The 55940-nt window shown below is 69.9% G+C and carries 51 protein-coding genes, 2 tRNA genes and 1 pseudogene (1 of these 54 running past the window's edge); 18 read left to right on the top strand and 36 right to left on the bottom strand.

What is annotated here, in order from left to right:
* From KTR66_RS15305 to KTR66_RS24855, 5 genes and pseudogenes are all read left to right on the top strand, one after another.
* Nucleotides 1–326 carry the final stretch of a tripartite tricarboxylate transporter substrate binding protein gene (locus tag KTR66_RS15305; protein WP_213613916.1) on the top strand. 646 nt of this gene lie to the left of the window's left edge, so the window shows 326 of its 972 coding nt (coding positions 647–972); the start codon falls outside the window, past its left edge; it ends in the stop codon at nucleotides 324–326.
* A 1-nt stretch (nucleotide 327) separates the two neighbouring features.
* Nucleotides 328–1296: a tripartite tricarboxylate transporter substrate binding protein gene (locus KTR66_RS15300; RefSeq protein ID WP_213613914.1), complete on the top strand. Its 969-nt coding sequence runs from the start codon at nucleotides 328–330 to the stop codon at nucleotides 1294–1296.
* 66 nt (nucleotides 1297–1362) lie between these two features.
* Nucleotides 1363–2127 carry a substrate-binding domain-containing protein gene (locus KTR66_RS15295; RefSeq protein WP_213613912.1) on the top strand — a complete coding sequence of 255 codons (765 nt, stop codon included), beginning with the start codon at nucleotides 1363–1365 and terminating at the stop codon, nucleotides 2125–2127.
* Nucleotides 2128–2201: 74 nt separating this feature from the next.
* Nucleotides 2202–3176 carry a tripartite tricarboxylate transporter substrate binding protein gene (locus tag KTR66_RS15290; RefSeq protein ID WP_213613910.1) on the top strand — a complete coding sequence of 325 codons (975 nt, stop codon included), beginning with the start codon at nucleotides 2202–2204 and terminating at the stop codon, nucleotides 3174–3176.
* A pseudogene (locus KTR66_RS24855) lies at nucleotides 3173–4054 on the top strand (SDR family oxidoreductase). The gene KTR66_RS15290 and the pseudogene KTR66_RS24855 overlap by 4 nt, the downstream one beginning before the upstream one ends.
* A gap of 51 nt (nucleotides 4055–4105) precedes the next feature.
* On the opposite strand, the gene KTR66_RS15275 reads toward KTR66_RS24855, so the two are convergent.
* On the bottom strand, nucleotides 4106–5620 hold the full coding sequence (locus KTR66_RS15275) for an AMP-binding protein (protein WP_213613904.1): 1515 nt from the start codon (nucleotides 5618–5620) through the stop codon (nucleotides 4106–4108).
* 106 nt (nucleotides 5621–5726) lie between these two features.
* Between KTR66_RS15275 and KTR66_RS15270 the strand changes: the two genes are divergently transcribed.
* The 3 genes from KTR66_RS15270 to KTR66_RS15260 all read left to right on the top strand — a co-directional run bounded on the left by KTR66_RS15270 (nucleotide 5727) and on the right by KTR66_RS15260 (nucleotide 9665).
* On the top strand, nucleotides 5727–6485 hold the full coding sequence (locus tag KTR66_RS15270) for an SDR family NAD(P)-dependent oxidoreductase (RefSeq protein WP_213613902.1): 759 nt from the start codon (nucleotides 5727–5729) through the stop codon (nucleotides 6483–6485).
* 96 nt (nucleotides 6486–6581) lie between these two features.
* Nucleotides 6582–8303 carry an L-arabinonate dehydratase gene (gene araD, locus KTR66_RS15265; RefSeq protein WP_213613898.1) on the top strand — a complete coding sequence of 574 codons (1722 nt, stop codon included), beginning with the start codon at nucleotides 6582–6584 and terminating at the stop codon, nucleotides 8301–8303.
* A complete protein-coding gene (locus KTR66_RS15260; protein ID WP_213613896.1) occupies nucleotides 8304–9665 on the top strand; it encodes an amidase in 1362 nt (453 codons plus the stop codon). It begins immediately after the preceding gene.
* Nucleotides 9666–9729: 64 nt separating this feature from the next.
* On the opposite strand, the gene KTR66_RS15255 is transcribed toward KTR66_RS15260, so the two are convergent.
* From KTR66_RS15255 to KTR66_RS15245, 3 genes are all read right to left on the bottom strand, one after another.
* Nucleotides 9730–10401, bottom strand: a complete 672-nt coding sequence (locus KTR66_RS15255) for a TIGR04282 family arsenosugar biosynthesis glycosyltransferase (protein ID WP_213613894.1) — start codon at nucleotides 10399–10401, stop codon at nucleotides 9730–9732.
* Between the two features lie 20 nt (nucleotides 10402–10421).
* Nucleotides 10422–11837 (bottom strand): amidase, encoded by a 1416-nt coding sequence (locus KTR66_RS15250; RefSeq protein WP_213613893.1) that lies wholly within the window; start codon nucleotides 11835–11837, stop codon nucleotides 10422–10424.
* A 180-nt stretch (nucleotides 11838–12017) separates the two neighbouring features.
* Nucleotides 12018–12227, bottom strand: coding sequence for a hypothetical protein (locus KTR66_RS15245; protein ID WP_213613891.1), 210 nt, complete (start codon nucleotides 12225–12227; stop codon nucleotides 12018–12020).
* Nucleotides 12228–12319: 92 nt separating this feature from the next.
* Here KTR66_RS15245 and KTR66_RS15240 point away from each other — a divergent pair, with 92 nt between their 5' ends.
* Entirely contained in the window at nucleotides 12320–13456 is a 1137-nt protein-coding gene (locus KTR66_RS15240) for a mandelate racemase/muconate lactonizing enzyme family protein (RefSeq protein ID WP_213613889.1), read from the top strand.
* 72 nt (nucleotides 13457–13528) lie between these two features.
* Here KTR66_RS15240 and KTR66_RS15235 read toward each other — a convergent pair whose 3' ends face one another.
* The 6 genes from KTR66_RS15235 to KTR66_RS15210 all read right to left on the bottom strand — a co-directional run bounded on the left by KTR66_RS15235 (nucleotide 13529) and on the right by KTR66_RS15210 (nucleotide 20011).
* Complete coding sequence (locus KTR66_RS15235; RefSeq protein WP_213613887.1) at nucleotides 13529–14851, bottom strand: AAA-like domain-containing protein; 1323 nt, start codon at nucleotides 14849–14851, stop codon at nucleotides 13529–13531.
* 222 nt (nucleotides 14852–15073) lie between these two features.
* Complete coding sequence (locus KTR66_RS15230) at nucleotides 15074–16444, bottom strand: NAD(P)/FAD-dependent oxidoreductase (protein ID WP_213613886.1); 1371 nt, start codon at nucleotides 16442–16444, stop codon at nucleotides 15074–15076.
* Entirely contained in the window at nucleotides 16441–16728 is a 288-nt protein-coding gene (locus tag KTR66_RS15225; RefSeq protein ID WP_213613884.1) for a (2Fe-2S)-binding protein, read from the bottom strand. The genes KTR66_RS15230 and KTR66_RS15225 overlap by 4 nt, the downstream gene beginning before the upstream one ends.
* Nucleotides 16729–16731: 3 nt before the next feature.
* Nucleotides 16732–17340, bottom strand: coding sequence for a DUF882 domain-containing protein (locus KTR66_RS15220; protein WP_213613882.1), 609 nt, complete (start codon nucleotides 17338–17340; stop codon nucleotides 16732–16734).
* 3 nt (nucleotides 17341–17343) lie between these two features.
* Complete coding sequence (locus tag KTR66_RS15215; protein WP_213613880.1) at nucleotides 17344–18846, bottom strand: murein L,D-transpeptidase; 1503 nt, start codon at nucleotides 18844–18846, stop codon at nucleotides 17344–17346.
* A gap of 58 nt (nucleotides 18847–18904) precedes the next feature.
* Nucleotides 18905–20011, bottom strand: coding sequence for an FAD-binding oxidoreductase (locus KTR66_RS15210; protein ID WP_213613878.1), 1107 nt, complete (start codon nucleotides 20009–20011; stop codon nucleotides 18905–18907).
* 97 nt (nucleotides 20012–20108) lie between these two features.
* Here KTR66_RS15210 and KTR66_RS15205 point away from each other — a divergent pair, with 97 nt between their 5' ends.
* A complete protein-coding gene (locus tag KTR66_RS15205; protein WP_213613876.1) occupies nucleotides 20109–21440 on the top strand; it encodes an aspartate aminotransferase family protein in 1332 nt (443 codons plus the stop codon).
* Here KTR66_RS15205 and KTR66_RS15200 read toward each other — a convergent pair whose 3' ends face one another.
* The 12 genes from KTR66_RS15200 to KTR66_RS15145 all read right to left on the bottom strand — a co-directional run bounded on the left by KTR66_RS15200 (nucleotide 21441) and on the right by KTR66_RS15145 (nucleotide 36979).
* Nucleotides 21441–21620 (bottom strand): hypothetical protein, encoded by a 180-nt coding sequence (locus KTR66_RS15200; RefSeq protein ID WP_213613874.1) that lies wholly within the window; start codon nucleotides 21618–21620, stop codon nucleotides 21441–21443. It abuts the gene before it with no gap.
* Between the two features lie 169 nt (nucleotides 21621–21789).
* Nucleotides 21790–23766 carry a biotin carboxylase N-terminal domain-containing protein gene (locus KTR66_RS15195; RefSeq protein WP_305799136.1) on the bottom strand — a complete coding sequence of 659 codons (1977 nt, stop codon included), beginning with the start codon at nucleotides 23764–23766 and terminating at the stop codon, nucleotides 21790–21792.
* A 5-nt stretch (nucleotides 23767–23771) separates the two neighbouring features.
* Nucleotides 23772–25376 (bottom strand): carboxyl transferase domain-containing protein, encoded by a 1605-nt coding sequence (locus tag KTR66_RS15190; RefSeq protein ID WP_213613870.1) that lies wholly within the window; start codon nucleotides 25374–25376, stop codon nucleotides 23772–23774.
* Nucleotides 25377–25517: 141 nt separating this feature from the next.
* On the bottom strand, nucleotides 25518–26693 hold the full coding sequence (locus tag KTR66_RS15185; RefSeq protein WP_213613868.1) for an isovaleryl-CoA dehydrogenase: 1176 nt from the start codon (nucleotides 26691–26693) through the stop codon (nucleotides 25518–25520).
* A gap of 456 nt (nucleotides 26694–27149) precedes the next feature.
* Nucleotides 27150–27902 carry a glycerophosphodiester phosphodiesterase family protein gene (locus KTR66_RS15180; RefSeq protein ID WP_213613866.1) on the bottom strand — a complete coding sequence of 251 codons (753 nt, stop codon included), beginning with the start codon at nucleotides 27900–27902 and terminating at the stop codon, nucleotides 27150–27152.
* A gap of 66 nt (nucleotides 27903–27968) precedes the next feature.
* Nucleotides 27969–28316: a flagellar biosynthesis regulator FlaF gene (locus tag KTR66_RS15175; RefSeq protein WP_213613864.1), complete on the bottom strand. Its 348-nt coding sequence runs from the start codon at nucleotides 28314–28316 to the stop codon at nucleotides 27969–27971.
* A 68-nt stretch (nucleotides 28317–28384) separates the two neighbouring features.
* Nucleotides 28385–29392, bottom strand: coding sequence for a flagellin (locus KTR66_RS15170; RefSeq protein WP_213613862.1), 1008 nt, complete (start codon nucleotides 29390–29392; stop codon nucleotides 28385–28387).
* A gap of 121 nt (nucleotides 29393–29513) precedes the next feature.
* Nucleotides 29514–31232, bottom strand: a complete 1719-nt coding sequence (ilvD, locus tag KTR66_RS15165; protein ID WP_213613861.1) for a dihydroxy-acid dehydratase — start codon at nucleotides 31230–31232, stop codon at nucleotides 29514–29516.
* A gap of 26 nt (nucleotides 31233–31258) precedes the next feature.
* On the bottom strand, nucleotides 31259–33988 hold the full coding sequence (locus KTR66_RS15160; protein WP_213613859.1) for a valine--tRNA ligase: 2730 nt from the start codon (nucleotides 33986–33988) through the stop codon (nucleotides 31259–31261).
* A gap of 115 nt (nucleotides 33989–34103) precedes the next feature.
* Nucleotides 34104–34742: a DUF2497 domain-containing protein gene (locus tag KTR66_RS25105; RefSeq protein ID WP_213613856.1), complete on the bottom strand. Its 639-nt coding sequence runs from the start codon at nucleotides 34740–34742 to the stop codon at nucleotides 34104–34106.
* 3 nt (nucleotides 34743–34745) lie between these two features.
* A complete protein-coding gene (locus KTR66_RS15150) occupies nucleotides 34746–36173 on the bottom strand; it encodes a TolC family outer membrane protein (protein WP_249732166.1) in 1428 nt (475 codons plus the stop codon).
* A 134-nt stretch (nucleotides 36174–36307) separates the two neighbouring features.
* On the bottom strand, nucleotides 36308–36979 hold the full coding sequence (locus KTR66_RS15145) for a protein-L-isoaspartate O-methyltransferase (protein WP_249732165.1): 672 nt from the start codon (nucleotides 36977–36979) through the stop codon (nucleotides 36308–36310).
* A 122-nt stretch (nucleotides 36980–37101) separates the two neighbouring features.
* Between KTR66_RS15145 and KTR66_RS15140 the strand changes: the two genes are divergently transcribed.
* The 3 genes from KTR66_RS15140 to KTR66_RS15130 all read left to right on the top strand — a co-directional run bounded on the left by KTR66_RS15140 (nucleotide 37102) and on the right by KTR66_RS15130 (nucleotide 37941).
* Nucleotides 37102–37175 (top strand) — tRNA-Cys (locus tag KTR66_RS15140).
* An 80-nt stretch (nucleotides 37176–37255) separates the two neighbouring features.
* The gene (locus KTR66_RS15135; RefSeq protein ID WP_249732164.1) at nucleotides 37256–37816 is read left to right on the top strand and encodes a chlorite dismutase family protein; all 561 of its coding nucleotides are present in this window, start codon (nucleotides 37256–37258) and stop codon (nucleotides 37814–37816) included.
* A 50-nt stretch (nucleotides 37817–37866) separates the two neighbouring features.
* Nucleotides 37867–37941 (top strand) — tRNA-Asn (locus KTR66_RS15130).
* Between the two features lie 73 nt (nucleotides 37942–38014).
* Here the strand turns inward: KTR66_RS15130 and KTR66_RS15125 are convergent.
* From KTR66_RS15125 to KTR66_RS15105, 5 genes are all read right to left on the bottom strand, one after another.
* A complete protein-coding gene (locus KTR66_RS15125; protein WP_213613843.1) occupies nucleotides 38015–38224 on the bottom strand; it encodes a hypothetical protein in 210 nt (69 codons plus the stop codon).
* Nucleotides 38221–38424 carry a hypothetical protein gene (locus KTR66_RS15120; RefSeq protein ID WP_213613842.1) on the bottom strand — a complete coding sequence of 68 codons (204 nt, stop codon included), beginning with the start codon at nucleotides 38422–38424 and terminating at the stop codon, nucleotides 38221–38223. The genes KTR66_RS15125 and KTR66_RS15120 overlap by 4 nt, the downstream gene beginning before the upstream one ends.
* Before the next feature lie 106 nt (nucleotides 38425–38530).
* A complete protein-coding gene (locus KTR66_RS15115; RefSeq protein WP_213613841.1) occupies nucleotides 38531–39187 on the bottom strand; it encodes a hypothetical protein in 657 nt (218 codons plus the stop codon).
* A 70-nt stretch (nucleotides 39188–39257) separates the two neighbouring features.
* On the bottom strand, nucleotides 39258–40706 hold the full coding sequence (locus tag KTR66_RS15110; RefSeq protein ID WP_213613840.1) for a hypothetical protein: 1449 nt from the start codon (nucleotides 40704–40706) through the stop codon (nucleotides 39258–39260).
* Between the two features lie 108 nt (nucleotides 40707–40814).
* The gene (locus KTR66_RS15105; RefSeq protein WP_213613839.1) at nucleotides 40815–41021 is read right to left on the bottom strand and encodes a hypothetical protein; all 207 of its coding nucleotides are present in this window, start codon (nucleotides 41019–41021) and stop codon (nucleotides 40815–40817) included.
* Nucleotides 41022–41300: 279 nt separating this feature from the next.
* Between KTR66_RS15105 and KTR66_RS15100 the strand changes: the two genes are divergently transcribed.
* Nucleotides 41301–41588 (top strand): hypothetical protein, encoded by a 288-nt coding sequence (locus tag KTR66_RS15100; protein ID WP_213613837.1) that lies wholly within the window; start codon nucleotides 41301–41303, stop codon nucleotides 41586–41588.
* 26 nt (nucleotides 41589–41614) lie between these two features.
* Here KTR66_RS15100 and KTR66_RS15095 read toward each other — a convergent pair whose 3' ends face one another.
* The 4 genes from KTR66_RS15095 to KTR66_RS15080 form a co-directional block, all read right to left on the bottom strand.
* Nucleotides 41615–42646: an amidohydrolase family protein gene (locus KTR66_RS15095; RefSeq protein WP_213613835.1), complete on the bottom strand. Its 1032-nt coding sequence runs from the start codon at nucleotides 42644–42646 to the stop codon at nucleotides 41615–41617.
* Between the two features lie 115 nt (nucleotides 42647–42761).
* Nucleotides 42762–44174, bottom strand: coding sequence for a cardiolipin synthase (gene cls / locus KTR66_RS15090; RefSeq protein ID WP_213613834.1), 1413 nt, complete (start codon nucleotides 44172–44174; stop codon nucleotides 42762–42764).
* Nucleotides 44175–44177: 3 nt separating this feature from the next.
* Nucleotides 44178–45035 (bottom strand): oxaloacetate decarboxylase, encoded by an 858-nt coding sequence (locus KTR66_RS15085; protein ID WP_213613832.1) that lies wholly within the window; start codon nucleotides 45033–45035, stop codon nucleotides 44178–44180.
* 49 nt (nucleotides 45036–45084) lie between these two features.
* On the bottom strand, nucleotides 45085–46056 hold the full coding sequence (locus KTR66_RS15080) for a tripartite tricarboxylate transporter substrate binding protein (RefSeq protein ID WP_213613830.1): 972 nt from the start codon (nucleotides 46054–46056) through the stop codon (nucleotides 45085–45087).
* A 24-nt stretch (nucleotides 46057–46080) separates the two neighbouring features.
* Between KTR66_RS15080 and KTR66_RS15075 the strand changes: the two genes are divergently transcribed.
* The gene (locus KTR66_RS15075; RefSeq protein ID WP_249732163.1) at nucleotides 46081–47613 is read left to right on the top strand and encodes a phospholipase D family protein; all 1533 of its coding nucleotides are present in this window, start codon (nucleotides 46081–46083) and stop codon (nucleotides 47611–47613) included.
* Between the two features lie 11 nt (nucleotides 47614–47624).
* On the opposite strand, the gene KTR66_RS15070 is transcribed toward KTR66_RS15075, so the two are convergent.
* Nucleotides 47625–48407 (bottom strand): universal stress protein, encoded by a 783-nt coding sequence (locus tag KTR66_RS15070; protein ID WP_213613828.1) that lies wholly within the window; start codon nucleotides 48405–48407, stop codon nucleotides 47625–47627.
* A 227-nt stretch (nucleotides 48408–48634) separates the two neighbouring features.
* Between KTR66_RS15070 and KTR66_RS15065 the strand changes: the two genes are divergently transcribed.
* Nucleotides 48635–48844, top strand: coding sequence for a helix-turn-helix domain-containing protein (locus tag KTR66_RS15065; RefSeq protein WP_249732162.1), 210 nt, complete (start codon nucleotides 48635–48637; stop codon nucleotides 48842–48844).
* 2 nt (nucleotides 48845–48846) lie between these two features.
* Here the strand turns inward: KTR66_RS15065 and uvrB are convergent, their stop codons facing one another.
* Nucleotides 48847–51045, bottom strand: coding sequence for an excinuclease ABC subunit UvrB (gene uvrB, locus KTR66_RS15060; RefSeq protein WP_213613824.1), 2199 nt, complete (start codon nucleotides 51043–51045; stop codon nucleotides 48847–48849).
* Between the two features lie 69 nt (nucleotides 51046–51114).
* Here uvrB and KTR66_RS15055 point away from each other — a divergent pair, with 69 nt between their 5' ends.
* Both KTR66_RS15055 and KTR66_RS15050 read left to right on the top strand, forming a co-directional pair.
* The gene (locus KTR66_RS15055; RefSeq protein ID WP_213613822.1) at nucleotides 51115–51354 is read left to right on the top strand and encodes a hypothetical protein; all 240 of its coding nucleotides are present in this window, start codon (nucleotides 51115–51117) and stop codon (nucleotides 51352–51354) included.
* A 49-nt stretch (nucleotides 51355–51403) separates the two neighbouring features.
* Nucleotides 51404–51799, top strand: coding sequence for a carboxymuconolactone decarboxylase family protein (locus KTR66_RS15050; protein WP_213613820.1), 396 nt, complete (start codon nucleotides 51404–51406; stop codon nucleotides 51797–51799).
* Nucleotides 51800–52037: 238 nt separating this feature from the next.
* Here KTR66_RS15050 and speE read toward each other — a convergent pair whose 3' ends face one another.
* From speE to KTR66_RS15035, 3 genes are all read right to left on the bottom strand, one after another.
* Nucleotides 52038–52901, bottom strand: coding sequence for a polyamine aminopropyltransferase (gene speE / locus KTR66_RS15045; protein WP_213613818.1), 864 nt, complete (start codon nucleotides 52899–52901; stop codon nucleotides 52038–52040).
* 77 nt (nucleotides 52902–52978) lie between these two features.
* Nucleotides 52979–53446 carry an adenosylmethionine decarboxylase gene (speD, locus tag KTR66_RS15040; RefSeq protein ID WP_213613816.1) on the bottom strand — a complete coding sequence of 156 codons (468 nt, stop codon included), beginning with the start codon at nucleotides 53444–53446 and terminating at the stop codon, nucleotides 52979–52981.
* 177 nt (nucleotides 53447–53623) lie between these two features.
* Nucleotides 53624–55940 (bottom strand): hypothetical protein (locus tag KTR66_RS15035; RefSeq protein ID WP_213613814.1); only part of this gene is annotated, 2317 nt, incomplete at its 5' end.

Below are 55940 nucleotides of genomic sequence, written 5' to 3'. Positions count from 1 at the left end.
TTCGCGCGCTCGGCATCTCCTTCAAGAACGGCTCGACCCTGGTGCCGGATGTGCCGCCCCTGGCGCGCCTGCCAGGGATGCAGGATTACGACGCCGGCGCCTGGATCGGCCTGATGGCGCCCGCCGGCACGCCGCGCGCGATCATCGACCGCGTGGATGCCGAGATCGGCCGCGCCATGCAGCGCGGCGAGATGCGCGAGCGCCTGGCGACCGCGGGCCTCGAGCCCGTCTATCACGGCGCGGACGGCATGAAGGAATACATCGCCAACCAGCGGCGCGGCTTCGCGACGGCCATCCGCGCCGCCAATATCCGCATCGAGGGCTGAGATGCTCGCGCGCCGCAGCCTCCTCGCCGCCCCTGCCCTGCTCGCCGGCACCGCCGCGGCGCAGGGCAGCTACCCGAACCGCCCGGTCCGCGTGATCATTCCCTGGCCGCCCGGCCAGGCGACGGATCTCGCGGCCCGCGTCATGGCGCAGCGCCTCACCGAGACGCTGGGCCAGCCCTTCGTGGCCGAGAACCGCGCGGGGGCCGGGGGCTTGATCGGCACCGACCAGGTGGCGAAGGCGACGCCCGATGGCTACACGCTGCTCGCCGCCTCCACCGGGCCCATCGTGACCTCGCCGCTGGTGCAGCGCGTGCCCTTCAATGCCGAGCGCGACTTCATGCCCATCTCCATCACCGGCATCGCGCCGCTGGTGCTGGTGGTGCCGCCGAACTTCCCTGCGCAGACCGCCGCCGAGTTCATCGCGCTGCTGAAGGCCAATCCAGGGCGCTACACCTTCTCCTCCTCCGGCACGGGTGCCACGGCGCATATCATCGCCTCCTGGTTCCACGCGCTGGCGGGTGTGGATGTGGTGCATGTGCCCTTCGCCGGCAGCGCGCCGGCGCTGACGGCCGTGATGGGCGGGCATGTGAACTACTCGATCGAGACGGTGGCCGCCGCCGGCGCCGCCATGCGCAATGGGCAGCTGCGGGCGCTGGGCATCTCCTTCCGCAACGGCTCCTCGCTGGCGCCGGGCGTGCCGCCCTTGGCCGCGCTGCCGGGGCTTGCCGCCTTCGATGGCGGTGCCTGGATCGGCCTGATGGCGCCCGCCGGCACGCCCGCCAGCGTGATCGAGCGGATTGACGGCGAGGTCGGCCGCGCCATGCAGCTGCCGGAAATCCGCGAGCGCGTGGCGGCATCGGGCCTTGAGCCCGACTACCGGAACGCCAGCGCCATGGCGACCTACATCACCACCCAGCGCGCCGCCTTCGCCGAGGCGATCCGGGTGGCGAATATCCGCATCGAGGGCTGACGCCCTTCCCCGCTTGCACGCGGCGCTGGCCCGGCGAAAACTGCGTGCAACGCGAGGGAGGATGAGATGCTGCAACGCCGCCTGTTCCTGGGGCTTGGTCTCGCTGTGCTCATGCCCACGGCGTCGCGCGCTGCGGTACCGCTCAAGGTCATGACCTCGGGCGCCTTCACCGCGCCCTTCGAGACCCTGGGGCCTCGCTTCACCGCCGAGACCGGCCACGCCATCGAGACCATCCGCGGCCCCTCCATGGGCGCCGCGCCGGATGCGATTCCGAACCGCCTGGCGCGGGGCGAGGCGGCCGATCTCGTCATCCTCGCGCGCGGCTCGCTGGATGGGCTGGTGCGTTCCGGCCTGGTGCGCCCAGGCAGCGAACGGGACCTGGTGCATTCCGCCATTGCCATGGCGGTGCGCGCAGGCGCGCCGCATCCGCGCATCGGCACGGTGGAGGAATTCCGCCAGGCCCTGCTGAATGCCCAGAGCATTGGCTATTCCTCGAGTGCCAGCGGCGTCTATCTCTCGACCGAACTCTTCGCTCGCTTGGGCATCGCCGAGCAGATGCAGGGCAAGGCGCGGCAATTCCCGCGCTGGGTGGGGCGCGAGGTGGCGAGCGGCGTGGTCGAGATCGGCTTCCAGCAGGTGAGCGAGCTGCTGCCCATCCCGGGCATCGAGATCGTGGGGCCGCTGCCCGCGCCCATCCAGCGCGTCACCACCTTCTCGGCCGGGATCGGCGCGCGCTCCGAACAGCCCGAGGCGGCGCTGGCGCTGATCCGCTTCCTGACCTCGCCTCCCGCACAGGCGGTGGCGCGCGCCGCCGGGCTCGACCCCGCCTGACGCTTCGTGCTGGCATCGCCGCGCCAAATCGGCGATGAAGAGTCCTTCATAATAAGACTTCGGGAGACGTCACGATGAACCGCCGCCACCTGCTGGCCAGTGCGTGGGCCATGCCCGCCTTGGCCACACCGGCTTTGCTGCCGGGCCTCGCCGCCGCGCAATCTTTCCCCAACCGGCCCATCACCATCCAGATCAGCTTCCCGGCCGGCGGTGCCACCGATGTGCAGATGCGCAGCTTCGCCGAGGCGGCGACGCGCGCCCTGGGCCAGCAGGTGATCATCGAGAACCGGCCCGGCGGCGGCGGCACGCTGCCGGCGGCCAACATGCGCAACGCCCGGCCTGATGGCTATACGCTGGCGCAATTCGCGCTGCCCGCCATCCGCCTGCCCTTCATGCAGCGCATGGCCTTCAACCCGCGCACCGACTTCACGCCCATCATCCACGTCACCGGCTATCTCTTCATGGTCTGTGTGCGGGCGGAGAGCCCTTACCGGAGCTGGGCCGATCTGGTGGCCGATGCGCGCCGCCGGCCGGGCGAGGTGAAGATCGGCAATACGGGCGCCAATGGCACGCCGCACCTCACCCTGATCGAACTCGCGGCGCGCGAGCGGATCGAGGTGCTGCACGTGCCCTTCCGCGGCGAGGGCGATGCCGTCCCCGCCCTGATCGGCGGCCATATCGACGCCTCGGGCACGGGATCGGGCGTGCTGCAGCTCATCCAGGACCGCCAGTTGCGCGCGCTGAACGTCTGGCCGCGCGCGCGTTCCCCCAAGCTGCCCGACGTGCCGACGCTGCTGGAGCTCGGCTACCAGGACATGGTCGTGACCTCGCCCTACGGCATCGTCGGCCCGCTGGGCATGGACCCCGAGATCGTCCGCCGCCTGCATGACGGCTTCCGCGTGGCGCTGCATGACCCCGCCCATATCGCGACGCTGGAGCGGCTGGACATGCCGCTGGAGTACCTCAACAGCGCCGATTATGGCCGCTTCATCCAGGCCACGGCGGATTACGAGGAAGCCCGCGTGAAGCGGCTGGGGCTCGGCCTGTGATCTTCGCGAGCGACTTGTTTGCCGGAAAGCGCGTGCTGATCACCGGCGGCGGAACGGGCCTTGGGCGCATGATGGCGGAGCATCTGCTGGGCCTCGGCGCCGAGGTCGAGATCTGGGGCCGCCGCGCCGCGGTGCTGGAGGAGACGGTGGCCGCGATGAACGCGGCCCATCCCGGCCGGGCGCGCTTCCAGGCGGTGGACATCAAGGATGCCGACGCCGTGGATGCCGCGATCCAGGCCAGCTTCGACGCCGGCCATGGGCCCACGCATCTCATCAACAACGCGGCCGGCAACTTCATCAGCCGCACCGAGGATCTCTCGCCGCGCGGCTTCCGCGCCGTCTCGGAGATCGTCTTCAACGGCACCTTCCATGTGACGCAGGCGCTGGGCAAGCGCTAGATCGCGGCGGGGATGCCGGGGGCTGTCGTCTCCATCACGGTCACCTGGGTCTGGACCGGGGCGCCCTTCGTGGTGCCCTCGGCGATGAGCAAGGCGGGGGTGGATGCGATGACGAAGTCGCTTTCCCTGGAGTGGGGCCGCTACGGCATCCGGCTGAACGGCATCGCGCCCGGCCTGATCCCGACGGAGGGGATGCTGGCGCGCATCCGCCCGGGGGCGGAGGACCCGGTGGGCAAGGCGGCGGCAAAGAACCCGATGCGCAAGGGCGGCACGGGGGAGGATCTCGGCAATCTCGCGGCCTTCCTGCTCTCCGATGGCGCGCGCTGGATCAGCGGGCAGACGGTGGCGCTGGATGGCGGCAATTGGCTGGCCCATGGCGCCGGCAACTACAATGACTACACCGCCTGGGGCGATGCGGAGTGGGCGGAGGCCCGCGCGCGCATCAAGGCCCGGAACGCGGAAGACAAGGCGCAACGGTAGCGAGGTGCAGGAGGCCAGCCTCCTGCTGGGGGTTGAGGGGGCGAAGCCCCCTCAGAGGTAGCGCTCCTTCAGCACGCGCCGCAGCAGCTTCCCCGCCTCGCTGCGCGGCAGTTCATCGAGGAACTCCACCGCGCGCGGCACCTTGGGCCCCGCCAATTCGCGGCGGCAGAGCGCGATCAGATCCTCCGCCAGCGCGGCATCGCCCGCACCGCCGCGCGGCACCACCAGTGCGCGCGGGCGTTCGCCGAACTCCTCATCCTTCACGCCGATGACGGCCACTTCGTTCACGCGCGGATGCGTCATCAGCACCGCCTCGATCTCGGCCGGGTAGATGTTCACGCCGCCCGAGAGGATGAGATCCGCGCGGCGGTCCGAGAGGAAGAGGAAGCCCTCCTCATCGAGCCAGCCGAGGTCATGCAGCGTGGCCCAGCCGCGATCATTATAGGCGGCTTCCGTCTTCTCCGGATCATTGTGGTAGGCGAATTTGGCGCCGCCCTCGAACCAGATGCGGCCCGTCTCGCCCGGTGGCAGGGTGTTGCCGTCATCATCCAGGATATGCACGCGGCCATAGGCGGGGCGGCCGACGCTGCCGGGCTTCCGGAGCCAGGTCTCGCTGTCGATGAAGACGGTGCCGATCCCCTCGCTGCCCGCGTAGTATTCGCGGATGATCGGGCCCCACCATTCGATCATGGCGCGCTTCACCGGCACGGGGCATGGGGCGGCCGCATGGATGGCGCAGCGATGCGAGGAGAGGTCATGCCGCGCGCGCGCCTCCTCGGGCAGCGCCAGCATCCGCACGAACATGGTGGGCACCCATTGGCTGTGGGTGATGCGATGCTGCTCGATCAGGGCAAGGCAGCGCTCCGCGTCGAACTTCTTCAGGATCACCGCCGTGCCGCCATGGTCCATCGCGCGCTGCACATAGCGGTTGGGCGCCGCGTGATAGAGCGGCGCGGGCGAGAGATAGACCGTGTTCTCGTCGAAGCCGTAGAAGCCCTTCCACGTCATGTCGAATTCCGGCTTGAGCCGGTCGGCGAAGGGAATCAGCGGGCGGCGAATGCCCTTGGGCAGGCCCGTCGTGCCGGAGGAATAGAGGAACTCACGGCCCAAGGGCCGCTCGCCCGGTGGCCAGCCGCTCCCCTGCCCCACGCGCAGGGCTGCCAGTGGCGTGAAGCCGATGATGGCGCCCCCCACACTGTAGCGATGCGGAACCTCGGAGAGATCGAGCGCCGCCACCAGCTCGCCCAGGGACGCAGACGCGACCAGCAGCCGCGCCCCGGAATCGCGCAGCACATGCGCGACTTCATTGGGCCGCAGATGGATGGAGAGGGGCGTGACCATCAGCCCCGCCCGCTTCGCGCCATAGGTGAGCCAGAGGAACTCCGGCCCGTTCTCCAGCAGCAGCGCGATGCCCTCGCCCGGCTGCAGCCCGAGTGCCACCAACCCATGCGCCACCTGATTGGCGGCGGCGTCGAGCTGCCCGAAGCTCAGCGCCTCCCCCGTATCGGGAAAGATGGCGCAGGGTTTCTCGGGCCAGCGCGCGGCATTCTGGGCCAGCAGCGGCATGGGCGTGTCCTTGCTCGTTCCTCGCGGCAAACTTCCGCGCCCTTGCGGGTTGCGTCAATGCGCCTTGCATGGTGCGCTTCCCTCCACACACCGAGGGAGGACTCAGATGGATGTGAAGGGTGCCGTCGCGATCGTGACGGGTGGGGCTTCGGGCCTTGGGCTGGCCAGCGCGAGGCGCCTCGCCGCTGCGGGCGCCAAAGTGATGATCGTGGATCTCGCCACCTCCCCGGGTGCGGCCGTGGCGGCCGAACTCGGCGGTGGCTTCGCGGTGGCCGATGTGGGCGACGAGGCCAGCATGATGGCCGCCGTGGCCGCCGCCGAGGCGATGGGCCCGGTGCGCGTGCTGGTGCATTGCGCGGGCCGCGGCGGCGCGCTGCGCATCCTGGAGAAGGACGGCACGCCGGGCAGCCTCGCCCACTATGCCGAGATCATCCGCGTGAACCTGACCGGAACCTTCAACGCGCTGCGCCTCGCCGCCGCCGCCATGGCGAAGAACGAGGCGGTGGAGGGCGAGCGCGGCGTCTGCATCCTCACCGCCTCCATCGCCGGCATCGAGGGGCAGATCGGCCAGATCCCCTATGCCTCCTCCAAGGCGGGCGTCATCGGCATGACGGTGGTGGCGGCGCGGGATCTCGCCAGCAAGGGCATCCGCGTCTGCACCATCGCTCCCGGCATCTTCGACACGCCCATGCTGCAGCGCCTGCCGGATGCGGTGAAGGCCTCGCTCGCCGCCGGCGTGCCCAACCCGCATCGCCTGGGCAACCCGGATGAATATGCGAAGCTCGCCATGACCATCGTGGAGAACGCCTATCTGAACGGCGAGACCATCCGCCTCGACGGCGCGCTGCGCATGGCGCCACGTTGAGACGCGGACGCGTCTCAACGTTTCATGGTGTCGAGCCGATTCACGCCATGGCCGAAGGCGGCCATGGCGATCGGATCGTGATGAGGTAATGACCCGATGACGAAAAAGCCCGAAGACCTCCGCAGCCATCGCTGGTTCGGTGTCGAGACCATGCGCAGCGCGAACCATCGCTCGCGCCTCATGCAGCTCGGCTTTGGCCAGCCGGAATTCCGCGGCAAGCCCGTCATCGGCATCATCAACACCTGGTCGGATCTGATGCACTGCCATGGCCATTTCCGGGAGCGCGCGCAGGATGTGAAGCGCGGCGTCTGGCAGGCCGGCGGCGTGCCCATGGAAATCCCGGCCATGGCGCTGCCCGAGGTGTTCCAGAAGCCCTCCACCATGCTCTACCGCAATTTCCTCGCGATGGAGACGGAGGAGATCGCGCGCAGCCTCCCGCTCGATGGCCTCGTGCTCATGGGCGGCTGCGACAAGACGGGGCCCGCGCTCATCATGGGCGCGATCAGCATGGGGATTCCGGCCATCTATGTGCCGGCGGGGCCCATGCTGCGCGGCAATTGGCGCGGCAAGAAGCTGGGCTCCGGCAGCGATGTCTGGAAGTACTATTCCGAGCTGCGCGCGGGCACGATCAAGCAATCCGACTGGAACGAGATGGAGGCGGGCCTTTCCCGCTCCGCCGGCACCTGCATGACGGCGGGCACGGCCAGCACCATGGCCATCGCGGCCGAGGCGCTGGGCCTCACGCTGCCGGGGGCCGCCAGCATCCCGGCCGTGGATTCCGGCCATGCGCGCATGGCGGCCGCCGCCGGTTCGCGCATTGTCGGGATGGTATGGGAGGATTTGACCATCACGAAGCTGCTGGACCAGCGCAGCCTCGACAATGCGGTGGCGGCGACCATGGCCTTTGGCGGCTCCACCAACGCCATCCCGCACCTCATCGCCATCGCGCGGCGCGCGGGCATCGCGATGGATCTGGAGCGCTTCGACGCCATCAGCGCGCGCGTGCCGCTGATCGCCAATCTGCGCCCCAATGGCGACACGCATCTCATGGAGGATTTCTTCTATGCCGGCGGCAGCCGCGGCTTCCTCGCCACGCTCGCACCGCATCTGGCGCTGGATGCCGTGACGGTGAACGGCACGCTGGGCGCGCAGATCGAGGGCGCGGAGGTCTATGACCGCGACGTGATCCGCGGCCTCGACAACCCCTTCTATCCGGAGGGCGGCGTCGCCATCCTGCGCGGCAGCCTCGCCCCCGATGGCGCCGTCATCAAACACAGCGCGGCCAGCCCCGAGAAGCTGCGCCACACCGGCCCCGCCGTGGTCTTCGAGGATTACAACGACCTCGATGCGCGCCTGGACGACCCGAATTTGAACGTGACGGCGGATAGCGTGCTCGTCCTGCGCCAGGCGGGCCCGCAGGGCGGGCCGGGCTTCCCCGAATGGGGCATGATGCCCATCCCGAAAAAGCTGCTGGCTGAGGGCGTGCGCGACATGGTGCGCGTCTCCGATGCGCGCATGTCCGGCACCAGCTATGGCACCTGCGTGCTGCATGTCGCACCTGAGGCGGCGCTGGGCGGCCCGCTCGCGCTGGTGCGCGATGGCGACATGATCTCGCTCGACGTGCCGGGGCGGCGCATCGACCTGCTGGTGGACGAGGCCGAACTGGCGAAGCGCCGCGCCGCCTGGACGCCGCGAACCGCACCCCAGCAGCGCGGCTGGACGGCGCTCTATCAGCGGACGGTCGGCCAGGCCGATACCGGCTGCGACCTCGACTTCCTGGAACGCGGCGAGCCCTCGCCCGAGCCGGAGATCCATTGAATGGCCCGCTACCACCCCAAGACCTTCGCCGGCCTCACCTGGCATGACGCGACGGCCGGCTTCCGCGAGGGGCGCGACAGCCCCCGCGCCTATCTGGAGCGCTGCCTCGGCGTCATCGCCGCGCGTGAGGAGGATCTGCGCGCCTTCGTGGTCTATGACCCCGATTTCGCGCGCCAGCACGCCGATGACAGCACGGCCCGCTGGCAGGCAGGAAACCCGCTCTCGGCCATCGATGGCATGCCCATCGGCATCAAGGACCTGATCGAGACGCGCGACTTCCCGACGCAGATGGGCTGCGCCGCCTATGCCGGCAATTTCCCGCGTCGCGATTCCGCAATGATCCAGGCGCTGAAGCAGGCGGGCGCCATCATCCTCGGCAAGACCGTCACCACGGAACTGGGCCAGAGCGAACCCGGCCCCACCAAGAACCCCTTCGATGCCACGCGCACGCCGGGCGGCTCTTCCTCCGGCTCGGCGGCGGCCGTGGCGGCGGGCATGGTGCCGGCCGCCATCGGCACGCAGGTGGGCGGCTCCATCATCCGCCCCGCCGCCTTCTGCGGGAACATCGCGCTGAAGCCCACCCAGGGCGGCATCCATCGCGGCGAACGCCAGGGCTCCAGCCAGAGCACGGCCGGCGTCCACGCCAACAGCTACGAGGATATGTGGCAGGTCGCGATCGAGATCGCGCGCCGCGCGGGCGGTGACCCGGGCACGCTCGGCCTGATCGGCCCGGACACGCCGCCGCATCCCGCGCGCCCGCAGACGCTCGGCCTTCTCGAGACCGAGGCCTGGTCCATGCTGCGCCCTGCCGAGCGCGAGGCCTTCGAGGCGCTGCTGGAGCGCATCCGCGGCCTCGGCATTTCCGTCCTGACCGACCATCCCGCGCTGGCCGCACTCGAGCGCATCGCGGCACAGGGCAAGGCGGTGACGGCGGTGATCGTGGGCTTCGAGAACCGCTGGTCGCTGCTGAACCTGGAAGCCAACCACCCGGGCGGCCTCAGTGCGCGCGCCATCGCCCGGCTGCGCGCCTCCGAGGCGCTGAGCGTGGAGGATTACCGTGCGGCGCTGGCCACGCGCGAGGAGATGCGTGCCGCCATGGCGCGCCTCGCCCCCGTGGTGGATGCGCTGATCGCCCCCGCCGCCCCCGGCATCGCGCCGCTCTGGGACCCGGACGACACGCAGAACCCGCGCCCCACCGGCGACATCGCCGCCAATGCCGCGACCTCGGCGCTCGGCGTGCCCTGCGTGACGCTGCCGGTGATGGCCGTGGAAGGCATGCCGTTCGGGGCGCAGGTGATCGGCCAGGCGCACCAGGATGCGCGCGCGACGGCGATCGCGCATTGGCTGCACCGGTCGCTGTAGGGGCGCGGTTTCGGACGAAACGGGGCGGTCTGGACGTGTTGTGGGTTGATGGGCGGGGCGTGCCCTACCCCGCAACGCGCAGCGCCTCGCGCGTCGCACTCGCCCGGTAGCCCGGCAGCGGCGAGCCACCGGGCGGGCGCGCGCCATCCAAGGTCAGCCGCAGCAGATCCAGGTCGGCCGCTTCATCCACATCGTGCCAGGCTTGCAGCACATCGAGGCGCAGACCCGCCTCAGCCGCCTTCGCCTGCGTCTGTGCCAGCACCTCCGGCGTAGACCAGGCGATGCCCTCCAGCAGCGCCGGCAAGGGGCGCGCGAAGGCGATGGCGCAATAGCCGCCATCCAGCGCCGGGATCACCGCCGCATCCGCGCCGCCGCGCAGTGCGGCCAGCAGCAGTTCCAGAAGCGCGGGCGGCAGGGTCGGCGCATCGGCGCCCATCAGCAGGGCGCGCCCGGCGCCCTCGGCAAAAAGCCGCTCCACCGCGTGCGCCATCCGCGCGCCGAGATCGCCCCCGCCTTGCGGCGCGAGCCGCCAGCCCGGCAGCAGCGCGGCCATGGCCTCGCTTGCGTCATCCGGCGTGTGGAAGGCGGTCAGCGCCGCATGCTCGCGCGTGGCGAGTTGCCGCGCGATGGCGGCGCTGTCCAGCAGGAAGGCGCGGGCCAGTTCGGCCGCGCGCTCGGCGCCCAGCACGGCGGCGAGCCGCGTCTTGCTCACCCCCGCCACCGGGGGTTTGCACATGAAGCCAATGCCGAGCGGGGTCACGGGAAGGGATTGCGCTTGTGCCAATCCGTCTCGCGCTGGAAGGCATCCGCGATCCGGAGCAGCCGCGCCTCGCCGAAGGGCCGCGTCGCGATCTGCAGCCCCACCGGCAGGCCGCGATCATCAAAGCCCGCCGGCACGCTGACGGTCGGCAGGCCCAGATAATTGAAGGGCCGCGTGTTCGCCGAGAGCGCCATGAAGCGCGCCCAGTTCTCGGGGTCGGCATCGATATCCGTCTCGGCGCGCGTGGGCACGCGGGTGCGCAGCGTGGGCGTCAGCACCGCATCGAAGCCCTCCAGCGCCTCCGCGCAGAAAGCGCGCAGCAACGGCCCGCGGCGCGAGACCGCCTCCAGATAGGCCGTGCCGGGAATGGCATAGCCGCCATAGATCCGCGCCGAGAGATGCGTGGCATAGTCGCCCGGGCATTCGCGCATCCAGTTCTGGTGGATGGTGGCCCCCTCCACGCGCGAGACGACGGCCGTGTAGGTGACGATCCCGTGCATCGAGGCCGGGCTGATCATCTCGGTGCGCACGCCCAGGCCCTGCAGCACGCGGATCGCGGCCTCGAAGGCCAGCGCCACCGGCTCCTCGATGCCGTCCAGGAACCAGGGCTCCACCACCGCCATGCGCATCCCGCGCAGATCGCCCGTCAGCGCCGCCTCGTAATCCGGCACCGCCTCGCGTGCGCTGGTCGGATCATTCGGGCAGGCGCCCGCGATGACGGAGAGGAAGCGCGCCGCATCCCGCGCCGTGCGGCAGAGCGGCCCCACATTGTCGGCCGAGAAGGAGAGCGGCATCACGCCCGTCCGCGGCACCCGCGTCTGCGTGGGCTTGAGGCCCGTCACGCCGCACATCGCCGCCGGCAGCCGGATCGAGCCGCCCGTATCCGAGCCGAGGGCCGCCGTCACGAAGCGCGCCGCCACCGCCGCCCCCGAGCCGGAGGAGGAGCCGCCGGTGCAATGCGCCCCGTTCCACGGGTTCATCACATCGCCGAAATGCGCGTTGTGGCCCGTCGGGTTCTGCGCGAACTCCGCCATGTTCAGCGTGCCGGCATCAATCGCACCCGCCGCATCGAGCCGCTTCAGCACGGTGGCCGTCACCGGCGGCACGAAATCCCGCCGGATCTTGCTGCCGCAGGTGCTGACCTTCCCCTCGCGGTAATACATGTCCTTGTGGAGCATCGGCACGCCGCCCAGCGGGCCCAGCTTCTGCCCCGCCGCGCGCGCCTTGTCCGCCGCGTGCGCCGCCAGCAGCGCGTCCTCGCGGTCGAGGCGGATCAGGCTGTTCACCTTCGCCTCATGCTGGCCCAGCCGGTGCAGCATCGCCTCCACCAGCGCGCGGGCCGTGACCTCGCCGCGGGCGAAGGCATCGGCCGCCTCGGTCATGGAGAGTTCGGAGAGGACGTCAGGGCTCATCGCGGCACCATGCAGGTTTCGGACAAATGCCGGGGCGCGCGATGACCGCAAGCGCCGCGCGCATCAGGGGAAAGCCCAGACCATTGCGGCGGGCGAAGGATGCAGGAAAGGGAACGGGTGGGGTGCGGCGCCATGTCTAGGAATATAAACCAAAAACCCGCCGAAACTCAAGGAAAACGGTCACGAACCCTTGTCCCGGCAGTCGCGCAGCGCCGCCTCGAACCCCGCGGGCTCCTCCTCGAACGCCATCTCGCCCCGGAGCTTCTCGAGATCCGCGATCAGCGCCTCGAAATCGGCCAACCCATGCCGCGCCGCCGCATTGGGCACGGCCACCCCCTGCCAGCGCTGGATCGCATCCATGGTGGGCAGGACGAGCTTCGGTTCCGCCATCATCGCACTCCGTTGAAGCGCCAGGATACTGGCCCGCTTGCCAGCCCCCGCGCAAGGCGACACGCTCCCGCCAAACACGGAGGAACGCGCCCATGAAGATCGTGGACATCAAGGCCTATCCCACCAGCTTCGCCCTGCCCCCCGGCGGCCCGCGCCTGGGCATCGGCCAGGCGGTGAAGCGCGACGCCGTGATGGTGAAGGTGACGACCGAGGACGGCATCGTGGGCTGGGGCGAGTCCCATCACGGCCGGGCCCATACCGCCGTGGCACGCCTCATCGAGACCACGCTGAAATCCCTCATCATGGGCATGGATGCGAGCGACGTGGTCGGCATCTGGGCGAAGATCTACCAGTACCAGCTCGCCTCCCACGGGATGGGTGCGGGCACCTCGCTGGCCATGAGCGGCATCGACATGGCGCTCTGGGACATCCGCGGCAAAGCCTGCGGCTGGCCGCTCTACAAGCTGCTGGGCGGCCGCTCCAAGCCCGTGCGCGCCTATGCCGGCGGCGTGGCGCTGGGCTACCAGCCCCCCGCGCAGCTCATCGACGAGGCCGCGCCCCACATGGAGGCCGGCTACAAGGCGCTGAAGCTGCGCGTGGGCGACAACCCGCGCGCCGATATCGAGCGCATGCAGGCCGTCCGCAACGCCTTCGGCGACGAGGTGGACATCCTGACCGACGCCAATATCGGCTACACCATCGAGGATGTCCGCCGCGTCATGCCCGTGATGGATGAGCTGAACATCGGCTGGCTGGAAGAGCCCTTCCCGGCCCACGACCACGCCAGCTACAAGCAGGCCGCCGGCTACGGCCGCACGCCGCTCGCCGCCGGCGAGAACCACTTCACGCGCTACGAATTCTCCCGCGTGCTGGAAGACGGCGTGATCCGCATCTGGCAGGGCGACCTCTCCAAGGCCGGCGGCGTGACCGAATGCCTGCGCATCGCAGCCATGGGCTCGGCCTTCAAGATCCCCTTCCACCCGCATTCCTCAATGACGGGAATCAACCAGGCCGCCTCCATCCACCTGCTCTGCGCCATTGATAACCCCGGCTACTTCGAGGCCGATATCAGCCGCGCCAACAAGTTCCGCGACGAACTCTGCAGCCTGCCCTGGCGCATCCACCCGGATGGCACCGTGCGCCCGAACGAGGCGCCGGGGATCGGGGTGGAGATCAATGAGGAGTTTCTGGTGAAGCACCCGGCGATTGAGGGGCCTGGGTATGTGTGAGGGGTGAACCGAGGGGCTCTGCCCCTCGACCCCGGAAGGGGGCACGGCCCCCTTCACCCCAGAACTGGCGGCTCACGACGGAGCTGCGTGGTGTTCCTTTGCAAGCTCCCCTAACTTCGGCGAGCATCGGAGGTAAAACAACCAATAGGGATCGGAAATGTAAAACGTCTCAACGTCAGCATCAGTGTCGAACTCAACAGTTCTATCTGCCGATGCGAAATTTGACAACTGACTGCATGCCTCCGTGACACCTCGGCCAACAGGCGAATCGCCGATACATACCGCCTTAACTCTTTCCATAAGTATATCATAACGGAATGCCATTACAGGCGGATCTTGCTGGATAGCAAGAAGAATGCATCGATAAACATCACCACGCGACCCATCGACGAAGTTATATTTGTTTCGCTCAACACCCCTAGTTTTTGGACCTTGATGCATTGTTGTAACCAGTGTCTTGTAATCTGCACTTGTAGCAGTAACAGCGAGAACTTCTTTTAGATTTATTTCATGTTTTGAAACGTATCTCTTGACTATGTAGCCATTCTTGACTTGCAATTGCACGCATAAATTCAAACAGATACGCTGCATTAACTGCGGCGATCCGCACGCATTGCGCGCCAGATCTCTCAATATAAGGTCGTCTATTTCGATATTAAGTGCCAAAAAACCAGCTTGAGCGATCTGCAGCAACTCTCCTTCCGACCAAAATTCAGTATCAATGTTCTGCGTTCTGCCACGCAACTCAGAATTACTACGAACAACATCATCCGAGCGATGAGGTACTGAGGCAGCGATCATTCTTATGCCACGTTCAGCTGCCGTCTTTATCTGCCTGCCGATTTCAACCTGCAATTCCTTTGGTATATAATGGAAATCGTCAATTAAAACACAAAATGAACTATTTGCAATTTCTTTCTGTACTTGAAGTAGACCTCCGCGGGAATGAGTTGAGCTGGTTGATGATTTATCTGTTTCGCTATTTTGAGTGCCGGCGGCAAGGCTTCCCCCGGCCACCAAAGGCACTCCAGCAGTCCCGGTCAAAATTGAACTCTTCCCACTCATGGAGGAAACTTCGGTAGAGTTCGAGCGCGAGGACGGCGCCCCCATCCAATCCAGCACTCTATCCCACAGACTTGCTGTAGACGAAATTTCTGATCCTGAAACAGTAATCAGATTATCAACACCAACAATACGCTCAATCAGTACACTCTTCCCGCTCTTTGAAGGCCCAGAAATAGAAATCACTTCCTTTGGCGTCAATAACGCTTGCTGTAGTCGATCCTCAAGGGCAGGCGCGACCGCACGCTTAACGTAGGTTAGGCGTGGATAATCATTCGGAGTGAACACATTGACAGGAAGAAGATCTTCTGGCTTCAAATCGACCTCCGCCAAAATGTCAGATTCATCAAGCGAGAACCACGCAAGCGACCCTTGCTGACGACAAGACGTAACGCCGGTTGGGCAGTAAGGTGCCGAGGATATAGGCCCCACGCCTCAAACCTAACACAGCACTGCCTACTTACAATCCAGGGCATATCAAATGATGGCAGGGTCACCATGGGGTGAAGGGGGCGAGCCCCCTTCCGGGGTCCAGGGGCAGCGCCCCTGGAAAACTCACCCGGCGTCGGCCAGCGCCGCGATTTCGCCCACCGTCACCGGCTTCGTCGGAAACCGCGTGCGCAGCGGCTCCAGCGCCCCAGGCGCCACGCCGCGCGCCTCGGCCATCAGCGCATGCACGGCCGGGCCGCAGACCCGCCCCTGGCATGGCCCCATTCCCGCCCGGAGGAACGCCTTGATCTGGTTCGGCCCTTGCGCCCCCAGCGCCACGGCGGCGCGGATGCGCCCGGCGGTGATTTCCTCGCAGCGGCAGACCAGCGTGTCATCCGCCACGCGCGCCATGGGCAGCGGCGGGTAGAGCGCGTCCAGCAGCGCGCGCGGCGCCAGTTCGGCGCTGCGCCGGTGCAGCAGCGGGCCGGCCAGGGCGTCGCGCTGTTCGGGCGTGAGGCGGCCGAGCCAGCGGGCGGCTTCCAGGGCTGCGATCCGGCCCGAGAGCGCCGCCGCCCGCGCGCCGCCGATGCCCCCGCCATCGCCCGCCACCAGCAGCCCGTTGAGGCTGGTATTGCCCCACTCATCCAGCACCGGGCGGAAGCTCATCTGCGCGGAATCCCAGACATGGGCGCAGCCGGGGAGTGCGCGCGTCACCTGGGTATTGGGCACCACGCCATCATGCAGCAGGAGAAGATCGGCCTCCATCTCCTTGCCATCAATCGAAATTCCGGTCAGCCGGTCACGCCCCAGCGCCGCCACCTCGCGCGCCTTGATCACGGGCACGCCGGCGCGGCGGAGGCGCCGCATCCAGTCCAGCCCCTTCAGCAGATAGCCAGGTGCCCGCAGCGCCATCGGCAGATGCGGCAGCGCCCGCCAGGGGATGCCGGGCGGCGAGAGATCCAGGATCCCGGCCGGCGTCACGCCCTTGTCCAGCAGCTGCGCCGCATAGAGCCAGAGCAAGGGCCCCTGCCCCGCCAGCCAGGTCTTCCCCTCCGGCAGCAGCCCGGCCGTCTTCATCAGGATTTGCGCGGCCCCCACGCCCATGACACCCGGCAGCGTCCAGCCCGGGATGGGCATGGGCCGTTCGGTGGCACCCGGGCAAAGCAGAAGCACCGAGGCCAGCGCCTGTTGCGCGGCCCCGCCCTCGGACCAGGTGACGACGCCATCCTCCTGGATCGCCCAGAGCGTCGCGCCATAGCGGCACTCCACACCGGAAGCCGAAGCGGCCTCGATCAGCGCCAGCCCCTCCGCCGCCTGGTCGGCGCCGGGCGCGCCAGGGTCGGGCCGGTAGAAGCCGCCGACGGCGCGATGCACCTGCCCGCCCGGCGCCGGGTTCTCATCCAGCAGCAGCGCCTGGATGCCCTGGGAAGCCGCCTCGGCGGCGGCGGCCAGCCCGGCCGGCCCGGCGCCGAGGATCAGAAGCGGGATCTCCCTCACGCCCCCGTCTCCCGCGCGCCCTGCTGCGTCCGCGCGGAAAGCCCGGGCGTCACCATGACGAGGCAGGCCTGGCGGTTCGCGACCCCCTCCACCTCCACCAGGCAGTCGAAGCAGGCGCCCATCAGGCAGAGCGGCCCACGCGCGCTGCCCGAGACGGCGGTCTCGCGAAACTGCGCGATGCCGGCGGCCAGCAGCGCGGCCGCCAGGCTCTCGCCCTCACGCGCCGGGATCGGCGCCCCGTTCCAGGTGATCTCGCAATCGGTGGGGCCGCTGCGCCGGAACATCGGCTACCAGCGCCGCGCCGGGCCGCAATCCAGATGCACGAAGCCGTCGCGCCGGTAGAGGCCGACGCCGCCCGTCTGCATGTCGGCCGCGATGCGCGCGATGCCCAGCGCATTGCGCCCCGGCAGACGGCTGTCGCAGGCCATGCCCGACATGTGCAGCGAGGCGCGGCTGACGCGGCGCGATTGCCGCGCGCGGGCCGCATTGGTCTCCGGCGCGCGATAGCCGCTGATCACCTCCCAGGTGTCTTGGCTGTCGAGCGCCCGCTGCACCGTCACCAGCACGTCAAACAGACGCGGGTCCATGGGTGTCGCTTCATCCATGCCCGGGTCGCGCAGCACGAGGTCCAGCCGCTGCAGCGCCTCGCGGTCATAGCGCCCATCGCGCCAATAGACGCCGGAGAAGCTCTCGCCCGTCTGGGCGCGGCGGATGGAGATGGCGCGCGTGCCGGCATTGCCCAGGCGCTGGGCGACGGCCTCCTCGGACATGGCGGCGAAGCCGAGGCCGACGGCGGCGCCGAACAGGCCCCGGCGGGTCAGGCCGCCCGTGTCATTGGGGCAGTCAAGGGAATCACCGGCCGCACAGGCCGGGCAGGCATGCTGGAACAGGCGCATGGCTCAGCCCTGCGCCGCCGCCATCGGAATGCCCGGCGGGCGGTTGCGGGCGTCCATGGCCCGCGCATAGGCCTCGTCCAGGCCGTAGATATCCTGTCGGACTCGCAACTCGCTGCCCTCCACGGTGACGGTTGAATAGAACAGGCGGACCGGCGGGTTGCGCCGCAGCGGCACCGTCTGGGTGTTGCGCGTGGCCAGCACGCGGTCCACCCGCTCACGGTCCCAGCCGGGCGTGCCGTCCAGGGCCACCATCAGGAAATCCATCGGGCGCTCCAGCCGGATGCAGCCCGAGGATTGCGCGCGATCCGCCCGGCGGAAGTAATGCCGGTCGGGCGTGTCGTGCATGTAGATGTCGTCATTGTTCGGCATGTTGAACTTGATGCGGCCGAGCGCGTTCAGGTCGCCCGCATCCTGCCGGATGATGAAGGGGAAGCGGTCCGGGTTGATGGCGCGCCAATCCACCGTGGTGGGGTCGATCTCCACCACCTGGCCGTCCACCCGGCCGAAGATGCGGAAGCCGCGCTGCTGCAGCGCCGTCGGGTCGCGGCGCAGGCGGGGCAGCAGGTCCTCGCGCGCATTGCGCTGCGGCACGCCCCAGGAAGGGTTGAACTGCACCGAGGTCATGCGCGTCGTGATCATCGGCGTGGCGCGGGCCGGGCGGCCCACCACCACCGCCATCTCGATGACGACGCGGCCCTCTTCCACCATCCGCAGGCGGTAGTCCGGGATGTTCACATCCACCCGCCGCTCGCCCGAGAGCGCGGGCTGGGCGCGGCGCATGTCCATCGCGACGCGGAGCTGGTTCACCGTCGCCATGGGCGAGCGGTTCAGCGCGGCCTGCGTCGCGCCACCGATGCGGCCATCGGGTTCGGTGCCGACCGCTGTCTGGAAGCGGCGGACGGCAGCCTGCAGGCGCTCGTCATAGGTGCCGCCGCTGCCGGGATTGGCGGCGAGGACCGGGTCCGTCAGCACGAGGCGGGCGCGCAGCGCATTCACCCGGTTCTCGTCGAAGGCGCCGGGCTCGAGCGTGCGGCCGCCCACCGGGAAGCCGGGCCAGCTGCCCGTGGCGCGGGCGCGCGCCGCGGCCAGCGCGGGCTTGAGCACCGCCATGTCCGGCGTGGCGTTGGAGGCGAGGTCGATGACCTCGGCCGGCTCCGCCGCCTCGGCGATGCGCTGCACCCAGAGGTTCAGCGTGGCCGGGTTCGGATCGCGTCGCAGGTCCACGCGGCCGGGCAGGCTCGCGACGCGGCCCTGGACGATGTCGGTCAGCGCGCCCGCGGCGGCGCGGGTGATGGCGGCCGGGTCTTCCTGGTTGCCGGCGTTCAGCCCATACCAGCGGGGGTCGAGCCCATCCTCCTCCAGCCGCATGAGGCGGGCGGAGAGCCGCTGCATCGCCTCGGGCGAGGCGACCATGGTGCGGGCGGCGGGCGCGGCGGTCTGAGCACGCGCTGTGCCGGAGGCAACGGCGAGCGCCGACAGCCCGGCCAGGAAATCTCTGCGGTCCATGCGGGGTTCTCTACACGGAACAGAGCGCGACCGCAAAGCGCGAAGATCGCGCCAAGGCCTAGGCCGGGCTCGCAAAACGCCGCGCGGAGAAGAGCTCCATCCCAGGCTCCAGCGCGCCGCGCGCCACCATGGGTGCAAACAGGCGGGCATGGGCGGCGGCGAGTGTCACGCCGGAATGGCAATTCGCGGTGAAAGCCCCAGGGAATTCCTCGCTTTCGTCGTAGATCGGCAGCCCGTCCGGCGCCATGACCCTGAGCGCCGACCAGGCGCGCACGATGTTCAGCCGCGCGATCCAGGGGAAGGACCAGGCAGCACGCTGGGCGATCATCGCCATCACATCCTGCGTCTGGTGCAGGTCGAACCCCACCTCCTCCTGGCTGTCGCCCAGCAGCAAGGTGCCGTCATCGGTCTGGCGAATCGAGGTGGTGGGGATGGGCAGCACCTCCCGCGTGCGCTCGGTGACCAGCACCTGGCCGCGCTGCGGGCGCACCGGCGCATCCAGGCCAAAGAGCGGCGCGAGCCTGGCGTTGCCAAGCCCCGCCGCCAGCACGATGCGCGGGGCGGCGAAATCGCCCGCCGGCGTGCTCACGCGGAAGTCGCGCGGCGCGGCGCTGCCGCCGGTGACGCTGGCCTCGGGCACATAGCGCCCGCCGGCCGCCTTGTAGGCGCGATGCAGCGCATGCAGCAGGTTCAGCGGATTGGCGTGCCCGTCATAGGGCGTCCAGGAGGCGCCGACGACGCGCTCGCCCAGGCCCGGCAGCATGTCCCGCACCTCCTTCGCGTCCAGCATGCGGTATTCGTAGGCGTAGTTCCCGGCCTCGGCCTTCATTCGCGCCATGCGGTTCGCGCGGTCCTCGAATTCCTTGTCGCTCAGGCAGAGATGCACGCCGCCCGGCTGGCGCAGCCCGCAATCCATGCCGGTCCTGGCCGAAAGCTCGGTGGCCAGCCCCTCCCAGGCCTCGGCCGAAGCCCGCGTCCAGCGCTGGTAATGCGGCGCGCCCAGGCCCTTCGACTGCACCCAGACCAGGCCGAAATTCCCCCGGCTGGCGCGGAAGGCGAGGTCCCCCTCGTCCAGCAGCACGGTGGCGAGCCCCTCGCGCTGCAAGCCCCAGGCGATGGCCGTTCCCACCAGCCCGCCGCCCACCACGATCGCATCCACCATCATGCCGAAAGCCCCCGCGCCATGGAGCGATGGAGCACGTGGCCGCGCCCCCCGGCAAGTCCCGATTGACGGCGCGCGGAGTCTCGCGACAGGCTCGCGCATGCCCCCGCTCGACCACCCCGCCCCCCGCAATTCCGACCTCGAAGGCGCGCTGCTCGAAGCCCGCGCGACCTATGCGGCGGCCCGGCCGCAAAGCGCCGCCCTGCACGAGGCCGCGCGCCGCGTCATGCCCGGCGGGAACACCCGCACCGTCCTCTTCTGGTCGCCCTTCCCCATCAGCATGGCGCGCGGCGAGGGCGCGAAGCTCTGGGATGCGGACGGCCACGCCTATACCGACCTGCTGGGCGAATACACCGCCGGCCTCTTCGGCCATAGCGAGCGCCGCATCCTGGACGTCGCGCGCGCCGCCATGGACACCGGCATCAACCTGGCCGGCGCCGGCGCGAATGAGATCCGCTTCGCCGAGCTGGTCTGCGCCCGCTTCCCCTCGATCGAGCGCGTGCGTTTCACCAATTCCGGCACCGAGGCCAACATCATGGCCCTCTCCGCCGCCCGCGCCTTCACCGGCCGCGCCGAAATCATGGTGGCCAAGGGCGGCTATCACGGCGGCGTCATGACCTTCGCCAGCGGCCAGAGCCCGGTGAACCTGCCCGTGCCCACCCGCTTCCTGACCTACAACGACGTGGAAGGCAGCATCGCCGCCATCCGCGAAGCGGGCGACAAGCTCGCCGCCGTGCTGGTCGAACCCATGCTGGGCTCGGGCGGCTGCATCCCCGCCACGCGCGAGTTCCTCGCAGCCCTGCGGGACGCCTGCACCGAGACCGGCGCCGTCCTGATCTTCGACGAGGTGATGACCAGCCGCCACAGCGAGGGCGGTCTGCAGCAGCGCCACAACGTCATCCCGGACATGACGACGCTGGGCAAATATATCGCGGGCGGCATGAATGTGGGCGCCTTCGGCGGCCGGGCCGCCATCATGGATGTCTTCGACGCGCATCGCCCCGGTGCCCTGCCCCATGCCGGCACCTTCAACAACAATGTCTGGTCGATGGCGGCCGGCTGCGTGGCGCTGGGCGAGCTGTTCCGGGGCGAGGTGGTGGAGGCGCTCTTCCAGCGTGGGGAGGCGTTGCGGGCCGAGCTGAACGCCCTTTGCGCCGTAGCCGGGGTCGCCATGCAGTTCACCGGCGCGGGCAGCATGATGACGGCGCATTTCCGTGCCGGCGCCATCAAGGCGCCCTATGCCGCCACCCCGGAGGAGGAGCAGGCCCGCGAATTGTTCTTCCTGGACATGCTGGAGGCGGGCTTCTACCTCGCCCGGCGCGGGATGGTGGCGCTCAGCCTGCCGCTGGCGCCGACCGACCTGGGCGGCTTCGTCGCCGCCTTCCGCGAATTCCTGAACCTGCGCGGGCCGCTGCTGGCCCGCGCCGCCTGATCAGGCGATGATATAGCCAATCAGGACGATCGCGCCGATCAGCAGGCCAAGCGCCCGCGCCAGGGCCCAGAACTCACCCTTGACGGGGCCTTCCTCTTCCTTGGAGAGGCTGATCACATTCACCGGCGGGCGGCGCGGCACGGCCGCGACGGCCGGAGCTTCCTGCTCAGACACCATCATCAATATCCCCTTTTCCCACGGGCTGGACCGCTTGACCGCTCAAACGGCGATCATTGCAGCCAAGCCCGACCCATCTGGGATATTAGGCCGCCCGAAAAGCATGCAATAGCGACCAATAGCTGAATCGTTCCCCCAGCATACATCCTTACGGTTGTATTTTTTTGACAAGTCACGGAGTTTTTACAGTTTCCTCCGTGGCAAGGTTTAGAATTTCCACGCCTTCCTCGATGTTCTCCCCCTCCGCGCAGCCCAGATGCGCCACCACGCCATCCCGCGGGGCGGTGATCTTGATCTCGGTCTTCATCGCTTCCAGCACCGCGAGGAGCTGGCCCTTCGTCACCGCCTCGCCCACCGCAACGAGCAGCTTCACCACGCGGCCGGGGATGGGCGCGGACAAGCGGCTTTCGCCCGCCACATCCTCGCTGGCCGGGGCCAGCGGATCGCGGCGGTGAAGGCGCCAGGTCTCCCCGGCCATCCGCAGGGTACAGCCATCTGGCTCAGCCGTCAGGATGAAGGCCTCCGCGGCATCCCCCTGGAGCAGCATGAGCCGCTCCCCTGCACCGCTGACGCGGACCGTCTGCGTTGTTCCGTCATCCACCGCGACGGCATGGCCTTCGGGCCTCCATTGCAGGGTGATGCGGCGGGGGCCCGTGCCGTCTTCCCAGGCCTCCACCGTCTCGGCAGAGCCCTGCAGGCGCCACCCCGCGCGCCCGAGCCAGGGCGAGGCCATGACAGCGCGCCGCCCCAGCTCAGCGAGGCCCGCCGAAGCCGCGATCAGCACGCGTTCCGGCGCCGGCCCGCGCGGCGTGAGCAAGGCTTCCGCGTGGCGCGCGATGAAGCCCGTATCCAATTCACCCGCGCGCAACGCCGGATGTCGCGCAAGCCGGCTCAGGAAGCGGGCATTGTTGCCCAGCCCCTCGATCTCGAGCGCATCGAGCGCCGCAGCGAGGCGCGTGAGCGCGGCGCCGCGATCCGTCCCCGCCACGATCACCTTGGCCAGCATCGGGTCATAGGCGGCGGTCACCACGTCGCCCGGCGTGAAGCCCGTATCGAAGCGCGCGCCTTCATCCAGCATGGCGAATTTGCGCAGGCGCCCGGTGGCCGGGCGGAAATCCCGCTCCGGCTCCTCCGCATAGATGCGCACCTCCATCGCATGGCCTTGCGCGGGCGGCGGCCAATGGGCCGGCAGCGCCTCGCCGGCCGCCACGCGCAGCTGCCATTCCACCAGATCGAGCCCCGTGACCATCTCGGTCACCGGATGTTCCACCTGCAGGCGGGTGTTCATCTCGAGGAAATAGGCGTGCTCGCCTTCCACCACGAACTCGACCGTGCCGGCATTGGTGTAGCCGACCGCGCGCGCGGCATTCTCGGCCGCCTCGTGCAGCGTGGCGCGCAGCGCGTCGGAAAGGTCAGGCGCCGGCGCCTCCTCCAGCACCTTCTGGTGGCGCCGCTGCACCGAACAGTCGCGCGTGTGCAGATGCGTCACACGGCCGTGGGAATCCCCGAAGACCTGCACCTCCACATGGCGCGGGCGCTGGAGGTATTTCTCGATCAGCACGCGCCCGTCGCCGAAGGCGGCCAGCGCCTCGCGCCGCGCGCCAGCCAGTTCGGCCGCGAAATCCTCGGCCGCGTAGACCGGCCGCATCCCCTTGCCGCCGCCACCCGCGCTCGCCTTGATCAGAACGGGGAAGCCGATGCGCGCGGCCTCGGCCGCCAGCAGCGCCTCCTCCTGCGCCTCGCCGTGATAGCCGGGCACGGTGGGCACGCCGGCAGCCACCATCAGGCGCTTGCTCTCGGCCTTGCTGCCCATGGCGCGGATGGCGGAGGCGGGCGGGCCGATGAAGGCGATGCCGGCGGCCGCGCAGCCTTCCGCGAAATCCGCATTCTCCGACAGGAAGCCATAGCCCGGATGCACCGCCTGCGCCCCGCTGCGCCGCGCCACCTCCAGGATCACCTCGCCGCGCAGATAGGATTGCGCGGCCGGCGCCGGGCCGATCGCGTAAGCCTCGTCCGCTTCGCGCACATGCAGCGCGTTCGCATCCGCCTCGCTGAAGACGGCGACGGTGGCGATGCCCATCCGCCTGGCGGTGCGGATGATGCGGACGGCGATTTCGCCGCGATTGGCGATCAGGATCTTGCTGAACATGGCCATCACATCCGGAACAGGCCGAACCTGGTGGGCGGGATGGGCGCGTGCAGCGCCGCATTGAAGGCGAGGCCCAGCACATCGCGCGTCATGGCGGGCGGGATGATGCCGTCATCCCAGAGCCGCGCCGTCGCGTAATAAGGGTCCCCTTCCCGCTCGTACTTCTCCCGGATGGGCGCCTTGAAGGCCTCCTCCTCCTCCGCGCTCCAGGATTGTCCGGCAGCCTCCAGATTGTCCCGCCGGAGGGTCGCCAGCACGCTCGCCGCCTGCTCGCCACCCATCACGGAAATCCGCGCATTGGGCCAGGCGAAGAGGAAGCGCGGCGAATAGGCACGGCCGCACATGCCGTAATTCCCGGCGCCGAAGCTGCCGCCGATGATCACCGTGATCTTGGGCACCTGCGCGGTGGCGACCGCCGTCACCAGCTTCGCGCCATCCTTGGCGATGCCGCCCGTCTCGTATTTGCGGCCCACCATGAAGCCCGAGATGTTCTGCAGGAACAGCAGCGGAATGCCACGCTGGCAGCAGAGCTCGATGAAATGCGCGCCCTTCTGCGCGCTCTCGCTGAAGAGGATGCCATTGTTCGCGATGACGCCCACCGGCATGCCCCAGATGCGCGCGAAACCCGTCACCAGCGTGGTTCCGTAGCGCGGCTTGAACTCGTCCAGCCATGATCCGTCACTTGGCCCGTCCACGATGCGCGCGATCACCTCGCGCACATCATAGGGCTGGCGCACGTCACGCGGGATGATGCCATTGAGCTCCTCCGGCGCGTGGAGAGGCGCCACCGGCGCATGCGGCGGCACGGGCGGCGCCTTGGCATTGAGGTTGGCGACGATGCGCCGGACCAGGCCGAGCGCATGCATGTCATCCACCGCCAGATGATCCGCGACACCGGAGAGGCGCGTATGGACATCGCCGCCGCCCAGATCCTCGGCACTCACCACCTCGCCCGTCGCGGCCTTCACCAGGGGCGGGCCGCCCAGGAAGATGGTGCCCTGGTTGCGGACGATCACCGCCTCATCGCACATCGCCGGCACATAGGCGCCGCCGGCGGTGCAACTGCCCATCACGGCCGCGATCTGCGGGATGCCGGCGGCCGACATATTGGCCTGGTTGAAGAAGATGCGGCCAAAATGCTCGCGGTCGGGGAAGATCTCGTCCTGGTTGGGCAGGTTCGCGCCGCCGCTATCCACCAGATAGAGGCAGGGCAGGTTGTTCTGCGCTGCGATCTCCTGCGCGCGGAGGTGTTTCTTGACCGTCAGCGGGTAGTAGCTGCCGCCCTTCACCGTCGCGTCATTGGCGACGATGACGCAGGCGCGGCCCGAGACGGTGCCGATGCCGGTGATGACGCCCGCGCCCGGCACCTCGCCGCCATACATCCCGTTGGCGGCGAGGGGCGAGAGCTCCAGGAAGGGTGCGCCGGGGTCGAGCAGCCGCTCGACACGCTGGCGCGGCAGCAGCTTGCCGCGCGCGGTGTGCTTGGCGCGCGCCGCCTCGCTGCCGCCCAGCGCGGCTTCGGCCGTGCGCGTGGCGAGCTGATCGAGCAGCGCCTGCATGGCGGCGGCGTTGGCGCGAAATTCCTCGCTGCGGGGGTTGATGGTGGTCATCTTGAGGGGCTCCGCCCCTCAAACTCCCCGGCAAGAACCTCAGGTTCTTGCATCTCCGAACAAATATGGGTGCAGGGAACGTGAAAACCACGCAGGTTTTCACCCCTGCAGGTGGGTCCGGGGGGCAAAGCCCCCTGGGTCTCAAGCCGTCTCACGAAACAACTCCCGCCCGATCAGCAACCGCCGGATCTCGCTCGTGCCGGCGCCGATCTCATAGAGCTTCGCATCCCGCAGCAGCCGGCCCGTCGGATATTCGTTGATATAGCCATTGCCGCCCAGGATCTGGATGGCATCCAGCGCCGCCTTCGTGGCTTCCTCGGCGGCGAAGAGGATGGCGCCGGCCGCATCCTTGCGCGTGGTCTTGCCCGCATCGCAGGCGCGCGCCACGGCATAGACATAGGCCCGCGCCGCGTTGAAGCGCGTGTACATGTCCGCGACCTTGCCCTGGATGAACTGGAACTCGCCGATCGCCTGGCCGAACTGCTTGCGTTCATGGATATAGGGCACCACCACATCGAGGCAGGCCTGCATGATGCCCAAGGGGCCAGCGGCCAGCACCGCGCGCTCGTAATCGAGGCCCGACATCAGCACGCGCACGCCGCCATTCACGGCGCCCAGCACATTCTCCTCCGGCACCTCGCAATCCTCGAAGACGAGCTCCGAGGTGGGCGAGCCGCGCATGCCGAGCTTGTCGAGCTTCTGGGCGGGCGTGAAACCCTTCATCCCCCTTTCCACGATGAAGGCCGTGATGCCCTTGGGTCCGGCCTCCGGGTCGGTCTTGGCGTAGACGATCAGCGTCTCGGCGTAATGCGCGTTGGTGATCCACATCTTCGTGCCGTTCAGCACGTAGCGGTCGCCCCGCTTCTCGGCGCGCAGCTTCATGGAGACGACGTCCGAGCCCGCGCCCGGCTCGCTCATCGCAAGCCCGCCCAGGTGCTCGCCGCTGATGAGCTTGGGCAGATACTTCGCCTTCTGCGCGGCATTGCCGTTGCGCGCCAGCTGGTTCACGCAGAGGTTGGAATGCGCGCCATAGCTGAGGCCGACGGAGGCGCTGGCCCGGCTCACTTCCTCGACCGCCACGCAATGCGCGAGGTAGCCCATGCCAGCCCCGCCATGCTCCTCATCCACGGTGATGCCGTGCAGGCCGAGCGCGCCCATCTCCGGCCAGAGATGGCGCGGGAATTCATCGGTCTTGTCGATCTCGGCCGCGATGGGCGCCACGCGGTCGGCCGCGAAGCCGCGCACGCTGTCGCGCAGGGCGTCGATCTCCTCGCCGAGGCCGAAATCGAGACTGGGGATGTTCGTGTTGGGGATCACCTGACTGCTTCCTCGCCCATGGGCCTGTTGTGCCGATGGTGCCGCATCTTCCCTCAGCCCCCCGCGCCGCGGCAAGCGGCAGCGTCACCCGCCCGGCGAGCCCCCTCCCAGCGCCGCCCCGTCGAGCGCTGCCGCCCCCGCCGCCGGCCCCACCCGAGCCGCCCCTCCCGCCGACACCAGACAGGCCTCCAGCGCCACCGCTCACCGGCCCACCCGGCGCGGCCGCCGATGACGCAGCAGCGCCGCACCGGCGCCATGCCCATCGCGTAAGGGGTGCGCCCGAGAGCAGCGTCGTCTGGGCCACGGCGCCCAGGGCCGAGCCGACGAGCATGATCCCGCAGCGGAAGAGCATGCTGCGCAGGATGTCGCCTCCTTTTGACGGGAAGGCTGACAAGCGGCCCTGCTGCGCGCCAGGAGGAAGGGAGCCCCCGGCATCAGGCGGGGGCGCGGGCCGGCTCAGCCCATGCGTTTCACGCTGCGCCGCAACTCTATGGCGAGGGGCGGATCGTCGGTCGCCAGCACATCCACACCCAACATCAGCGCGCGGTGGATGGTGTCGCCATGATTGGCGCCCCAGACGGAAAGCCTGAGGCCCTTCGCGCGCAGCGCGTCGCGCAGCGCCTCGGTGGCGCCCTTCACATGCACGCCGATCTCGGTCGCACCCAGCGCCTCGCATTCGCGCACCAGTTCGGCCGTGGCGGTGCCATGCAGCGTCGGGCCATCCACCAGCCAGACCACCTGCTCGAACCCGCCGACCGAAGCGCATTCCGCGACGGAAGGCCGCTCGAAGCTCATCATGATGGTGCGCGGCTTGAGGCCCAGGCTGTCCAGCAGGCGCCCACAGCGCGCGACAAGGCCCGGATAGGGCCGCTTTTCCGCATCGGCCTTCACCTCAAGACGCAGGCGCTGCGCCGAGGGGCCGATCAGCGCGGCGACCTCGCTGAGATGCGGCAGGCACTCGCCCCCCGTTCCCTTCACGCGCAGCCGCTGCAACTCACCCCACGGCATCGCCACGACCGGGCCGGAGCCATCGGTGGTGCGGTCCAGCGTCGCGTCATGGATGACGACGGGTTCGCCCTCGGCACTGGCGTGGACGTCGAATTCGATCTGTTCGGCGGGCCAGGTGAGCGCCTTGCGAAAGGCAAGCAGGCTGTTCTCAGGCCAAAGGAAGGCGCCCCCCCTGTGGCTCGCGATCTCTGTGCGGTCCATGGCGCGAAGCTGTTCCAAGACCGGAGCGTTCCGTCAAGCCGGGCGGGCCCGGAAAGCTGTGGAGCGTCAGTTCCAGAGGCCGCCGGCGATGGCGTCGTTCATTTCGGAGATGAATTGGAGGTCGGCCTGCTCGCTCTCGCATTCGCGCAGAACGGCATGGGCCAGCGAGGCGACCTGGCTGCGCAGCGGCGCGGGCAATTGGTTGGCGGGGTCCATCACCAGGCCCAGAACCACATCCCAGAGGCGGCGGTTATCGGCGCGGGCACGGGCGATCGCGGTCGGGCTCTGCTCGGCCAGCGCCTCGCGGATGCTGCGATTGGCGCGGACGAAGACCTCGGCCTCCATCTGGCGCGGCGTGCGGCGCTGGCGATAGGCGGCGGCGGCATCGGGGTGGGAGGCGGTGACGGCTTGCATGAGGGCCTCTGGTCAGGACAAGGACTGAGCCGGGCGGCGTTTTGCCAGCCCGATGGCGCTGAAGGCGATCAGCGGAAGAGCGACAGCAGCGCCTGGGGCGCCTGGTTCGCGATGGAGAGCGACTGGGTGCCGAGCTGCTGGCGGATCTGCAGCGCCTGAAGACGGGCGCTTTCCTTCGCCAGATCCGCGTCCACGAGCGAGCCGAGGCCGCTTTCCATGCTGTCCATTTTCTGGCGGTTGGTGCTGAGCGCGCCGTCAATGTCACGCGCATCGGCGCCGAACTTGGAGAGCGCGGTGTTCAGCGCCAGCTCCACCGTGGCGAAGGTCTTGATGTTCGACGCGGCCGCGCCGCCGCCGAAATTCGCCTCGTCCGAATAGGCCGCGATGGTGTCCTGCAGCGGGCCGGTGGCGCTGGCATCGCCATTGCCCAGCATCACGCGCGCCTGCTCCGACGTCATGGCCGTGCCGCCATTGAAGGTGAAGGCCACGGGGTTCTCGAAGGTGCCGGCGATGTCGCGCCCGCCGGTCGCCACGCGCGTGTCGAAGGTCAGCGTCGAGGCATCCACGCCGGTGATGTTCAGCGTGTTGCCGCGCTCGTTGCGGACGACGCCCGTATCCACCGCCGTGCTGGCGTTCGACTTGTTGGAATCCTGCGAACCCAGCAGGCTGCGGCCATTGTAGCTCGCATCGCCCAGCGCCCGGTTGGTCTGGTTCACCAGGTTCTCGAAATCCTTGGTGTAGGTCTCGCGGTCCGACTCGCTCAGCGTGTCGGAGGAGAGCTTGGTCAGCGTCTCGCGGATCTTGGTGAGGTTCTTCGACGCCTCGTTCAGCGCGCCGAGCGTGGTCTCGAGAAGGCCCTTGGTGGAGCCGAGCTGCTCATTCGCGGCGCCGAGGCCCGCGATGTCGCCGCGGACGCGCTGGGCCACGGCATAGGCGGCGCCGTCATCCTTGGCATCCGCGACACGGAAGCCGGTGGAGATGCGCTTTTGCGTCGCCGCCATTTCCTCATTGGTGCGATTGAGCGACTGCAGCGCCACCATCGCCCCGATATTGGTCTGAACCGAATTCATCGTCATTGGGGGTTTTCCCTTTGCTCGAAAGGCGGAGGGGGGATCCCTCCGCCATCCGAAACTTCCCAGGGAAAGCCCAAGAAACGGTTAAGCCGGCCGGATCGAGATCCGGCCGTGCCGCACGGCCTCAGATATCGGCGTAGACGTGCGTCTCGGCCTTGGCGCCGGGCTGCGTCACCGCACCCTGGCGGGCCGGGCCCACGGTCTGCGCGTACTTCCAGAGCACGCCCGAATTGAAGTTGTGACCGCGCGGCTTCCATGCGGCCCGGCGCTTGGCCAGTTCCTCATCGGAGAGCAGCACGTCGATCGTGCCCTTCTCGGCGTCGATCACGATCTTGTCGCCATTCTGCAGCAGCCCGATGGGGCCACCCACCGCCGCCTCGGGGCCGACATGGCCGATGCAGAAGCCGCGCGTGGCGCCCGAGAAGCGGCCATCGGTGATCAGCGCCACCTTGTCGCCCATGCCCTGGCCGTAGATGGCGCTGGTTGTGCTCAGCATCTCGCGCATGCCGGGGCCACCCTTCGGGCCTTCGTAGCGGATGACGATGACGTCGCCCGGCTTGTAGGCGCGCTGGTCCACCGCCGCGAAGGCATCCTCCTCGCAGTCGAAGCAGAGTGCCGTGCCCTCGAAGCGCAGCTTCTCCATGCCCGCGATCTTCACGATGCCGCCATCGGGCGCAAGGTTGCCGAAGAGGCTCACCACGCCGCCGATCTTGCTGATCGGGTGGGAGACGGGGCGCACCACATCCTGGTTGGTCGGGAAGACCACGTCCTTGTGGTTCTCGGCCAGCGTCTTGCCGGTGACGGTCATGGCGTCGCCATGCAGCAGGCCGCCATCGAGCAGCGCCTTGATGATGACCGGGATGCCGCCGATGTTGTGCACGTCCAGCGCCACATACTTGCCGCCGGGCTTGAGATCCGCGATGTGCGGCGTGTCACGCATCAGGCGGGCCACTTCCTCGAGCGGGAAGTCGATGCCGCACTCATTGGCGATGGCCGGCAGGTGCAGCGCGGCATTGGTCGAGCCACCGGTCGCACCCACGATGCGCGCCGCATTCTCCAGCGCCTTGCGCGTCACGATGTCGCGCGGGCGGAGCTGGTTGCGGATCAGGTCCATCACCGCATAGCCCGACTTGTAGGCGTATTCGTCGCGCTCCGTGTCGGGCGCAGGGGCGCCGGCCGAGTAGGGCAGCGCCAGGCCGATCACCTCGGAGATGCAGGCCATGGTGTTGGCGGTGAACTGGCCGCCGCAGGCGCCCGCACCCGGGCAGGCATGCTCCTCCAGCTCCTTCAGCTCCTCGTCGGACATATTGCCCGCCGCGTGCTGGCCGACCGCCTCGAAGACGTCGAGCACCGTCACGTCACGACCGCGATGGCGGCCCGGCATGATCGAGCCGCCATAGAGGAAGACGGAGGGCACGTTCAGGCGGCACATCACCATCATCATGCCCGGCAGCGTCTTGTCGCAGCCGGCCACGCCGACCAGCGCGTCATAGCAATGGCCGCGCATCGTCAGCTCGACCGAGTCCGCGATCACTTCGCGCGAGACCAGCGAGGACTTCATGCCCTGGTGGCCCATGGCGATGCCATCGGTCACGGTGATGGTCGTGAACTCGCGCGGCGCGCCGCCGGCCGCGGCCACGCCGCGCTTCGCCGCCTGCGCCTGGCGCGAGAGGGCGATGTTGCAGGGGGCGGCCTCGTTCCAGCAGGAGGCCACGCCGACCAGCGGGCTCTCGATCTCCTCGCGCGTCATGCCCATCGCGAAATAGTAGCTGCGATGCGGCGCGCGCTCGGGGCCGACCGTCACATGGCGGCTCGGCAGCTTGGACTTGTCCCACTTGGTCATCGGCGTTCCCTTTGGTCTCTCGGAAATCAGTTTGCGATGCGGGCCAGCGCCGCGTCCAGACGGGCGATCTCGGCCGTGAAATTCTCGAGGCGCTCGCGGTTCTCCTCGATCACCTCTTCCTTCGCCTTGGCCATGAATTCGGCATTGGCGAATTTCTTCTCGATCTTGCCGATCTCGGCGGCGGCGGCGGTGCGGGCTTTCGTGAGGCGCGCGCGTTCGGCATCCAGGTCGATGACATCGGCTAGGCGAAGGTAGACGGTGCCGCCCGGCACCAAGACGGGCACCGCGCTCTCGGCGAAGATTGCTCGCACTTCTTCGTTTTGGAACTGGTCCTCAAACAGGCCTGTCGTTCTCGTCATCCGCTCAATCGCTTCGCGATTGCGTGCCAAGTACTCGGAGTTCTGATTGTCCCCTGCGCTTTCATCGGGCGCAAAAGATGCTCGGAGCATAGCAGAGGGCGGGACGTTGATCTCTGCGCGCAGTGCGCGCACTTCGCCGATCAGCTTGGTAACCCAACCAAGCTCCGCCCGCGCCGCCTCGGCCCCCTGCACCGCGCTCGCCTCCGGCCAGGGCGCCGTGATCAGGCTCGCCGTGCCGCCATAGCCCAGCTGCGTCCAGAGCTCCTCCGTCACGAAGGGCATCACCGGGTGCAGCAGGCGCAGGATCACGCCCAGCACATGCTGGGCCGCGCCCTTCACCTCGTCCTTCTCGGCGCAATCCGGCCCGTTCAGCACGGGCTTCGCGAATTCCAGGAACCAGTCGCAGAAGCTGTTCCAGGTGAAGCGATAGAGCGCGGCCGCGTAGTCATCGAAGCGGAAGGCGTCGAGCGCCGCGCCCGCCTCGGCCGCCGCCTGGTTCGCGCCATCCAGGATCCAGCGCGCCAGCGGCGTGGTCGCGCTCGCCGGGTCCCAGCCCGGCTGGGGCGCGATGCCGTTCATCTCGCAGAAGCGCGCCGCGTTCCACAGCTTGGTGGCGAAGGCGCGATACCCCTCCATCCGCTGCTTGGAGAGCTTGATGTCCCGCCCCGGCGAGGCGAGCGCGCACAGCGTGAAGCGCACCGCATCCGCGCCATGCGCGTCGATCAGCTCGAGCGGGTCGAGGACATTGCCCTTCGACTTGCTCATCTTGGCCCCCTTCTCGTCGCGGACGAGGCCATGGATCACCACATGCTTGAAGGGCACTTCGCCCATGAAGTGAATGCCCATCATCATCATCCGGGCGACCCAGAAGAAGATGATGTCGAAGCCCGTCACCAGCACATCGGTCGGGTAGTGCTTCTTCAGTTCCGCCGTGCTCTCGGGCCAGCCCAGCGTGGAGAAGGGCCAGAGCGCGCTGCTGAACCAGGTGTCCAGCACATCCTCATCGCGCGTCAGTTCGACGTCGCGGCCGAATTTCGCGCGCGCCGCCGCCTGCGCCGCCGCCTCGTCCCGCGCCACGAAGACGCTGCCCTCGGGCCCATACCAGGCCGGGATGCGATGCCCCCACCAGAGCTGGCGGGAGATGCACCAGGGCTGGATGTCGCGCATCCAGGCGAAGAAGGTGTTTTCCCACTGCTTGGGAACAAACTCGGTCTTGCCGGTCTCGACCGCCTCGATGGCGGGCTTCGCCAGCGTCGCCGCGTCGCAATACCATTGCAGCGTCAGCCGCGGCTCGATCGGCACGCCCGAGCGGTCGCCATGCGGGACCATGTTGGTGTGCGCCTCGGCCTTCACGAGCAGCTCGAGCCGCTCCAGCTCCGCCAGGATCGCCTTGCGCGCCACGAAGCGGTCCTGGCCGGCCAGCCCACGCACGAAGTCCGGATCGGCCACGCCGGGCACGGCGCGCAGATCGCCCGCGATCTCGTCCAGCCAGATCCGCGCCTCGGCATCGAGCACGGAGGGCATGGGCAGCTCATGCCGGCGGCCCACGCCGTAATCGTTGAAGTCATGCGCGGGTGTGATCTTCACCGCACCCGTGCCCTTCTCCGGGTCGGAATAGGCATCGGCCACGATCGGGATCAGGCGGCCGGTCAGCGGCAGGATGGCGCGCTGGCCGACCAGATCCTTGAACCGCTCATCCTCCGGATGCACCGCGATGGCGGTGTCGCCCAGCATGGTCTCGGGCCGCGTCGTCGCCACCTCGATGAAGCGGCCGGGCTGGCCCTCCACCGGATAGCGCAGCGTCCAGATGTTGCCCTTCACCTCGCGGCTCTCGACCTCGAGGTCGGAGATGGCGGTCTGGAACACCGGGTCCCAGTTCACCAGGCGCGTGTCGCGGTAGATCAGCCCTTCCTCGTGCAGCCGCACGAAGACCTCGATGACGGCCTTGGACAGGCCCTCATCCATGGTGAAGCGCTCACGCGGCCAGTCGAGGCTGGCGCCCAGGCGGCGGAGCTGGCGGGTGATGGTGCCGCCGCTCTCGGCCTTCCAGTCCCAGATGCGCTGCAGGAAGGCCTCGCGCCCCATGCCCTTGCGCGTCAGCCCCTGGCTGCCGATCAGCCGCTCCACCACCATCTGCGTGGCGATGCCCGCATGGTCCGTGCCCGGCATCCAGAGCGCGTCGCGCCCCTGCATGCGGCGGTAGCGCACCAGCACATCCTGCAGCGTGTTGTTCAGCGCGTGGCCGATATGCAGGCTGCCCGTGACATTGGGCGGCGGGATGACGATGGTGAAGGGCGCGGCATTGCGCGCAGGATCCGCGCTGAACGCGCCGGAGGCTTCGGAGGCGGCATAGAGGCGCGCTTCCAGGGAGGCGGGGTCGAAGGCCTTGTCGAGCATGGGGGACTGGTCCAACGCGCGGCGCGGCGCGTCAAGCCCCGATCGCGCGGATCAGCGTCCCGGCGGGGCTGAACTCAGCCTCATCTGGCGCGATCCATCCCCGCCACGGAGCGGCCTAAGCCTGCCGCGCCATCACGCGCTCGATCTCGGCACGCACCAGGCGCTCGACCGTCGCGGGCAGGTGCGCATCCAGCCAGGCCTTGAGCAGAGGGCGCAGTTCCTCGCGCACCACATCCTCGATGGTCGGGCCGCCCTTGCTGACGCTCGCGCTGCGCTCCTGAGAAACGGCGCGGCTGAGCTGGCCGAGTGCCGCCGCCGCGGCGGCCGCGGCCAGCGGGTCCAGCAGGTTGGAGGGCGCGGCCGCCGGTTCAGGGGCCTGACTGGGCTGGATGGACTGCATGATGTTCGTGGGCACCCGCGTTGGCGTTGGGATGGCGGCCGCGGGGGCCGAGGGGCGAGCCTCCGGTGGGGAGGGTGGCGGCGCGGCCGCCGCCGGGGGTGGCGGTGGGGGCGACGGCGCAGCCCGGGGCGGTTCCGGCGCGCCGGCCGGCGGGGGCTGCGGCGCGTGCGGCTCCGGCGGGCCCGCCAGCTTCTCCGGCGGCGCGATCATCATCTCGGCCGTCAACTGGATCGGCTCGGCGCCCGGCGGGGCCGGTGGCGCGGGCGGCTCCTCCTCATTCAGGATCTTGCGGATGGATGCCAGGATATCATCCATCGAGGGGTCGGCAGCGCCGGGCGGGTTCTGGCCGGACATGGTTCAGCGCCGCGCGGAGGCGTTGGAATAGTCGCCGAGGCCCGCCCAGCGGTTGCGCACCGCCTGGTAATAGGCGGTCATGTCGTAGAATTCGACATTGAGGCCGAGGTCTTGCGCGGTGAGACGGCCGACCGAGCCCGCCAGCGCATAGGAGCCGGTGACCACCTGCGCCAGCGCGTTCACCAGGCTGGTGCGCGCATTCAGCAATTCCTGCTCGGCGTTCAGCACGTCGAGCGTGGTGCGGCTGCCGACGATCGCCTCGCGCTGGACGCCATCGAGGGCAATCTCCTGCGCGCGGATCTGCACGCGCACGCTGGTCACGGCCGCACGGGCGCTGGTCAGCGTCTCCCACGCGCGCGCCGCGGCCTCGGCCGCCGAGCGGCGGGCCTCGTCCACCTGCGAGAGGTTCTGCTGCGCGACCTGACGCGCCTGGCGGACGGAGGAGTATTCGGCGCCGCCCTGATACAGCGGCGCCGAGAGGTTCAGCGTCACCTGCCCGCCATTCTGCCGCGTGTGCGGCAGCGTCGCGTTGTCGTTGCGGAAGGCCTGCGCATTGCCCGAAAGCTGCGGCATGAGCGCCGAGGCCTGGACATCGATATTGTCGCGCGCGGCGGCGGCGTTGAACAGCGCGGCGACGACCGTGGGGTTGCTCGCGACAGCCATGGACTGCGCCTCGGCCTGGCTGCGCACCGGCAGCTGCAGCGGCTGCGGATTGGTCAGCCGCCGCGGCTCCTCGCCGATCACGCGCGCATAGACGGAACGGGCGATCTGCAGGTTGCCCTCCGCCTGGACGCGCGCGGTGCGGGCGCCGGCCAGGCGGCTCTCGGCCTGCGCCACGTCGGTGCGGGTGATTTCGCCCACGCGGAAGCGCTCATTCGTCGCCTGCAGCTGGCGGGCGAGAACCTGCTCGTTGTTGATGTTGAGCCGCAGCAGCTCGCCATTCTGGATGACGCTGATGTACGCCGAGACGGCGTCGCCCAGCACCTGCTGCTCGGTCGCGATCAGGCGCGCGCGCTGCGCGAGGACGAGATTCTCGGCCTGGCGGGTCTGCGCCGTGGTGCGCCCGCCGCGGTAGATGGGCTGCGTCAGCGTGACCGTCGCGGTGGCCGGCGTGCGCTCCTGCCGGATCGTGGTGGATTGCGGGAAGGCCGGGTCACGCCAGAAGAAGCTGCCGTCGCTGCGGAACTGCTGCACCTGGCTGCGCGTCCGCACATCCGCCGCGCCGTAGCTGCCGGCCATGACCACCGTGGGCCGCCAGCCGGCCAGGGCCTGGGGCACGCCTTCATCCACACCGCGCAGCTGGGCGCGGGCGGCGAGCAGCGTGGGATTGTTGCTGTAGGCCACGGCCAGGGCTTCCTGCAGGGTCTGCGCCTGTGCCCCGCCGGCGGTGCCGATGATGACGGCCGCGGCCGCGAGGAGTGTCGCCTTCATGCCCAGATGCATCGGTCCATGTCCCCTTCAAGCTTCCCGGTGAGTATAGCCCGTCCCGGCCGCGTCGCGCCAAGGGCCGAAGGCGGGGTTGGGCCCCCGGTCACAAAATGAAACCTGTCAACAACTCACAAACGTCAGAGCACGAAGCCCGGAGCCGGCGCGAAATCGGCCAGGAGTGACGCGGCGGCATCGAAGCCCGCCACCTCGGTGACCGCGCCGCCGATCCGGCGCAAGAGGATTGCACGGCCGACCGGACCCGCCTCGCGCCGCACCGTGACCAGCCGCCCCCCTTCGCCCAGTTGCGAGAAGAGCGCGGCCGGGACCTCCGTGACCATGCCTTCGATCAGGATCAGCCGGTAGGGCGCGCCCGCCGGGGCGCCGAGGCGCGGGTCACCCTCATGCACCGCCGGGCGATTCTCGGTCAGGGAGAAATCCAGCGCGTGGCGGGCGGCGGCGGCGAGCGCGGGGTCGGCCTCGATCGCCGTCACCTGAAGGCCCATCCGCGCCAGCACGGCCGCGCCATAGCCGGTGCCCGCAGCCAGCACGAGGGCGCGCTCGCCCGGCTGGGGCAGCGCCATCTGCAGCAGGCGCGCCAGCACCATGGGCGGGAGCATGGCCCGCCCCTCGCCCAGCGGCACCTGGGCATCGGCATAGGCGCGCTCGCGCAGCGTGGCGGGCACGAAATTCTCGCGCGGGATCTCGTCCATCGCCTGCAGCAGCAGGGGGTCGGTCACGCCATTGGGGGTCAGTTGCCCATCGCGCATGAAGCGGCGTGCCCGGGCGAAATCCACATCCAAAGCAAGCATCCTCATCTCCTGACCGGCCTTTGTGCCGTTATAGGGCGGGCGGCGGGCGGCGGAAAGCTTGCGCCCCGGGCCTACCCCGCCTTGACCCGACGGCCCGCCCGGCCGATACAGCGGGGCCTTGGGGTCCGATGGCCGAGTGGTCAGGCACAGGTCTGCAAAACCTGCTACGGCGGTTCAATTCCGCCTCGGACCTCCAAGCTTCCCTCTCTGCGAAGGTTCTTTTCTGCGAGGGCATGCTTCCGGCATGCTGGGCGCGCCGATGCGCAGGAGCCCGCCATGCCCCCTCCCCTGATGGTCCGTTTCCATGGCGGCGAGGCCGGCCCCTGGCGCGTCCTCCGGCAACGGGTCCTGTCAGGCGCGCCGCTGCCGGAGGCCCGGCGCCTCGCCGTTCAGGAAGCCGCGGCACCTTCCCCGCCGGGCCCCATCGCCTGGACGCTCGCCGGCAGCACCGGGAACCTGCGCTACACCGAACGAATCGAGGCCGATTCGCTCGCCGCCCGACAGGAGGGGCTCGCCCGCCCCCAGGCGGTGCACGCCGCGCTCATTCCCATCCGCAAGAACGAGGCCTGGTGGTCCCTCGCGCAGGATGAGCGCCGCGCCGTGCTGGAGGCTCAGTCGCGCCACATCGCCATCGGCATGGACTATCTGCCCGCCGTGGCCCGCCGCCTGCACCACAGCCGCGAACTGGGCGAGCCCTTCGATTTTCTCACCTGGTTCGAATACGCGCCCGAGCACGAGCCGGCCTTCGACGAGATGCTTGGGCGCCTGCGCGCGCAGCGCGAATGGGATTTCGTCGAGCGTGAGGTGGAAATCCGCCTTGTGCGAGAACTCGGCTGAGGGGCGGTTGCGCTCCCGCGCCACCCCTGCTAGTTCCCCGCCCATGGTGATCCGGCGTGGCGCAGCGGTAGCGCAGCGGACTGTTAATCCGTTGGTCGTAGGTTCGAATCCTACCGCCGGAGCCACTGACCCACAGAAAATCTGATCTTCCGGGCCGCGTGGCTTTCAGCCTGCGCATGCGCCCTCCGCTCGGCCATCCTACCCGGTTGAGTGGGCCGCCATCGGCGGCTTCTTCAGCACAACGAAACCGCATCGGGCCAGGTGCAGCACCACACCACGTGCCACCGCCCCCGGATCGTCACGGGTCCGCGAGCCAAGGGGCTTGCCCCGGTCGTTGAACCTCAGGGCGTAGGCGATAGCCTCGGCCAGATCATCCGAATCGGCCAGCGTGAGGTCCGGCGCCGTCACACCCCGCCCTCCCCGGCTTCCAGCACCGCCTCGACCGCCTCGGAAATCATCCGCGCCGGCAGGGCCGGATGCAGCGCCCACGCAACCCGGCGGGCTTCCTCGGCCGCATCAAGGCGCCGGGCCAAGGCGAGGCCCGCCGCTCGCCGCATCGCCTCGGCAGCTTGGGACGTCAGCCAAGGGGGCGTGCGGTGCGGCGGCATGGACGGAACATAAAGCGAACCCCTGCCGTGCGGCAAGATGGGAGCCGCCTCCCCGCCCGCCCATGGATCCCGCGCGCACAAAGCGTCGCAGCCTTGACCCGCATGATCAGATCCGGCTGCCCAGCAGCTCCCACAGGCGCATGGCAGCCGCGATCAGCCCGAGCGCCGCAAGCAGGATCGCGGGCGGCGCAAGCCCTGCCGCGGCCCTGGCGCCGCGCGCCAGCAGCCAACCGGCGCCAAGCATGACGAGGCCCGCCGCCAGGACGCCGGCCAGAGCCTGGAGGCCAAGGGCCGAGAAGCTGATGACACTGGTGGAGCCGGACCACGCCGCGCCGAGGATGGCCGCCGGCATTTCCACCCAGGCGCCGACCCGCGTCGTCGCCACGATCGCCACCAGGATGGCCCCCGGGACAGCGCCGCGGAACGCCAGCAGGGCCAGGATGCAGAGCCATCCGGCATCGAGCAGGAGGTCGGCTCCGGTCAGTTCCTCGCCGGCGGTGGGCAACCACTCGGCCGCGCCCAGGGCGGCCACCGCCCCGCGCAGCACCAGCGCCGCGACGAGGCCCATGGCGAACCATCCCGCAATCGCCGGGAACGGCGTGCCGCCGCGCGCCAGGCAGGCCAGCGCCACACCGATCAGGATGGCCGGCAGCCGAACCAATTCGGCGAGCCCGACAAGCGCGCCCGCCAGCGTTCCATAGAAGCCGCCGAGCAGCACGAGCATGGCGAGCCCGATGGCCAGGGCCGGCCGCGATCCCTGCATCATCCCGTTCAAGGCCCCGCCTCCCGCCCCCGGCGATTCCCAGCCCAGCGCCCCAGCCGCCCGGCGCCGTTCAGCGGCACGCGGAGAGCACCCAGAAGCCCGGCGGCATCGGCTCGCGCGCCGCGCCGGTCTGCGCCTGCTGCGGCAATTCGCCGTAGTGCAGCGCACGGCCCAGCGCCGGTGTGAAAAGCCGCCGCGGAGCCGGGACGCCGCTGCGCGGCGGATCGGGCAGGATGGCAAGCTCATCGGTGATCGGATGGACATCGAGGCGCATCGCGTCGTCGGTCTCGAGGTCGCGCACGCCATCCTCGGCCGTCTCGGGCCCTGGCGCCGCGACCGGCCAGATGGTCAGCCCGCCATAGCCCTGCGCGGCGGCGAAGCGGAACCAGTATTCGCGCCCGCCAGCGCCGGAAACCAGGCGCAGCAGAAGGTCCGAGGCGGCGGAGGCGGGCGGCCCCTCGCGCCGCAGCTCCAGCGTCCATTCGGCCGGGGCATCGAGGCGATAGGTCGCGCGCTCGGCCGGGCAGGAGGCGGCGCGCGGCGAGACGGCCCGCGCGATGGCGTCCAGCCCCACGCCGGCCAGCACGAGGCCCGTGCCTTCGATCCGGAAGTCGAGCTGCGCGCTGCCGCCCGAGGGGCAGCAATTCGCATCCTCCGGGCGCGCGAGCGTCGCCTCGGCGGCCATCTGCTCGAAGTCATAGGTGACCGCCTGGCGGAGCTCGAGCCCGGCTGGCAGCCGGCCCGGCAGCGCGGCCCGCCAGCTTTCAGTCTCGATTTCCTCCCAGCCGCGGGGTCCGTTGCGGAACAGAAGGTCTCCATTCGCGCGGCCCATGCCGCCGGCGCGGCCGCGGACATGCAGCAGCGCCCCGCCTTCCGCCGGCAGGATGCGCGGCGCCTCGTAGCCATGCCCCTCGAAGGACCAGCCGAGCAGGCGGACGCCGCCCGCCACCTCGGCCAGCAGGACGATGCCGGAGCGCACGCCATCGGCCTCCGTGAAACCCTCCTGGATCTGCCAGAGCACCCGCGTGCGGCCATCCTCGGCCAGGGCGACGCCCGCGCCCGTCACACGGCAGTCGCGCAGGGCAGCGCCGAGGCAGCGTTGCTCCAGCGTCGCAGGTCGGGGAATCGTGCCTCCGGGGGCCGCGACCAAGCGGCCATCCGCGCCGCGCCGCTGCTCGATCCGGCGCAGCGCACGGGCCTGGCGCAGCACCTCCTCCAGCGCGGCGATTCGCGCGGCATAGGCATCGCGCAGCGCCGCCCGGTCGGGCGCCTCCGCCGCCAGCGCGGCATGCCAGTCGCGGGCACGCTGGGTGACGGTGGCGCGGCGAAGCTCCGCCGCTGCCACCTCGGGCTCCAGGGCGCGCAGCCGCGCATCCAGGGCACGCAGCACGTCATCCTGGCACAGCGTCGCCTGGAGAGGCCCGGGCGGCACCGCGCAGGCGCGCGGCTGGGCCGCGGCGGGCCAGGCCAGGAGAAGCGTCAGCGAGAGCAGCGTGGCGAGTGCGGGCGCAGTCGGCATGCGGGCGATCCTTGGCGTCGCGGAGATGGCGTCACGGGGCCAAGTCTGCACCGCACCGATGCGCGCCGAAACCCCTGCCGGGGCAGTCGCCAGCCCGCGTCGAGCGGCTCAGATCCGCCCCCTCGGCGGCGTGTGGGTGGAGGAGCCCGGGATGGTGGTTCCCGGCGTGGTGGTGCCGAGCCGGTCCTTGAACGCCCTTGGGTCGCGTCGCCAACGCCGGTACCAGACGATGCCGACGACCAGCAGCATCGGCACGGCGGTCATCGCCCAGCCGATCAAGGCGTCCCAGTCCAGCCGGGCGACGTCGCCTTCCAAGTCGAACCCCCTCTCTCGTCAGGGCAGCAGCCCGAAGGCGCCCAAGCCCAGGATGACGGCGATGAAAACGCCGACGAACAGCCATCGCCGGGGTGACGAGGCATGCGGCGTCGTCAGGAATGCGAGCAGGGAGGGGCGTCGGTCTGGCGTCATGTGACGAAGGAGATCGTAGCATGACGGCCTCCGGGCCTTGAAGGCGGATCACGCGCCGGCCAGTCTGCGCGGGTGCATGACGGTCCCGGCCCCATACTTCGCAAGATCGCAAGGACCGGCCTGCCCGTGGCGGGCCTGGGTATCGCGCTCTACGCGGCCATCGCCGTCATCGCGGAACGCGAGGGCGCGCAGTGGCTGATCAGCCTGGCGCTCGCCGCCCCCCTCGGCGCGTTGCTGGGATTCGTCGCCATGGAGGCTCTGCGCACCGGGCTTGTCCCGGCCATGGGCGGCGCCGTGACCCGGAGCCGGCACCCGATCACCTTCTGGTGCCTGGCCATCACCCATGTGGCGGCAAGCCTGCTGTTGGGCGCGCTGGCGGCCTGGAGCGCGTATCGGCTGGCTGCCGCCTGGTGACCCAGGCCGCCCATCCGCGCTGACCCTCAGCCAGGGAGCTTCAGCACCGCGCGCGCATTGCCATGCATCACCCGCGCCCGCACATCCTCCGTGATGGCCGCAGCTTCGATGAAGCGCGCGGCCGTCACCGAATCCTCATAGGGGTAGTCGATCGAGAACATCACGCGGCTCTCGCCCAGCGCCGCCAGCGCTGCCTTGAGCGGCACGTCGTCGCATTGCCCCGAGGTCGTGACCAGGAGGTTCGATCGCACGTAGTCCGACGGCTTGCGCCGGATCGGCCGGCGCGTGGGCGTGAAGGCGTAGCGGCTGTCGAGCCGCCAGAGCATGTAGGGCAAGGTCTCGCCCATATGGCCGAGGATGACCTGCGCGCGCGGAAACCGGTCGAAGACGCCGGTCACGATCAGGCGCAGCGCATGGGTCGCCGTCTCCGTCGTCCATTCCCAGGTCGGCTTGTGCAGTTCGGGCACGCCCTCCAGCACATGCGGCATGCGAAAGCTGTCATCGGGATGCAGGTAGAGCGGCACGTCGAGCGCCTGCAGCCGCTCCCAGAACACGTCATTCCTCGGGTCATCCAGATAGATGCCCAGCGTGTGGTGGTTGATCATCGCGCCCTGGAAGTTCAGCTCGCGCACGCAGCGCTCCAGCTCGCGCGCGGCCTGGGCGGGATCCTGCATGGCGAGATGCGCGAAGCCGCCATAGCGGTCCGGCCGGCGCTGGATCTCGCGCGCCAGCGCGTCATTCGCTTCCGCCGCGAGGCGCGTCGCGCGCGCCGTGTCAGGCTCCACCTGCACGCCCGGGCCCGAGATGGAGAGGATGGCGCGCGAGACGCCCGCCGCATCCATCGCGGCCAGCCGCTCCTCGCCGAAATCCAGCATGCGGCGCACCAGGACCGCCCGCGCCTCGGCCGAGACCGGCGGCATGGCCTTGTTCAGGTAGTCGAGGAAGGAGGGGATGATGACATGCTCCTCCAGCGCGATCTTGCCCGGCTGGGGCGCGGCGCCGGCCGTCCCGGCCAGGGCGAGGGGTGTGGCGAGCACGCCACGGCGTTGCAGGCGCATGCAGGAAACTCCGTGATAGGCGGAAGGATGCCCGAGCGCGCGTGCCACGTCACCCCGCATGGGACAGGGGACGCGCCTCAGAGGGGCCGCGCGAGCGGCGGGAAGCTGGCCCGCGCTACAGAATGGGGCTCAGCACCGCGGCGAAATTGTTCCAGAGCTGGCGGTGCAGCGGCCAGGCCTCCACCTCGGCCAGCGTCACCGTGCGCGAGCGCGCGAGATATTCGGCCTGCTGCGCGCGGACCAGCGCCGTCGCCGCCTCGTCGTGCAGCAGGATGTTGTTCTCGTAATTCAGGTCGAAACTGCGGCGATCCATGTTGGCCGAGCCGATCAGCGTCACCTCGCCATCCATCGTCAGCGTCTTGCTGTGCAGCAGCCCGCCCTCATATTCGCGGATATGCACGCCCGCCGCCAGAAGCTCGGCGTAATAGCTGCGGCAGGTGGCCGCCACCGCCCAATTGTCGTTGCGGGCGGGAAAGACGATGGTGGTCCGGACACCCCGGTTGCCCGCGGCGCGCAGCGCATCCTGCAAGGAGGGGTCCGGCACGTAGTAGGGCGTGGTGATCACCAACTCCCGCCGGGCGGCGTAGATCAGGCTCTGGAACATCTCGGGCATGGCCGAGTGCCGCATGGTGGGGCCGGACGCGACCACCTGCGCCACGAAGCCGCCCGCCTGCGGCTCCGGCATGGGCGCCCGGAGCAGCGCGCTCAGATCCTCCTCCGCCCAGGCCATCCAGTCCGTGACGAAGAGATGCTGGTTCTGCCGCGCCACCGGCCCCTCGAAGCGCATCACCACATCCACCCAGGGGGCGAATTTCGCCTTCACGAGGAAGGCGGCATCGGCGCAGTTCTGGCTGCCGCAATAGGTGATGGCGTGGTCGATCACCATGATCTTGCGATGGTTGCGGAGATCGAGCCGCCCATGCAGCGCGCCCAGCACGGGCAGGCCCACCGGCAAGGCGCGCGCCTGGCGCACGCCCGCGCTGGCCATCATCCGCCAGAGCGGGCTCTTGATGAGCGCGCGGGAGCCGATGTCATCCACCAGCACGCGGCAGGTGACGCCGCGCCCGGCCGCGCGGACCAGGGCCTCGGCGACCTTCGTGCCGTTGTGGTCCGGCAGCCAGATGTAGAAGAGCAGGTGGACATGCTCGCGCGCCGCGTCGATATCGGCGACGAGCATCGCGATGGTCGCGTCCGAATCCCCCGACAGCCGCGCGGTGTTGCCGCCCACCGCCGGATAGCCGCTGATGGATTGCCCCACGCGGAACAGCCCGTCGAGCCGATCCGGCACCGGCGCGGGCGCCCCCATGCCGGCGGGCTCGGGCAGCTTCGCCAGGACCTTCTGCATGCGCGCCACGCGCCGCCGGCCGATATTGGTCTCGCCCAGCAACAGGTAGCCGATCAGGCCCAGCACCGGCAGCACCAGCACCACCACCATCCAGGAGATGCGCGACGCCGGGTCCCGGTGCGGCCGCAGCAGGATCCGCGCGATCACCAGCGCCTGGAGGATGAGGTGGAAGGCGAGGATCATGGCTCAGACGAGGAAGGGCTTCCCCTGAACGTCGTAATCCGGATAGCCCAGCGTCTCGCGCAGCACGGCCGGCTTCAGCGCCAAGTCGCTCTCGGCACCGCCCGCCACCAGCGCGGCGAGGCCCGCCTCCATCCCCGCGATGGCGGGCGAGAGCATGGCCGTCGGGTAAGTGCCGATCTTGATGCCGAGCGCCTCGGCCTCGGGCCGGGTCGGGATGCGGCGACCGGGCCCGGGCGAGAGCACGGCGAAGGAGGGGCGGCCCTTCGCGGCGGCCACCGCGCGCTGGAACTCCGCGTCATCGGCCGGGCTGTCGAGGAAGAGGATGTCCGCCCCCTCCTCCACGAACATCTCGATGCGCGCCACCGCCTCATCAATGCCCTGCGTCGGGCGGCAATCGGTGCGGGCGAGCACGAGGATGCCGCTGTCCTTCGCCGCCTGAACCGCCGCGCGGATCTTCATCCGCGCCTCCTCGCGCGGCAGGCAGGGCTTGCCGGAGGAGGTGAGCTGGCGCGGCGTGATTTTGTCCTCGATCAGGATGGCGGCCGCCCCCGCCTGGCCATAGGCGCGCACGGTGCGCTGCACGTTCAGGGGGTTGCCATAGCCATGGTCGCCATCGGCCAGGATCAGCGTGTCCGGGGCCGCGCCATGCACCATGTGGAAACTGTCGAACATCTCCGCGAAGGAGAGAAGGTCAAGATCAGGCCCACCCAGCCGGCTGGCCGCCACGCAGGAGCCCGAGAGGAAGGCGGTCTTGTAGCCGGCCTTGGCGGCGAGCTTGGCGCTCAGCCCGTCCCAGACGGCGGGCATGGTGACGAAGCCGGGTTCGGCGAGAAGCTTGCGCAGGCGATCAGGCGGGGTCATGGCATTCCTCAGCAGTGCTGCCGCAACGCTAGGCCCCTGCCCCGTTCCGTCAATCCACCGTGATGTTGCCCGCCCGCACCACGCGCTGCCAGCGCGCGATCTCGCTTGCCTGGAAGGCGGCGAATTGCGCAGGGCTGCTGGCCACGATCTCGAAGCCGAGTTCACCGAGCCGCCCGGCCACGGCCGGCGCGCGCAGCCCGGCCGCCGCCACCGCGTGGACGCGCTCGACCAGCGGGGCCGGCATGGCCGGCGGGCCACCGAAGCCCTGCCAGGAATAGACGACGAAATCCGGCAGCCCCAGCTCCACCGCCGTCGGCACCTGCGGCAGCAGCGGGCTGCGCGCCTCCGACGTGATGAGAATGGGGCGCACGCGGCCTTCCGCGATCTGCGGCATGATGGAGCCGAGATTCTGGAAGGAGAGCTGAACCGTCCCCTGCAGCAGCGCCGTCGTCGCCGGCGCTCCGCCCTGGAAGGGGATATGCGTGATGTCGGTGTTCGTCGCCTGGCGGAACATCTCCATGGTCAGGTGGTCGGAGGAGCCGGCGCCGCTGGTCGAATAGCTGGCATTGCGCCTCGGCGCGCGCAGCCAGGCCAGCACGCCGGCCAGGTCATTCGCCGGCAGCGCGCCGCTGTTGATCACCAGCACATTGGGCGTGCGCACGGTCTGCATGATGCGGGTGAGCTGCGTCAGCGGGTCGTAGCCGAGGTTGGGCCGCAGCGCGACATTGATGGCCCAGGTGCTGATCGGCGCATGCATCAGCGTATAGCCGTCGGGGGCGGAGCGGATCACCTGCCGCGCGCCCACCTCGCCCGTCGCACCCGGCCGGTTCTCGACCGTGACGGGACGTCCCGTCGCCGCCTGCATGGCTTGCGCCATGGCGCGCGCGATGATGTCGGAGGAGGAGCCGGGCGCGAAGGGCACGATGATCGTCACGGCGCGCGTCGGCCAGTCGGATTGCGCGAGGGCGGCACCCGCAGGCATGGCGAGCGGCAGGGCCTGGAGCAGGGTTCGGCGGTTCATGGCATCTCTCCCGTGGTTCGTGGCATGCTGCCCCCGCCCGGCCGGGCGCGGCAACCCATGCCGCCCGGCCATGCCCCGGAGATGATGACACCGCCCCTCACCCCGCCCGGCCGGAGCCGCACCGCCCTGGAACAGGACGTGGCCCAGGCGCTCGATGCGGCGCCACCCGGCCGGAGCGGCGTGGCCCTGCTGCCCGACGCCGCCGCCGCCTTCGCCATCCGCGCCGCCAGCGCGCGCGCCGCGGGCCGGAGCCTCGACCTGCAATACTACATGTGGCGCGGCGACGTGACGGGCCAGCTCCTCGCCTGCGAGGTGCTGGCCGCGGCCGATCGCGGCGTGAAGGTCCGGCTGCTGCTGGATGACGTCTATGCCCTCGGTCGCGAACGGAGCCTCGCCGCGCTCGACGCGCACCCCCGGATCGAAGTGCGCCTCTTCAACGGCACGCGCTGGCGCCGCTTCGGCCGGATCGGCTTCCTGCTCGAGCTGGCCTTCGGCGGGCGGCACCTGAACCGGCGCATGCACAACAAGTCCTGGATCGCCGATGGCCGCCTGGCCGTGGTGGGCGGGCGCAACCTGGGCGATGCCTATTTCGGCCTCGCCTCACGCGCCAGCATCCGTTTCCGCGACCTCGACCTCGTGCTCGCCGGCCCCGCCGCGCACCAGGCGAGCCGCGTCTTCCAGCGCTACTGGAACAGCCCCCTCGCCCGCCCCGCCGAACTGGCCGCTGCCGCCGCCGAGCGCGCGGGCGGCCTGCCCGCGCTGCGCAGCGTGCTGGCGCAGGCCGATGACCGGCCGACCGCCGATGCGCTGCTGGCCAACGCCGATACGCCGCTGCGCGACCGCCTTGCCGAAGGGCTCGCGCTCCTGCCGCCCGATGCCATCCAGGTGGTGGCCGACCCGCCCGAGAAAGCGAAGCGCGGCCTGCGCGCACGCAAGGCCGCGCGGGCCGCCGGCGGCATCGCTGCCGAAATCGCCGATGCCCTGCGCGGGGCGCGGCAGGAGGCGCTGCTGATCTCGCCCTATTTCGTCCCCGGCCGCGCCGGCCTTGCGCTGATCGCGGATCTGCGGCGGCGGGGCGTGCGTGTCTCCATCATCACCAATTCCCTGGCGGCGACGGATGTGGTGGCCGTGCATGGGGGCTATGCCAAATATCGCCGCGCGCTGCTCAGCCTCGGCGTCACGCTGTTCGAGCTGAAGCCCGAGTGGCGCGAGACCAATCCGAGCCTGATGGGCTCGCGCGGCGCCGCGCTGCACACCAAGGCCTTCGCGGTGGATGGACGGCTCGGCTTCGTCGGCTCCTTCAACCTCGATCCGCGCTCGGCCGCGCTGAACACCGAGATGGGGTGCTTCGTGCGCGATGCCAGGATCGCGGCGGGCATCGCGGCCGAGCATGCACGCCTCGCGGACCCGGCGATGAGCTGGCAGGTGGCGCTGGAGGCGGGCGAGCTGGTCTGGCGCGACGGCCCCGCCCTTGCCCCACGCGAACCGGGCGCGGGGCTTTGGCGGCGGCTGCTGGCGGGCGCCGTTCGCCGGCTGCCGGTGGAGGAGCAGCTTTAGGCGGGGCGGATTCAGCCCGCGACCAGCGTCGCGCGCCGGGCCCCGCGGTCGAGCAGCTCGCGCGTCGCGCTGCCGAAGACAATGTCGCGCAGCGGCGCATGACGGACGGCGCCCATCACGATCATCTCCGCCCCCGCTTCGCCCGCCGCGGCCTCCAGCGTCGCCAGCACGCCGCCGCGGCCGCGCGGGACCGCGCTGAAACGGGCGGCCGCGCCGTGCCGCGCCAGGAGCCGCGCGAGCGCGATGCCGGATTGGCCGGCCCGCAACTCCTTGTCCTCCGTCACGGAGACGATGATCGTCTCCTCGGCGTGGCGGAGGAAGGGAAGCGCGCCATGCACCGCCCGGACGGCGGCGGGGGTGGCGTCCCAGGCGATCACCACGCGCGCCGGAAGGCCGCTGAGCGGCGCGTCCGGCGGCACCACCAGCAGCGGGCGGCCGCTGTCGAAGGCGGCAGCGTTCAGCAGGTTCCGCGTCCCCATCACCCCCGCCATCCCGGCCGCGATGACCCCGAGATCCGAGACGCGGAGATGGTCCGCGAAGACCTCGCCGACGCCAAAGGCGAAGCTGCTGCGATCCAGCACCTCGCAGGCCAGGCCTCGGCGCTCGGCCGTATCGCGCAATTGGGCGGCCGCCCCTTGCTCGGCGGCGAGGCTCGCCTCCCCATCGGTCGTGAAGACCAAGGCCGTCACATGCGCGCCCCAGGCCTCGGCCAAGGCGAAGGCCGTGGTGAACGATGCGTCCAGTGTGGCGCCGTCCCCTGGTTCGACGTGGCAGGCGATGGTGGTGACGGTCATGGATGCTCCTCCGGCATTGGCTGGATCGGCCGGCTTGAACGCCGGCGCGCCCTCTCGTCGGATGCGGCGTCGCCAACCCTTGGCGGCGCGATAACCCAACGCCGGAAACTTGCGGCAATTGCGGCTCAACCGCCTTGATCTCTGTCAAAAGGCGCTCGACGCTGCTCAACCAGGTTCAACAGCGCCGGAATGGGTGAGGCAGGGATCAGATGCTGACGCGGAAGTTCATGACTGTGCGTGAAGTGGCCGACCTCGCGCAGGTGGGCGAGGCGACGGTCCGCCATTGGATCAGGCAGGGGGATTTGCGCGCCATCGATGTCGGGCGCGAGTTCCGAATCATCCCGCGCGATCTCGAGCGGTTCCTCGACCAGCACGCGACGCGCGGCACGGCGGAGCCTGAAGCCGGCGCGGCCAAGCCCCGGCCCGCGGGCGGGTAGCGCTACGGGCCCTTGCGGCTGCGGGCCCTGCCCTTCTTCGGATCATAGCCACCGCCGCCCGGCCCCATCGGCTTCGGCTTCCAATCCTTCTTGGGTGTGGCCTCGCGCAGGGACCGCCCGGCCTCGTTCGGCGCCAACGCCGCGCCCGTGGCGGGCAGGCCCAGGTCCAGCGCCTCCAGCCGCTTGATCTCGTCGCGCAGCCGCGCCGCCGTCTCGAATTCGAGGTCGGCCGCGGCCGCGCGCATCTTCTTCTCGAGCTCCGCGATGGAAGCGCGCAGATCCCGCCCCACGAATTGCGCGGTGGCATCGCCCTCCACCGCTTCCACGGTGACGTAGTCGCCCTGGCTCACATCCTTCAGCACATCGCTGATCTCGCGCCGGATGGAAGTGGGCGTGATGCCGTGCTCGGTATTCCAGGCGATCTGCTTGGCGCGGCGGCGCTCGGTCTCCTCCAGCGCGCGCTTCATGCTGTCCGTCATGCGGTCGGCATAGAGGATCACACGGCCCTCCGCGTTGCGCGCCGCACGCCCGATCGTCTGGATCAGCGAGGTGGTGGAGCGGAGAAAACCCTCCTTGTCCGCGTCCAGGATGGCGACCAGGCCGCATTCGGGGATGTCCAGCCCCTCGCGCAGCAGGTTGATGCCGATCAGCGCGTCGAAGACGCCGCGGCGCAGGTCGCGGATGATCTCGATGCGCTCCAGCGTGTCCACATCCGAATGCAGGTAGCGGACGCGCACGCCCATCTCGGTGAGGTATTCGGTCAATTGCTCGGCCATGCGCTTGGTCAGCACCGTCACCAGCACGCGCGCCCCGCGCGCCGCGCAATCCTTCACTTCGGCCAGCAGGTCATCCACCTGGTTCTCGACGGGGCGGATGTCGCAGACCGGGTCCACGAGGCCGGTCGGGCGGATCACCTGCTCGGCGAAGACGCCGGCGGTGCGCTCCATCTCCCAGGGGCCCGGTGTGGCGCTGACGAAGACCGTCTGCGGGCGGAAGCTATCCCATTCCTCGAATTTCAGCGGCCGGTTGTCGGTGCAGCTCGGCAGGCGGAAGCCGTAGTCGCTCAGGATGATCTTGCGCGCATAGTCGCCGCGATACATGCCGCCGATCTGCGGCACGGTGACGTGGCTCTCATCCACCACCAGCAGCGCGCCCTCGGGCAGGTATTCGAAGAGGGTGGGCGGCGGCTCGCCCGGGTTCCGACCGGAGAGATAGCGCGAGTAGTTCTCGATGCCCTTGCAGGAGCCGGTGGTCTCCATCATCTCGATGTCGAAGGTGGTGCGCTGGTCGAGGCGCTGTGCCTCCAGCAGCTTGCCCTCCTTTTCCAGCTCCGCCAGCCGCTCCTTCAGCTCCGCCTTGATGCGGCCGATGGCCTGGGTCAGCGTGGGCCGCGGCGTGACATAGTGGCTGTTGGCGTAGATGCTGAGCCGCTCGAACTCGCCGGTGATCTCGCCCGTCAGCGGGTCGAACTCGCGCAGATTCTCGATCTCGTCGCCGAAGAGGCTGACGCGCCAGGCGCGGTCTTCCAGATGGGCGGGCCAGATGTCCAGGCTCTCGCCGCGCACGCGGAAGGAACCGCGCTGGAAGGCCATGTCGTTCCGGCGGTATTGCTGCTCGACCAGGCCCTTCAGCAGCGCCTCGCGCGAGATGGAGCCGCCCACCTCCAGCTTCACCACCATGTTGGAATAGGTCTCGACCGAGCCGATGCCGTAGATGCAGGAGACGGAGGCCACGATCACCACATCCCGCCGCTCCAGCAGCGCCTGGGTGGCGCTGTGCCGCATGCGGTCGATCTGCTCGTTGATCTGGCTGTCCTTCTCGATATAGGTGTCCGTTCGCGGCACATAGGCCTCGGGCTGGTAGTAGTCGTAGTAGCTGACGAAGTATTCGACGGCGTTCTCGGGGAAGAAGCTCTTCATCTCGCCGTATAATTGCGCCGCCAGCGTCTTGTTGGGGGCGAGGATCAGCGTGGGCCGCTGCACCGCCTCGATCACCTTGGCCATGGTGAAGGTCTTGCCCGAGCCGGTCACGCCCAGCAGCACCTGGTCCCGCTCGCCGCCCTCCACCCCGCCCACGAGGTCGCGGATGGCCGTCGGCTGGTCGCCATTGGGTTCGAAGGGGCTGACGACCTTGAGCGGCTTGCCGGCGGCCGGCATGGGCTGGCGGATCGGCTGGAAGAGGACGGGGGCGATCACGTTCATGCCCGCAATATAGGATGGCGCCCCGGGCCCTGCGATGCCATATGCGCCGCCAGATCACAGGATGCCGCCATGCCCGAGGATGTGGACCCGAACGACGATTTCGTCAGCGACGACGCCTATGCGGCCGGCCGCAAGGCTTTTGCCGCCGGCGCCTCGGTGCTGGAAAACCCGATGGCCCAGACGGGCGACTGGGGGAAGGCCTGGTTCTCCGGCTGGCTCGATGCGCTGGCCGATGCGGTGACGGGACATGACCGCTCCCAGGGCGCCTTCCGCCGCCTGCTGCGCCGGGACACGGCCGAGCCGTTTTGAGGCGCGCTTAAACCCGCCTACCCTCCCCGCATCCAGGGAGGATCTGATCATGGACGAAACCGAAGCCCACAAGGCGCTCCGCGCGCGCGGCCGCCGCGAGATGCGCGAAATCCTGGGCGCGCCCTACACCGAGGCGCGGGACGCCAGCACCACCCCCTTCAACGCCGCGATCCGGGCGCTGTCGGAGGAGATGGCCTATGCCACGCTCTGGACGCGCCCCGTGCTGGACCGCAAGCAGCGCAGCCTCATCACGCTCGCCATGCTCTGCGCGCTGAACCACCCGCATGAGCTTCGCATCCATCTGGTGGCGGCGCTGAACAATGGCTGCACGGCCGAGGAGATCAGCGAGGTCTTCACCCATGCCGTCGCCTATTGCGGCTTCCCGGCCTCCATTGATGCGCTGCGCATGGCCGAGCAGGTGCTGAAGGAACAGGGCGCTCTGTAGCGACAGAAACCGGCCGCCGCCGGGCATGACGTGAGCGGGGAAGAGCCCCAGGCGAGGCCCCGTCGCGACGCCCCGAAACTTGCCGGGCCGATGCACGAGGCAGATGCCTCGATCGGACCGGAGGGCGGGGACACCCGGATGAGGCAGCCCGCGGGCCGCGCCATCCGGTGGCGAGAGGGGGCATCGCCGCGAACACGCGCATGCGGCGCGGCGGCGGCCGGAACCGGGTTCCGGGCGGTCAGCCCGGCAGGTTCTCGGCGATGTAGGGCGGCAGGTTGAACGCCCCCACATGGATCTCCGGCGTCCAGTAGCGCGTGGTGCCGAGGATGCCCGCGGCCGCGGCGCGGCGGCGGATCTCCTCCACCGGCACGCTCCGGAGGCCCTGCGTCTTGGCCGACCAGCCCAGCGTCATGAAGCCGCCCACATAGGTCGGCACCGCCGCCACATAGGCCGAGATGTCGGGGAAGAACTTGCCCCGGCGAAGCGAGGTCTCACGCAGCTCATCCGCCTGCATGAAGGGCACGCCGCACTGGTTCACGATCAGCCCGTTGGCCGAGAGCAGGCGCGAGGCATTGTGATAGAACTCGTCGGTGAAGAGCACCTCGCCCACACCGATCGGGTCCGTGCTGTCCACGATCACCACGTCGAAGGAACCGGCCTCGGCCTGGCGGACGTAATCAATGCCGTCGCCCACGATCACCTGGCCGCGCGGGTTGGTCCAGGCATCGCCGGCCACATCGGGCATGTGCTCCTGGCAGAGGCGGATCACCTCGCCATCGATCTCGACCATCACGCATTTCTCGACGTTCTGGTGCTGCAGCACACGCCGCAGCACGCCGCCATCGCCGGCGCCGATGATGAGCACGCGCTTGGCCGCGCCATGCGCCAGCAGCGGCACATGGGTCAGCATCTCCTGATAGACGAACTCGTCGCGCTCGGTGATCTGGATCACGCCGTCCAGCACCATGACGCGGCCATGCGAGGTGCTCTCGAAGAGCATGATGTCCTGGAACTCGCTCTTCACGCGCGCCAGCTCGCGCTTCACCAGGAAGCGCTGGCCCCAATCGGGATAGAGCGTCTCGTTCACCCACACATCGGTCATCGTCGGAGGTCCTTCAGGCCAAGAAGAAGGGCCGGACGTTGCCGCCCGGCCCCGTTCATCGCATCGCTGCGGGGCGTTCAGCCCACCATGCCGCGCTTGTGCTCGGCGAGCTGCACGCGCTCCGGCAGGAAGCCGGTCTTCAGCAGCGGGATGGCCTTGTAGGGGTCGCAATCGCCGCAGACGAAGATGTCGAGCGCGGCATAGTCCCGCTCGGGCCAGGTGTGGATCGAGACGTGGCTCTCGGCCAGCACCAGCACGCCACTCACGCCGCCATTGGGCGAGAAGTGGTGGAAATGCCCGTGCAGGATCGTCGCACCGGAGGCGATGGCCGCCTCGCGCAGCACGGCGTCGATATGGCCGGGGTCGTCGAGGTTCGTCGCACCCCAGAGGTCGATGATCAGGTGCGTGCCGGCGTAGCGGACGCCGTTGCGCTCGACGAAATAATCCTTCGTCTCACTGACCGAACCGGCCGAAGCATGAGTCGTGTTCTGGGCGTTGCTCGGGAGAGTGTCCGAGTCCATCCCCAGTCGGACGAGAGAGTCCATGTCGGGTTCCCTTTCCCACCAGCAGATGACCAATTGTCGGCTGTGCGGCCCCAGTGGCCGTCGGTTCGAACAGGTCAGCGGTGGGGGCATATGGGGCAAGGGGCCCCGGGGGTCAAATGAAATTGCGCCTGCGCGGCCCGAAAAAATCGCGGAGCTCCCCCCCACCCCGCGCAAGACTCAACCGGCCGGGCCCTGCGCCGTCCGCAAAGGCTCCAGCCGTTGCGGCAAACTCCGGAAGAGGTTCAGTTCCCGGGCCAAACGCGGGAGGTCTGCGAGGCCGCGCACCGGGTCCGTCGCCAGCGCCTCGAAGGCCGTGGCCATCGGCCCGGGGGTGAGTTGCGCGCCATGCCGCGCCCGCAACTGGGCCAGCGCCGGCTGCTCGCCCGCCATGGCGAGCCAGGCTGCCTGGCGCAGCACCAGGCGCTGCGCGGAGTCGGGCAGCGGGCCCTGGGCCGGCAGCGTGGCGAGGTGCCGGCCGAGCGCCGCCGCCGCACCGCTGAAGTCCCGCGCCTCGGCCATCATTTCCGAGAGGGTCTCATCCCCCGCGGGGCCCAGCGCCTGCAGCGCCTCGGCGGCCAATGCCCGATTGCCCCTCCGCGCCTCCGCGCGTGCCGCGAGGAGGCTGCGCGCCTCGATCAGCGCAGGCGGCAGGCGCGGCGCGGAACTCGCGGCCAGCGCGGCCAGAGTCCCCTCGGCGTCACGCTCGGAGAGGCGCAGTGCCGCGAGGCGGGCACCGAGCGCGGCGCGGTGCTCGCCGGGGGGCGCATGCTCCATCGCGCGGCGCAGCAAGGCGGAGGCGCGATCAGCGAGGTCGAGGGCCACGAGGCGGTCGGTCAGCATGGCCAGCACCCCCTCCCCGGCTTCGCCCGCCGGCAGCAATTCGGGATGCGCGTCGGCGAGCGCCACGGCACCCAGCGGCGACTCGGCCTCCAGCGCATGCAGGAAGGCGGATTGGATGGGTGCGCGGAGTTGCATGGCCTGCTCCGGGAAGGCCTCGGCCGTCTCGCGCAGAAGGGCGAGCGCGCCGCGTGGGTCCCCGGCCTCGCGCCGCAGGGCCGCGACACGCTCGCGCGTCCCGATTTCGATGCCGTCGCCACGCCAGGCGAAGAGCGCGGACTCCAGCGCACGCGCGGCGCCCGCCGCATCAAGCCGGCCGGTCGCGAGGCGCAATTCGATCGCGCGCCGCAGCGCGCGGGCGCGCATCAGCCGGTCCCGGCCCTGGGCCGCGGCGGCATAGGCCTCCAGCGCGCGGCCGGGCTCTCCCTCCGCCTCCTCCAGCATGGCCTGGGCGAGCAGGATGGCGGGATCTTCGGCCGCGCCCGCGATCAGCCGGCGGGCCGCCGCATGCTGCCCGCCCTCCACCAGCGCCTCGGCCGCGGGGCCGATCAGCCGCCGGCGCAGGCCCTCGGGATAGGCCTGCAGCAACGGCCAGGCGGCGGCGAGGCCGGGGCCGGCCGCCTGGGCATCGCCCAGCATGGCCGCGCGCAGGCTGCGCCAGAGCAGCACCTCGTCCGAGCCCGGGATTTCGGCATCCAACCCCGCCGCCTCGCCGGGGCGGCCGGCCAGCAGCGCGGCCATCCCGCCCAGGAAGGCGAAGCGGCGGTCCATCGCCGCCTCGGGGCTTTCCTGCCCGGCCAGGCGCAGCATGGCTTGCGCCTCCTGCGGCAAGCCCAGCGCGAGCAGCGTCTGCGCCGCCGCCAGGCGCGGCTCGGCGCGGGTCAATGGCGGCGCCGAGGCGATGCCGGCCTGCTGTGCCCTGAGGCGCTCCAGCAGCGCGGGCATGGGCTGGCCCGGCATGTCGAAGCTGCGCGTCATGCCGGGGGCCAGGCCCTGCATGGCCTCGGGCCCGGCGGCGAGGGATACGCTGCCGCCCTCGATCGAGAGAAGGAAACGCCCCGCCCCGGGCCGCAGCGCCACGCGATCCGCCCGCGCGAGCACGGCGACGCCGAGGAAGGTCTCCAGCAGGTCAAGCTCGGCCAGGCCGCGGGTGCCGAGTTGGCGCGGTGCCGCCTGGGTGACGAGGCCGACCAGCAGCGGCCCGCCGGTCAGCGGATCGGGCAGGCTGAGCACGCGCCCCGGGCGTGGCGCATGCAGGATGGCGCGTCCCTGGTCGAACTCGGCGCGCAGCGTGGGTGTGGCCGTGGCCGCGGGATGCTGGCGCGGCACGACGGAGAGGAACCAGTCATTCCCCTCCTGCCGAACGGCAAGCTGCTGGCCGAGTGCCAGCGGGAAGGTGATGAGCGTCGCACCCGGCACGGGCCGCGCCTGAATGCCGGCGAAGGCCGGCTCCCGCAGCAGGCCGCCGAACTCGATGGGCCGCTCGGTCTCGGCGAGAACCAAGGCCTGCTCGCCGCGCCGCAAGGCCGCCAGCCCGGTGCCGGCACCCAGCGGCAGGCGCATGCCGGGGCCGCCGGCGGGATCATCAAGCAGGCGCGCGCGCACGGGTGGCGGCCCCGCGAGGCTGCTGGGCGGGGGCGGCGCGGCGCCGGGCCGG

The organism is Roseococcus sp. SDR (genome assembly GCF_019083995.1).
Lineage (GTDB): Bacteria > Pseudomonadota > Alphaproteobacteria > Acetobacterales > Acetobacteraceae > Roseococcus.
Note: the sequence above shows the minus strand (reverse complement) of the source record. Positions and strands in the feature narration are given on the sequence as shown.

Coding starts and splice junctions, on each gene's coding strand:
- KTR66_RS15220 (WP_213613882.1), bottom strand. CDS start 17,340: ATGCGCCTGTTCCAGCATGCCTGCCCGGCCTGTGCGGCCGGTGATTCC.
- KTR66_RS15180 (WP_213613866.1), bottom strand. CDS start 27,902: ATGGACCGCACAGAGATCGCGAGCCACAGGGGGGGCGCCTTCCTTTGG.
- KTR66_RS15150 (WP_249732166.1), bottom strand. CDS start 36,173: ATGAAGGCGACACTCCTCGCGGCCGCGGCCGTCATCATCGGCACCGCC.
- KTR66_RS15200 (WP_213613874.1), bottom strand. CDS start 21,620: ATGATGGTGTCTGAGCAGGAAGCTCCGGCCGTCGCGGCCGTGCCGCGC.
- KTR66_RS15240 (WP_213613889.1), top strand. CDS start 12,320: ATGAAGATCGTGGACATCAAGGCCTATCCCACCAGCTTCGCCCTGCCC.
- KTR66_RS15085 (WP_213613832.1), bottom strand. CDS start 45,035: ATGACCCCGCCTGATCGCCTGCGCAAGCTTCTCGCCGAACCCGGCTTC.
- cls (WP_213613834.1), bottom strand. CDS start 44,174: ATGATCCTCGCCTTCCACCTCATCCTCCAGGCGCTGGTGATCGCGCGG.
- KTR66_RS15075 (WP_249732163.1), top strand. CDS start 46,081: ATGCTGCCCCCGCCCGGCCGGGCGCGGCAACCCATGCCGCCCGGCCAT.
- KTR66_RS15295 (WP_213613912.1), top strand. CDS start 1,363: ATGCTGCAACGCCGCCTGTTCCTGGGGCTTGGTCTCGCTGTGCTCATG.
- KTR66_RS15225 (WP_213613884.1), bottom strand. CDS start 16,728: ATGTTCCGGCGCAGCGGCCCCACCGATTGCGAGATCACCTGGAACGGG.
- KTR66_RS15160 (WP_213613859.1), bottom strand. CDS start 33,988: ATGCTCGACAAGGCCTTCGACCCCGCCTCCCTGGAAGCGCGCCTCTAT.
- KTR66_RS15190 (WP_213613870.1), bottom strand. CDS start 25,376: ATGACCACCATCAACCCCCGCAGCGAGGAATTTCGCGCCAACGCCGCC.
- KTR66_RS15080 (WP_213613830.1), bottom strand. CDS start 46,056: ATGAACCGCCGAACCCTGCTCCAGGCCCTGCCGCTCGCCATGCCTGCG.
- KTR66_RS15260 (WP_213613896.1), top strand. CDS start 8,304: ATGGCCCGCTACCACCCCAAGACCTTCGCCGGCCTCACCTGGCATGAC.
- ilvD (WP_213613861.1), bottom strand. CDS start 31,232: ATGACCAAGTGGGACAAGTCCAAGCTGCCGAGCCGCCATGTGACGGTC.
- uvrB (WP_213613824.1), bottom strand. CDS start 51,045: ATGAACGTGATCGCCCCCGTCCTCTTCCAGCCGATCCGCCAGCCCATG.
- KTR66_RS15250 (WP_213613893.1), bottom strand. CDS start 11,837: ATGAGCCCTGACGTCCTCTCCGAACTCTCCATGACCGAGGCGGCCGAT.
- KTR66_RS15065 (WP_249732162.1), top strand. CDS start 48,635: ATGACTGTGCGTGAAGTGGCCGACCTCGCGCAGGTGGGCGAGGCGACG.
- KTR66_RS15195 (WP_305799136.1), bottom strand. CDS start 23,766: ATGTTCAGCAAGATCCTGATCGCCAATCGCGGCGAAATCGCCGTCCGC.
- KTR66_RS15215 (WP_213613880.1), bottom strand. CDS start 18,846: ATGGACCGCAGAGATTTCCTGGCCGGGCTGTCGGCGCTCGCCGTTGCC.
- KTR66_RS25105 (WP_213613856.1), bottom strand. CDS start 34,742: ATGTCCGGCCAGAACCCGCCCGGCGCTGCCGACCCCTCGATGGATGAT.
- KTR66_RS15120 (WP_213613842.1), bottom strand. CDS start 38,424: ATGCCGCCGCACCGCACGCCCCCTTGGCTGACGTCCCAAGCTGCCGAG.
- KTR66_RS15110 (WP_213613840.1), bottom strand. CDS start 40,706: ATGCCGACTGCGCCCGCACTCGCCACGCTGCTCTCGCTGACGCTTCTC.
- KTR66_RS15270 (WP_213613902.1), top strand. CDS start 5,727: ATGGATGTGAAGGGTGCCGTCGCGATCGTGACGGGTGGGGCTTCGGGC.
- speE (WP_213613818.1), bottom strand. CDS start 52,901: ATGACCGATGTGTGGGTGAACGAGACGCTCTATCCCGATTGGGGCCAG.
- KTR66_RS15290 (WP_213613910.1), top strand. CDS start 2,202: ATGAACCGCCGCCACCTGCTGGCCAGTGCGTGGGCCATGCCCGCCTTG.
- KTR66_RS15245 (WP_213613891.1), bottom strand. CDS start 12,227: ATGGCGGAACCGAAGCTCGTCCTGCCCACCATGGATGCGATCCAGCGC.
- KTR66_RS15210 (WP_213613878.1), bottom strand. CDS start 20,011: ATGATGGTGGATGCGATCGTGGTGGGCGGCGGGCTGGTGGGAACGGCC.
- KTR66_RS15050 (WP_213613820.1), top strand. CDS start 51,404: ATGGACGAAACCGAAGCCCACAAGGCGCTCCGCGCGCGCGGCCGCCGC.
- KTR66_RS15300 (WP_213613914.1), top strand. CDS start 328: ATGCTCGCGCGCCGCAGCCTCCTCGCCGCCCCTGCCCTGCTCGCCGGC.
- KTR66_RS15070 (WP_213613828.1), bottom strand. CDS start 48,407: ATGACCGTCACCACCATCGCCTGCCACGTCGAACCAGGGGACGGCGCC.
- KTR66_RS15170 (WP_213613862.1), bottom strand. CDS start 29,392: ATGACGATGAATTCGGTTCAGACCAATATCGGGGCGATGGTGGCGCTG.
- KTR66_RS15115 (WP_213613841.1), bottom strand. CDS start 39,187: ATGCAGGGATCGCGGCCGGCCCTGGCCATCGGGCTCGCCATGCTCGTG.
- KTR66_RS15205 (WP_213613876.1), top strand. CDS start 20,109: ATGCCCCCGCTCGACCACCCCGCCCCCCGCAATTCCGACCTCGAAGGC.
- KTR66_RS15255 (WP_213613894.1), bottom strand. CDS start 10,401: ATGTGCAAACCCCCGGTGGCGGGGGTGAGCAAGACGCGGCTCGCCGCC.
- KTR66_RS15145 (WP_249732165.1), bottom strand. CDS start 36,979: ATGCTTGCTTTGGATGTGGATTTCGCCCGGGCACGCCGCTTCATGCGC.
- KTR66_RS15135 (WP_249732164.1), top strand. CDS start 37,256: ATGCCCCCTCCCCTGATGGTCCGTTTCCATGGCGGCGAGGCCGGCCCC.
- KTR66_RS15275 (WP_213613904.1), bottom strand. CDS start 5,620: ATGCCGCTGCTGGCCCAGAATGCCGCGCGCTGGCCCGAGAAACCCTGC.
- speD (WP_213613816.1), bottom strand. CDS start 53,446: ATGGACTCTCTCGTCCGACTGGGGATGGACTCGGACACTCTCCCGAGC.
- KTR66_RS15095 (WP_213613835.1), bottom strand. CDS start 42,646: ATGCGCCTGCAACGCCGTGGCGTGCTCGCCACACCCCTCGCCCTGGCC.
- KTR66_RS15175 (WP_213613864.1), bottom strand. CDS start 28,316: ATGCAAGCCGTCACCGCCTCCCACCCCGATGCCGCCGCCGCCTATCGC.
- KTR66_RS15055 (WP_213613822.1), top strand. CDS start 51,115: ATGCCCGAGGATGTGGACCCGAACGACGATTTCGTCAGCGACGACGCC.
- araD (WP_213613898.1), top strand. CDS start 6,582: ATGACGAAAAAGCCCGAAGACCTCCGCAGCCATCGCTGGTTCGGTGTC.